Genomic DNA, 57,671 nt, shown 5'->3' on the forward strand with positions numbered 1-57,671 from the left:
ACCCGCGTTATCGTTGACGTCCTTCGCGAGCAAGCATCGCCCCTGCAGGTGCCCCGTTGGATGGCCCGTCCGCAACACATTCAGAGTCTTGTCATTACTGCGCCCCAAACAGCGCCGTCCAGTAAATCCCCGCATCGCTCTTCGGATCGGTCGCGTAAGCCGCGCCGAGTTCGCGGAACTGTGGGTTCATCAGGTTGGCGCAATGGCCGGGGCTGGCCAGCCAGCCTTCGACCACCTTGTGCGCGGTGTCTTGGCCGGCGGCGATGTTTTCGCCGATCTGCTGGAAGTCGTAGCCGGCCAGTTCCGCGCGGTCGCCCGGGGTGCGGCCATCGCGGTCCTTGTGATCGAAGTAGTTGTTGTTGGCCATGGAGCGGGCGTTGCCTTCGGCGGCGGTGGCCAGCGTGGCGTTCCAGGCCAGCGGTGGCGCGGCGGCGAAGGACTGCGCGCCGCATTGGCGTGGTCGGGTGCGTGCGGCGTTGAGTTCGGTGAGCAGCTTCTGGCCTTCGGCCTGCGCGTCGCCCAGGCGTGCGCTCAACAACGGCCGTGCGACCACGATGCGCCATTCACGGTCCTGGCGGCTGACGCCGACATCGACGAATTGCGGGTCGAGGACGATCTGGCAAAAGCTCTCCTGAATCGCCTTCATCGCCGAGGCGGCATCGCGAGGCCCGGACAGGCTGATGGCCTGCACATTCTTCATGGGATAACCGGCAGTGACCATGGCCTGCTGCAGATTACCGATGTTCGGGGCGGTCAGCACCAGGCGCGGGTCGGCCGACAGGGGTGGCAGTTCCGATGAAGCCTGGCCTGCGCAGCGCTGCGGTTGGCTACGGTAGACGTTGATCGATTCGATCAATTGCGCTTCGTCGGCCGCAACGGCGTTGGCGGCGAATACCAGGCCCAGTGATACACCGGCCAAACGCATTGCGGATGAAATGAAACCCATGAAAATCCCCCTTGAGCAGATTGCGCCCATGATGCGCGAAGTTGGCCCATCTAACACAACGGATTTATCCAGAGTGTAGTGGGGTGGGCGAAATCATTTCACTACTAGACTCAATTGAACCACTCACCATGTGACACCGACCATGCGCTTCGACTGGATCGCCACCTGCCTCGCCCTGACGTTGCTTGCCGGCCCGGTATCCGCTACGGATCAAGAACAAAAACAGGAATCGGCCGAGAACAAGGCCGAGGTGTTGGAACAGAAAGCCGCCGAGAGCAACAACCCGGCACCAGCGCCCAAGGCAGAAGCCATTACCCCTTCAGAAGTCCAGGCCGTTGACCCGGCCGGCGCCGCGCCGCTGGACGATGCGATCACCTGCCTGGCCCGGTCCATTTACTGGGAAGCCAAGGGCAAGGACGCCGCCGACATGGAGGCGGTGGCCAACGTGGTCATGAATCGCCTGGGCCACGAGGGCTTTCCGGACACGGTGTGCAAAGTGGTCAAGCAGGGTTCGGAAACCAAGAGTTGCCAGTTTTCCTGGTGGTGCGACGGTAAGTCCGATTCGGTCCAGGAAGAAGTGCCTTACGCGATGGCCAAGGAAATCGCGCGCAAGGCCCTGAACAAGGAGCTGCCGGATCGCACCCAGGGTGCCCTGTATTTCCATGATCGTACCGTCAAGCCGGATTGGGCCAGGCAATACATCAGGACCGTGGATATCGGTTTGTTCCGGTTTTACAAACCCCATGGCGGATCGGCCAGATAACCGCGGTGTTTTCGGCCGGATATTTTATTTTTTCGAGGTGGCGCGAGGCGTTATCCAAACTGAAATGTGTCTGTTTTATAAGCTTCATAACGCAACCGTGCGCGAATGAAGCCATAAGCAGGGACTACACATGAAGTTGACGAGGGTCCGGATCAGTCATCTCGCGTCGATCGCGGCGCAGTCGCCGGCGCGTTTCCCATGACCGTACTGGTCACCGGTGCGGCCGGTTTCATCGGCTTTCATACGGTCCAGCGCTTGTGCCGCGAGGGTCAGGAGGTCGTTGGTATCGATAACCTCAACGACTATTACGACGTGGAACTCAAGCACGCACGCCTCAAGGTGCTGGAGACTCTGCCGGGTTTTCGCTTCCGGAAAATGGACATCGTCGACAAACCTGCCCTGATGAGCCTGTTTCAACAACACGCTTTTACCGAGGTGGTGCACCTGGCGGCCCAGGCCGGGGTGCGCCACTCGCTGGACAACCCGGATGTCTACGGGCAATCGAACCTCGTGGGTTTCCTCAATGTGCTGGAAGCCTGTCGGCACCATCGCCCCGAGCACCTGATCTACGCCTCGAGCAGTTCGGTGTATGGCGCCAACAGCAAGATGCCATTCAGTGTCGAGGACCCTGTCGATCATCCCGTTTCGCTGTACGCCGCCAGCAAGCGCGCCAATGAACTGCTGGCTGAAAGTTACTGCCATTTGTATGGCCTGAAAGCCAGTGGCCTGCGCTTCTTTACCGTCTACGGCCCGTGGGGTCGTCCGGATATGGCGCTGTTCAAGTTTACCGACGCCATCCTCAAAGGCCTGCCCATCGACATCTACAACCAGGGGCAGATGTACCGCGACTTCACCTTTGTCGACGACATTGTCGAAGGGATCGCCCGACTGCGGCCAAGGCCTCCGGTGCCGGAAGGCTCTGTCGCCGGGGTCAACCGGCTCTTCAACATCGGTCGCGGCATGCCGGTGGCGTTGCTGGATTTTGTCGAGTGCCTGGAATCAGCGTTGGACCTGCAGGCCCGGCGCAACTACTTGCCAATGCAGGCCGGTGACGTGGTCAAGACCTGGGCCGATGTCTCGGCGCTGGCCGATTGGGTGGGCTTCAGCCCGCAGGTGACGCTGGAAACCGGCGTCGGTGAATTCGTGAAGTGGTATCGGCAGTTCTATCAGATTTGAAGCCTTCGCCTCTGATCTCGAACAATCAAAAAAGGCGAGAGAGACCCCATGAGCCAAGACATTTTTGTATCCGTAGTGATTCCCGCCAAGAACGAAGCGAACAACCTCAAGCCATTGCTTGAAGAAGTCCGCGTGGCGCTGGCCGATGAGGCTTACGAAATCATCGTGGTCGACGATGGCAGCACCGATTCGACCCTGCAGGAACTGCGGCAGATCCGCCAAAACGGCTTGAACACCTTGCGCATCCTGCATCACGAGCGGTCGCTGGGGCAGAGCACCTCGCTGTACCACGCGGCCCGTGAGGCACGCGGGCAGTGGCTAGCGACCCTCGATGGCGACGGCCAGAACGACCCGGCGGACATTCCCGGCATGCTGGCGCTGGTGCGCGGCGAACCGGGCAATGTCGATGTACAACTGGTGGCCGGGCACCGGGTCAATCGCCGTGACACCGCGAGCAAGCGCTACGCCTCGCGGTTCGCCAACAACCTGCGCCGGCGCCTGCTCAGGGACGCCACCCCGGACACCGGTTGTGGCCTGAAGCTGATCGAGCGCGCGGCGTTCTTGCGTCTGCCGTACTTCGACCACATGCATCGCTATATTCCGGCGCTGATCCAGCGTCATAACGGGCGCATGATCGTGCACCCGGTCAACCACCGTCCGCGCACGGCCGGGGTATCGAAATACGGCAACCTCGACCGCGCGCTGGTCGGCATTCTTGACCTGATCGGCGTCTGGTGGCTGATCAAACGCACGCGCCTGAACACCAAGGCCCAGGAGCTCGAAGGATGATTCTGACCCGTGAAACCCTGTGGCTGCTGGTCGGCTTTGCCGGTCAGGCTGCCTTTACCGGGCGGTTTGTTTTGCAGTGGTTGTACAGCGAGTACAAGAAACGCAGCGTGATCCCGACCAACTTCTGGTACCTGAGCATCGTCGGCAGCACCTTGTTGCTCGCCTATGCCATTTACCGCCAGGACCCGGTGTTCATCGTCGGGCAGGCGTTTGGCTCCCTGGTCTATTTTCGCAACCTGCAATTGATTGCCAAAAGCAGAAGCGCAAAGGAATAAGCAATGCGTAGATCGTTGTCGCCCAGGGTCGAGTGCCTGGGGCTGATGCTGCTTGCCCTGTTGCTGATCGGCGCGGGCATGGGGTTGCGTCAGGCTCAGAATGTGGACGAGGAGCGTTTCCTCGGTGTCGCGCTGGAGATGCTGCAGAACGGCTCGTGGCTGATCCCGCACCGGGCCGCCGAGATCTACGGTGACAAGCCACCGATTTTCATGTGGACGGTGGCGTTCTTCACCTGGCTGACCGGCAAACCCAACATCGCGCTTTATATCCCGGGACTGTTTTCGGCGGTGACGGTCACGGCGATGGTTTATGACCTGGGCCGTCGCCTGTGGACCCAGCGTACCGGGCGCAACGCCGCGCTGTTGTACCTGGCGACCTACCAGACCTACAGCATCCTGCGCACCGGTCAGATCGACAGCTTCTTGATTCTGTTCACCTCCCTGGGCCTGTACGGTCTGGCGCGGCACCTGCTGCTGGGACCTGCGTGGCGCTGGTTCTACGCGGGCTGCGCGGCCATGGGCATTGGCGTGATCACCAAAGGTGTGGGTTTCCTGCCGGCACTGTTGCTGATTCCCTACGCCTATGGGGTGCGCAAAGGCTGGCCCGGTGTGGTGGCGATGCCGGGCGAGGCGCGCAAGTGGTTGCTCGGGTTTGCGCTGATGCTTGGCGCCATCGCGATCTGGCTGTTGCCCCTGGCCTTGTCCATCCTCTTCAATGGCAGCGCGGACGAAGTTGCCTATGCACGGGAGATCCTCCTGCGCCAGACCGCGGGCCGCTATGCCGCCGCGTGGCATCACCGCGAACCGTTCTGGTATTTCTTCACCAACGTAATCCCGCAGTATTGGCTACCACTGGTGCTGGTGCTGCCATGGCTGGTGCCGGCCTGGCGCCGTCAGTTGCAAAAACGCGACGGCCGGGTCTTGGTGTTGCTCGGTTGGGTGGTGCTGGTGGTGCTGTTTTTCTGCATCAGCACAGGCAAGCGCAAGTTGTACATCTACCCGGCGCTGCCTGGGCTGGTGCTGGTCGCCGCGCCGTTGATCCCGTGGCTGCTCAGGCGCTGGTTCAAACGGAACCCGCGTATGCGTCGGGTGTTCCCGGCATTGGTGGCGACCTGGTTCGCGTTGTGGTTCGCCCGTGGCTTCATCGAACCGCTCAAGGACGGCACCAACGTCGATCAGGTGCTCATGACCCAAGCGGCGTCCATGACCCGGGGCGCCGATCTGGTGCTGGTCAACTGGGAGGAGGGGCACTGGTTGTTCGCCCGGCAACCGATCGTGCATTTCGGCATGGACAATTCGACCATCGAAAAGGCCGCGCTGTATCTGCGCGAACACCCCAAGGCCTACGCATTGGTGCCGGATGACGTACTGAACCAGTGCTTCAAACCAGAAGCGGCCCGTGAGCTGGGGGAAAACGCCCGGGCGAACTGGTCGATCGTGGGCTCGGATGCCGATAACGGCAAATGCCTGCCGCAAGAGGCCGGCAAAGCCTATCGGTTCACCTGGAATGACCCGCACATGCCATTGGCGCCTGCGCAGGTAGCCAATCCCTGAGGGGATTTGTAGGAGCCGGCTTGCCGGCGATGGACTCAAATGCGCCGCGTTTATCCAGCTCACGCGCGTTATCGTTAACGACCATCGCTGCGATGCGGCGACCCGACAAGCCAGCTCCTACAAGGTCACTGACTGGCGTCCAGCACCACGCGGTAGCGCGCCTTGCCACTGCGCAAGTGATCGATGGCCTCGTTGATGCGGCTCATGGGAAACATCTCGACCTGCGGCACAATCTGGTGGCGTGCGCAGAACTCCAGCATGGTCGCGGTGTTGGCGGGCGAGCCGACCGGTGAGGCGGACATGGTTTTTTGCTGGGGAATCAGCTCGAACACGTGCATCGGTATGGCATCGGGCACGACGCCGACAAAGTGCAGGCGACCCTTGCCGCGCAGGGTGGCGAGCATGGCGCTCCAGTCGAGGTTGGCGTTGGCGGTGACCAGCAGAAAATCCAGGGTGCCGGCAATGGCATTGAGCGCATTGGTATCGGTCGAGGCGACCACCTTGTGTGCGCCCAGGCGCCTGGCTTCGTCCTGCTTGCTCAGCGATGAGGTGAACGCCGTGACTTCGCAGCCCCAGGCGTTGAGAAAACGCAACGCCAGGTGACCGAGACCGCCAATACCCACCACGCCGACCCGGTCAGTGGGCTTGATACCGAATTCCAACAGCGGGTTGAACACGGTCGAACCGGCGCAGAACAGCGGCCCGGCCATTGCCGGATCGAGTCCGGCCGGGATCGGCAGGGCCCAGGCCCAGTGCGAACGAATGCGGTCGGCAAAGCCGCCGTTGCTGCCGATGATGGTCGGTTGCACGGTGCGACACAGGTTATGGGAACCTTCGATGCACGAGGTGCAATGCATGCAACTGCCCTTGTACCAACCGATGCCCACCCGTTGCCCCATTTCCAGACCGCGAACCTGGTCGCCCAGCCGCACGATACGGCCGACCACCTCATGGCCGGGGATAAACGGGTAGTGGCTGATACCCCAATCGTTGTCGATCAACGACTGGTCGGAGTGGCAGACGCCGCAATATTCCACGGCGACTTCCACCTCGTCGTTGCCCAACGGACCGGGATCGTAGCTGTAGCGTTCCAGTGGCGCGCCCGCTGCGGTGGCGGCCCAGCCGGTAAAGGTGGTGAGTTCGCTGCTGTCGCTCATGGGATACCTCCAGATCAGAAGTCAGGGGTCTTGACCGCTTTGGTGCCGCGGCGGAGCGAAGAAAGTGTAGCGGGTTGCCGGCGTTCCATCGGGTGCGAGCCTGGATACATGAAAATACAAAGGCGCCCGATGTGGACACAGTGCAGATACATGAACGCGGTTTCATGGGCCAGGTCCCACGCATACAGAGAGATCAGTCATGTTCAGCAAACTGCAGCAGATCGCCAGATTGTTCAGCCAGAGCGCCCGATTGATGGTGGGCGTTCCCGAGTACGACAACTACGTGGCACAAATGGCCCGCAACCGTCCGGGCGAGCCAGTCATGAGCTATGAGATGTTTTTCCGCGAACGCCAGGAAGCGCGTTTTGGCCGGGGCAAATGCAATACGCGGTGTTGTTGAAGGCGTTGGGCGTATACGCGGTTTGAAAGAATCCGACGCATACGCCCGTCATGGTCACAACGGCCTAATCGAGTGGCTTGCCGGCCGTTTCCTTGACCATCGCCAGCCCGATCAAGGTCAGGCACAGGCACGCCATGACATACAGCGCCGGGGCGTTGTTATTGCCGGTCAGGCCGATCAAACCGGTGGCGAAAAACTGCGCGAAGCCGCCGAACACCGAGACACCCAGGCAATAGATGATCGATAACCCGGTGGCGCGAATCGCCCTTGGGAACAGTTCAGTGACCAACACCAGGGTCGGCACGGTGATCAACACCAGCAACAGGGTGGTGACCAACGAGACGGCCAGCAGCATGCCGAGCGTCGGGAACTGGTTCATCAGCATGAACGCCGGATAGATCAGCAACAGCATCGGGATACTGCCCAGAGCGATGGTGCGGCGCCGGCCGATACGGTCGCTGAGCCGGCCGGCCCAGATCGACAGGCTGATCTGCACCAGCGCGCCGAGGCAGGCGGCGGTGGTGCCCATGGTCATCGGCAGGTGCAGCACCGTGACCGTGTAGTTGGTCATGTAATCGAGCACGATGTAGCTGGACGCGGTGCTACCGATCACCAACAGCACCCCGGTCACGATCAGGCGACGGTAGCCGGTGAAGATCACCCGCACGCTGGAGAACGCTTCATGACCTTGTTCGGCGGCGGTTTCCTTGAGGTGACGACGGATATAAATGCCGACCGGGATCACCAGCATCCCGAGGGCAAACGGCACCCGCCAACCCCAGCTCTCCAGCGCCTCGGGCGGCAGGGACGAGCTCAGTGCCAGGGCCACCAGTGCGCCGAGCAGAAAGCTCAAGCCCTGGCTGAACAGCTGCCAACTGCCGTAGAACCCGCGGCTTCTGTCATCGGCGTGTTCCATCAGCATTGCCGTAGAGGCACCGACCTCACCGCCGATGGCGAAGCCCTGGATCAGGCGTGCCAGCACAATGATCAACGGTGCGAAGACGCCGATCTGCGCATAGGTGGGGGCGATGGTGAACAACAGCGAACCCAGCGCCATCAGCCACAGGGTGAGCATCATCGCCGGTTTGCGCCCGACCCGGTCGGCATAGGCGCCGAGTACCAGGCCACCGATGGGGCGCATGCCGAAACCGACACCAAAGGTCGCCAGGGACAGCAGCAATTGCCCGAGCGTGCTCTCGACCGGGAAAAACTGGCGACCGATCAGTGTGGCGAAGAAGCTGTAGACGGAAAAATCGTAGAACTCGAGACCGGAGCCGATGGTGATGGCGGCGATGGCTTTCGCACCAATCGGCTGCCGGGTCGCAGCGGTATCAGGCATGGCGGTAGAGACGGGAGTGGACATTTGACGAACTCCAGAAGACGAGGGCGATAGGGATGAGGTCAGGCCAGGAAGGTCTCGACCAGCCGCACCCAGTAGCTCGCACCTGTCGGCAGGCAGTCATCGTTGAAGTCGTAGCCGGGGTTATGCACCATGCAGCCGCCTTCGCCATCACCGTTGCCGATCAGCAAATAACAACCGGGGCAACGCTCCAGCATCACGGCGAAATCCTCACTCCCGGTCAGCGGTTGCATGTTCGCGATCAAGCCGTCTTCGCCCACCCAATCAAGCGCTACTTGCCGGGCGAACTCGGTGCTTTCGGGATGATTCAACAGAGCCGGGAAGCGTTGCGCCTCGTCGACCGTCACCCTGGCGCGGGCGCCGAAACTCGTAGCCTGGGCCTCGGCCACGGCGGTGATCCGTACAATCAGCTCGTCACGCACCTGCGCCTTGAGCGCACGCACGCTCAACTGCAACTCGGCGTGATCGGGAATCACGTTGGCGGCAATCCCGGCGTGGAACGCGCCGACGGTCACAACCGCTGTGTCGAGCGGCGCGACATTGCGCGAGACAATGCTTTGTAATGCCATGACGATGGCCGAGCCGGCCAGTACCGGGTCAACGGCCTTGTGCGGCATGGCGCCGTGACCGCCAACGCCGTCGACCCGAATGGTCACGGTGTCGGTCGAGGCCATGAACGGACCAGCGAGGAAGCCCAGTTTGCCCACCGGCAGTCCTGGCATGTTGTGCATCGCGAACACCGCGTCGCAGGGGAACAGCTCGAACAGACCGTCATCGAGCATGCGCCGAGCGCCGCCGTCGCCTTCCTCGGCCGGCTGGAAAATCACCACCAGCGAGCCGTCGAACTCTCGGCTCTCGGCCAGGTAACGGGCGGCCGCCAGCAGCATCGCCGTGTGCCCGTCGTGACCGCAGGCGTGCATCACGCCTTCGTGGCGGCTGGAGTAGGGCAACCCGGTCTGCTCGATGATCGGCAGCGCATCCATGTCGGCGCGCAGGCCGATCGTTTTGCCGCTGGAGCCTTGGCGCAAAAGCCCGACCACACCGGTGCCGCCCAGGCCGCGATGTACCTGGTAACCCCAGGCCTGGAGCTTGCTCGCCACCAGGTCAGCGGTGGCGAACTCTTCAAAGCTCAATTCCGGATGGGCGTGGATGTGTCGGCGCAGGGCGATCATCTCTTCTTCGAGTGCACGAATGCCGGGCAGGGCGGGCAAATCGGTCATCAGATTCTCCTCGTTTTTATTGGTCGTTTTCGGCTGTTGGACTGATACCCTGTGATGCTAATGAGTTGGCGAATGTCGCGGCAGTCGCAAAAAAGGTGGGCTGAAAACCGCTGGTTTACACCCTGGTGCATCAGGAGGAAGGGATGAAGCTGCATCAATTGCGGGCGCTGGTGATGATTGCCGACTGCGGCAGCATTCGTGCGGCGGCGCGGCAACTGGGGGTGTCGCAGACGGCAGTGGCCAAGGCGTTGCGCGAGCTGGAGGAACACTTGAACCTGCCACTGCTGTTGCGCAATGCCAGCGGTGTGGTGCTGACCACCTACGGGCAGTCACTGTTGCAGCATGCGCGGCAGATGCTCAGCCAACTCGAACGCGCGCAACTGGAACTGGCACACCTGAGCGACCAGGCCGAAGGGCAGTTGCGCCTCGGCATTTCGCCGTGGATGGGCATGACCTTGTTACCCGAGGTCGTGACGCTATTCCGCCAGCGCATGCCACGGGTACGCCTGGAGATTTTCGAAGGCTTGATGGCGGTGACGTTGCCGCGATTGCGCGACGGCACCATGGAGTTTGCAGTGGGGTTGGTGTCATCACTGCTGCCGCGCCCGGAGTTCGTCAGCGAGCAGATTCTGTCTTACCGCATGGCCGTGGTGGCCCGCCATGAGCATCCACGGCGCGACAGCCGCTCGATCCACGATTTGCTGGATCAGGATTGGGTGGTCAACTACCCGGATGCCAGCCATGAAGGTTTGATGACCGAGTTGTTTTGGCAACACGGTGCGCAGATCGATATGCAACACATCCACCGCGCGCATTCACCGCAGTTGACGCTTTCATTGGTGGAGCAGACAGACATGCTCAGTTACTTCCCGGAGCCGATGCTCACCATCCCGGGCTACCGCGAACGGGTGGGGCGCCTGGCGCTGGCGGAAACCTTCGCCACCGACACCATCGGCATCGTCACCCCGCGCAATGCCCAGTTGGGGGTCGCCGGGCAATGCTTCGTCGACTGCCTGTTCCAGGTCATCCGCCGCCGCGCCCGGTCGACACGGCCGGAAGATGTCGAGCTGTTCGATACGCTGGAACTGTTGATTTGAGGGTCGCTTCACAGATCCAGATCGATCACGAAGGCATCATCGAAATCAGGATTTTCATTGATGCCATTCTTGGCATAGCCCCGGGGGTTGCAGATCACGCGGGTGTTACCCACTCGATAATCAAAGCTGCCATGGGTATGGCCATGCAGCCACAGTGCCGGCTGCCAGTCCTTGATCCGCGCTTCGAGGTCCGAGACAAAGCTTGAGTTGATCGGCGAAGCGGCAAAGGTCGGGCTGATGCTCGATTTTGTCGGGGCGAAATGAGAGACCACCACCGTGGGTGTGCTGCTGTCGCGCTTGAAGCAGTCTTCCAGCCAGGCGACCGTCTGCAGAAACACCAGCTGGGAAATGGCCGGCGTGAACAGGTCAGGGAAATCGGGGGCGATCTTGATGTGGCTGAAGTCACGAATCAGCCGGGTCGCCAGATCGATGCCCAGCGCCCGGTCCTCGGGGCCGTCGAGAAGGCGATAGTCAGACCACAAGGTGCAGCCGAGAAAACGCACGCCGTCGTGGACGTACTCCGAACGTTCCAGAACGTGGATCTGCGTACCTTGCGTCAGGCTGTTCAACTGTTCGTAGGTGGAGACCAGGTCACTGCCATAAAACTCGTGATTGCCTGCCACGTACAGCAGTGGAACCGGGCAGGCTCTGGCCCACTCGATAGCCTTGGCCGGCCGGGCGATGTCCCCGGCGAGCACGACAATATCGGCATCCACGACGGGAAACGGGATCGTATTGACGGACAGGTGCATGTCGGACAGCAAGGCGATGCGCATGGATCAACTCCGGCGTGTCGTTAAGGGCAGGTCATCAACTTACGCGTTGATAACCCGTTGCCACAAGTCTGCCGCCCACAGTTTTGATCTTCAGTGAACGCTAATCCAACGACCGGTCACCATCCCTCTGGAAGGCGTTCAAACACTTACCTGACTGGCATTGCTCTCCAGGGGCCACTTTTGTGAGCAAATGTCCTGATCAGAAATATTTGAGCCATCTGATATCGCGACGGCGTGCCTTCAATGCCGCGAACCAGCGCACGGGTAAATACAGGGATAAAGCCAGGAGCACCGCCGTCAGCCACACAGCCCAAACGCTGTCGAAACCGAAAAAATTCCCCTGGTTCAACCCGAACAACGCCACGCTGACCAGATACAGCGCCTTGAGTACGTAAAGGTGGAGCAAGTAGAAGAACATCGGCGCCGCGCCAAAGACTGCCAATGCAGTGACCCACTTGCGTTGTTGAGCCTGTTCCAAGGCACGAAGCAGTAACAGGCCAATGCCCGACGTCAGCAAAAGGAACAACAGGGAGGGCGGGTATTTTGTAATGTTGAAGAAGCTCATGAGGGTTTGCGTGATGCCTTCATGAGCGACCCAATGCACCTCGCCATAACCATTGACTGCTCGCAGTGCGACAAATCCGACCAATGTTCCGGCCCCGGCAAGCAGCAGAGTACGTTGACGCTCCGCGGCCAGAACCTGGCCAGAAAACCAGGGGCCGATACTGTATCCAAGGGCGATCACACCGATCCAGGGAAGCACAGGATAAGAGGTGCGCAGACGTAAGCTGTCGCAGACATCGATCCAGCCGCGATCATGCAAAATGGCCCAGGGTATATGCATGGGCGAGCCTGTCGCGAAGTGCACATTATCCAGCAGATTGTGCCCGGCCACGATCACCAGGCCCAGGCAGCACAGAATGGGCCTGGGTAACCAAACCAGTCCGACCAGGGCAATCATGCAGATGCCAATGGCCCAAATCACTTGCATGTAGATCGCCGTAGGTGGGAGCTGAAATGTCCAGGCGAAATTCACCAGGGTGAACTCCAGCAGTACCAGCAATAGACCGCGCTTGAACAAAAAGGCTGACACATCGCCCTTGCCCTGGTGCTTTTGGCCATACAGGTAAGCGGAAAGTCCAGTGAGCAGTATGAACACCGGCGCACACAAATGAGCAAGTGTGCGGCTGAAAAACAGCGCCGGCTCAGTGGATTCGATGTCCATGGGGTCTGTTACTTGACGGTGCAAAAAGAACGTTTCGCGCACGTGATCCAGCAGCATAAGGAGGATTACCAATCCCCTCAGGGCATCAATGGACAGCAGGCGTTGGTTCAAGCTTGTGATGGGGGGGATGTGAGTAGAAGTTGTCATCGAATGTCGCAAGCAGGGGGTGGACGGCTCTGCCAGTGGCGACTGACAGTTCATGGTTATATAAGATATAACATAACATGTATGTCTGCCGCGTGTGTATTCGCATGGGGTGGCTCGGCGTCATCGGAACTGGAGGAGGGCGGCAGCATAACCATGATCGTTTGCATATTGCCTTCAACGCCGGCGAGGAGGGCGATAGGGAGTCGCTCGTACCTCGTCGACGTTTCTAGCCAGCTTCTACAACCCGATGAGCGAGTACAGCTGTTTCGGGCCGGTTTCGCAGGTTGGCGGTGCATCGCCGGTGTTGCAGGCGAATTGCTCTTGGCGTCGCACTAGCGACGATAGTAGCGGCGATCGTCCTCATAGCGGTGCCGCATGGCCCGATCATGGTGGCGTTCCCAATAACGTTGGCGTTCTGCTTCGCGGCGGGCCTGCTCTCTGCGCCAGTTATCTCTACGCCAGTCGTCACGGCGCCAATCGTCTCTACGAGAGTGCCAGCGGCCGTCATGCCAGTATCGGTCGTCATGGGCAAGCAACGGCCCTGGTTGCTTGCCGGCCATGCTGGCCAAGGTCGGCCAAGGATTGCCGGCAGTCTGGGCCGGCACCTGAACGACTGCGACTTCAGGTGCGAAAACAGGGGTTGAGGTCTTCATCTGTGTTGCTGATGCCGAGCCCACTGCCGCGAACGCGAACAGGCCGAAGAGCACCATCCGTGGGTCATGGAATTTCATGAGCGAAGACAACCTCTGGTTGATTTGTGGGGGAGCCTGCGGGTTCGCGTTTACCGAACGGATGTGGCTATCCACATAGACCGATAAATAGAGAAAAGTTCTAGGGGCCGCTGCTTAAATAGCTAACGGCGCCAGTGTGCGACCCCTTTTAGGTTCGCTATCTCGATAACCGTTCCTGGCGGTTTACTGCCTTTAGTGAACGCCAGTAAACGACTGTGGATTCAACTGGTCATGCGTCCAGTAAATCGGGGCGACTCAAATACAACGCGCTGACAGTGGGCTTTCGGTCGAACATCGGCAACGGCGACCGGCAGCAGTCGGTCGATTCTGTTGAAAAAGTTGACTCGGCCAAGTAGGGGATAGATGGCATCCAGGCGTATATTGATAGTTCCAGATAGTTGAGGCGATAGTAAATCGTCGGTGGTGTGACAGGCGACAACGCTGGGGGGGCTAGATATCCCGAAGCATTTGGAGGTGTTACATGAGCCAGTATCAACGACTCTTTCTGATAGCCGGTCCAGTCATGCGTCACACCCCGGCGTTGGAGCGAGCTGTCGCCATTGCCGAAGCCACTGGCGCAGCGCTGCATATCACGGTGTTTATCGAAGACTCCAACCTCTTGGGTTTGATGAGCGCCGGTGCGCGTTTTCGTGAGGCCTGTCAGCAAGAAAACGAAAAGTGGCTGAAGGATGAGGCCGGTCTAATCCGCGGACGCGGAGTTGCAGTGAGCACCGAAGTGCTTGTTACGCGCACCGCGCTGCAAGAAATACTTCGACATGTGGCAGAAATGCAACCGGATCTGGTTATCAAGGACGTGCAACACGAGTCAGCGCTCAAACGCGTTTTCATTACGCCTCTGGATTGGCACTTGTTGCGCGAATGTCCGGTGGCTGTGCATCTGGTCAGCGAACTCAGGTGTCCACTTCCACGGGTGGTAGTGGCGGCAGTCGATCCGTCACAACCCGAGACTCAGATCACTGGCATCAACGACCGCATCATCCAGGCGGCGAACGGGTTGTCGATGCAATGCAATGCGGAGTTGCATCTGCTGTATGCCTACGATCTATCGCTGACACATATATCCGACGCAGGCGCTGGTGCAGTGACGATGCCAGGCTTCAGCAGCGATGTACGCAAGTCACTGCAAAAGACATTTATCGCATTGGCCGACCACTATGGCGTACCCACTGAGCGGCAACACTTCGTTGCAGGCCCCCCTGGCAAAGCGCTGGCCGACTTTGCAGCGCATCACCGGGCCGATGTGATCGTCATGGGAAATGCGCATCGCAAGGGACTGGGCAAATGGGTGGGCAGTACGACGGAGCATGTTCTGTATCAAGTGCCCTGCAACATTTTCGCCGTTACGGGTTCTGCGGATCAGTGATCGAGAAGACACCGCAAGGCGTAGGTGACTGGATTATTCCCACTGACGCATGGTTATGACGGAGCTTGGTTGATTGCAGCCAGTGACCATGGGAAAGGCTCGGGCAAAGCGCATGACAATGCCAAATGAGTCGCAAGCCCCGAAGCGGAGTGGGGCTTGCGACTTTTTTTCGAAATCTGTCGCACAGTCCGAAACACTGACACGGGGTATCGGTGCCGACGCTTTCAGCGACTTCGAGACGATGGTCAAGGCATAGGTTGGAGGCTGGTTTTGAAGGTAGTGACCACACGGTTACGGCCTTCGTGTTTAGCGTGATACAGGCGTTGATCGGCTGTACGCAGAATTGCCTCGATCGTGTCGCCATCGCGACCGGATTGCGATACGCCGATGCTCACTGTGACCACGGTTGACCGCTGCTGGCCATGAAAAGAACTATTTGCAACGGTGCTTCGCAGACGCTCAGCGATTTCGTGCGCGCCTTCAAGTGAAGTCTGAGGTAGCAGTATCATGAATTCCTCCCCGCCCACTCGGGCGACACCGTCATACGGGCGGATCGAATCGAGGCATTTCTCCACGAAACTCTTCAGGATGTCATCGCCAACCTGATGCCCGAAGCGATCGTTGATGGACTTGAAATTATCCAGATCGAGTGCCAACACGGAGAACGGCGCACCGCCGCGTTTGGTCCGGCCAATTTCGACTTCGACCCGCTCCATGAACCGACGACGATTATCAGCGCCGGTCAGTGGATCGGTCGCCGCAAGGTGCCCGAGTTCTTGATTGGTGCGCTGGAGTTCCTGCAGGGCGCTCTCGGCATACGCCATCGCTTCGGCAAGACGCACCATCAACTCCTCTTGGCTGTAAATCTTCGAAAACGACCGCGTGGTGAGGAACGCTTGCACTACCCCATAGCTCAACATGAAGAATCCGCCGGCGAAGATCGCGTGAGCGAGCCACCACATATGGTTCCACGGACGTGCAAGGATGAAGGCAAGAGAGGACAGCGCGAACGCGGTGACCGAGATGATAAAAATGGTCATCAGCGGCGAACGGATACGGCGCAGCAGGAGTATTGTCACGGTCAATGTGGAAAGAACGAGGGCACCACCTTCCATCGATAGGCGCACCGCGAGATTGCTGGCGATCGGCGAATTCGCGACGTACGCCACTGCCACGTCGACCAGCAGGAACAGTCCTATCCAGGTCAACCACGGGCGGGCCTTCATTCGTTGGTCCGCGGCAACAGGTGGGCGGTGGTACGACAGCAGTCCGACTAACAGCAGAATCGACATGACCAGGCGAGAGGCGGGTCCATAAAGCAGGAAGAGCCAGATATTGTGGTGTGCTTGCCCGGTGAACGCACCATGCAACGCATAGATCAGTACAAAGCCGAGAAAACCAAGCGTCATCCATCGCAGCAGCGGATCTCCCGATGACTGATAGCAGCGCCACGTTACGTACGTAACAAACGAGCCGGCCAGGGTGGCTGTCGTGATCGCAACTATATGGAACAGGTGATTCTCGAATATAAGCGTGGGGTCCTGAAAAAAGTACAAGTACCCAATCAGATAGGCCGGAACAAACGCAAATCCTGCGAGCAGCAAGTAGGCGTAAACCCTGACCATGAGGCGAACGGCTTCAGGTGACTCGTCGGTGGCGATGAGATTGTTCATGGTTCCCTCCAGTTTTAAATCAATTCAGAGTTCTTTCAGGAAGCCCAACAGCAGCTCATTGACCTCTGTCGCGCGCTCTTGCTGTATCCAGTGGCCGGCACCTTCGAGGATATGACACCCGCGCAGTCCCGGCAGTGTCTGCGCGAAGGCTTCGATCTGCCGCGGGGAACTCGGAAACTTCAGCACGCCGTCGCGGCTCCCGGCAATGAACATCGACGGCTGCCGGATAATGCAACCGCGCCAAGGTGCCAGAAGTGCCCATGAGCGCGTCATGTTGCGGTACCAGTTCAAGCCGCCGCGAAATCCGCTGCGGGTGAATTCGCGGGTGTAATAGGCAATGTCCTCAAGGCTTAGCCAGACTGGCAGGGTTTCGGGCTCGACCATCGCGCCGAGGAAGCCCTGGCCCGGCTGCAGCCGGCCGAACACCGGCCAATCGGGTCCGTCACCCGAGCCACTGAAGTAGATGCGCCGGATCGACGACTCGACGTCCCTTTCCAACTCGGCCTCGGCCACACCCGGCGTCTGGAAATACTGGATGTAGAAGTCGCTGATACCCCGCGAGGCAAGCGCGCTGAGGAGCTCCACGCGTGTCGGTGGCGAGAAGGGAACGCTCATGCCGACCACCGCGCGGAACAGATCGGGTCGCATCAATGCTGCGCCCCAGGCTACCTGCGCGCCCCAGTCATGGCCGACGATCACGGCTTGCTGTTCGCCGAGTGCGTTGACCAACTCGACCATGTCGCCTACCAGGTGGAGCGTGGTGTAGGCGTCGGGTTCGGCCGGCGCATCTGTGCCGCCATAGCCGCGCATGTCGGGCGCTACCGCTCTGTAGCCGGCGGCCGCCAGCGCAGCAAGCTGGTTGCGCCACGAGTACCCCAGCTCCGGGAATCCGTGGCATAGCAAGACCAAGGGACCGGAGCCCTGGATGGCGACCTGCATGCGAATGCCATTGATGTCGAGCAGTTCGAGGTGTGGCTCGTTCATGTGCGCTTCCTGCGATTCAAGCGATGACCTCCAGCAAACGCGGCAGATTCGTCAGAGCCTGTTGCCTGCTGACAGAGAGCCGACGCAGCTGTGCCAGTTTCTCGGTGTCGGTTTCTTGCAAGCCCCTGACCACCGCCGTCATGAAGTACAAACGCGACTGCCTGATCCAGCGGGACAGACCTTCATGTTCTCCCCAGCGTAGCTGGTTACCCAGGTAGACGGCCCAGATTCTGATCCAGTCCGTGGGGACGTGAGGCGGGGGGACCATTGTGCAACACGCGTTCATTTGCGCTTGATCGTCCAGGTGGCTTTCCACATAAGCGATCAAGGCCGCGCTGAACAAGGGTTGGCAGCTGCTTACCATCACCAGGTTGATCTTGCCGCCGTCGAACACCTGCATTTCAGGGAGTGTCGGGATGGCACTGGCGCTGCAATCAATGTGCAGAGCATTTGGGCTCGTGGCGATGCTGCCCTGCTCGAGCACGATGCGCGTTGGCTCGATAACGCTCACTCTCCCCAGGCGCACAATGTTGTCGATGCGTCGAAGCTCGCGTAATTCCGCTTGAGTGACGGTGGCGCAGCGGTAAGCAGTGGGTTCGACGGCCGTATCCAGGCGCAAGAGCTGGCCCGCCGCCTCAAGCCTGGAGAACAGGTCCGGGATCGAGTCCGCGGCTGCGATAGCCTCGAGCTGTGCCGTGAGGCCGCCGATTGTTCGTTCGAAGCTGTCGAGGCCGGGTTGCAAGTTGGCCCGGTCGATCAACCACGGATCGTTTGGCATGATCCAGCAGATTTTTTCGGGCGCAACACCGTTTTGCAGGCACCACAGGCAGGCGTCGATCCCGGTCTTGCCCGATCCCACCACTACGTAGCCAGTGTGTGGGTGCTGGATCTTCGGCAGGTCGTTCAGTGGCACGCATTGCACGCCGGGTTCCACCTTGTATCTGGGCGGGTGGGTCGAGGGCACCGCCGTCTGGGCATGGGTGGCGTCCACCACCTTTTTGTGCACTCGCACCTGATGGCTTACGCCGCTGATCAGCGAGGTAAACCGGTGGTCGTCAATGCGGTCGCCGGTGTAGTCGCACATGGGGAAGTAACGGACCCGACCTGACGGCAGAAACTGCTGATTCATCACCTGGTCGAAGTAGCTCATCACCTCGGCGCCGGAGGCCAGCTCATACAAGCCCTCGTTCAGTGCCGTCGTGTCTTTCGTTCCGCTGCCCAGTTCCCGTGAGTTGACGCCATAGAAGGCCGAGGGCTGGTGCAATCGGACAAAGGGGTAGGCATCATTCCAGTGCCCGCCAGGTCGACCGTGCCGATCCACCATCACGATACGTGCATTCGTTTCCTTGAGTAGCGTATCGACGAAGGCCATGGCGGTCGCGCCAGCCCCGATGATCAGATAGTCGGTTTCGATCGGATTTGCGTCCATATGGTTGCACCTTCCTGACGGTTGCCCCCCTCAACCTCCCTAGATTAGCCACCCATGCCGCGCGCAATAGAACGAATGCTCCTCACCCACATAACCAATGGAATTAATGGCTGCAGCCTGAATGTCCATACTCAAGCCGGCATGCGCGAAGAAAAACTACGCGGCCTGGATTTCAGTTAACCGGTGGTCATGACATTGCCGAACAGATGGCAACTGGCGTAATCAGGCAAGGTCGGATCGCCGCACGCTACCGTGCTGGCGCTATTCGTCCATGCTGACGCCCGATCCCCCTAATTCGCTGGGGACATCCTTCAGCTTGGGCAACCCGTCTTTGATGCGCAGCCTGGCCTCCTGATAGTGCACGTGAACTCCTGGCGAATACGCGAGATCCGGGATGACAGCGGCATACACGTCGATGAGCCCCATCCCTGGGTGTTCGGTGAAGAGGTGCCCGCCGCAACTCTTGCACCATTTGCGATAACTCTGCGGTGTCTTGTTGTAGGTGCCGATGTTGTCAGCCCCCCGAGTTACTTGCACCGCCTCGGGTTTCCACAGCGTGAAGGCATTGACCGGCGCTGCTGACCAATGTCGACACGACTCGCAATGGCAATAGCCCATTGCGGCCGGCTCTCCGCTGACGGTGAACTCGACTGCGCCGCAAAAACAACTGCCTTTGTAAGACCTTTGAATGCTCATGGAATGACTCCTTCATCAGTTATTACACATACCGTCGAAGTTGGGATGGATCGCCTGAGCGTTGGTTAGCTTCACTCGTCGATGAAGCGCACCGCTGTCGCCGGCGTGCGTCGCACCTGCAGTTCGAAAATGTCAGGGCGCGCATAGTGCCCGGTGACGTCGAGCGTCCGTCGCGCTGGCGCCACGAGTGAGGTGTCGATGTCCGCATACAGAATGCCTGCCTCACGGTGTAATGGACCGGCTGTGATCCGGCCTTGAGGGTTGACCACCACCGAGTCGCCATCGTTGATCCACTCTTGCGGATCGGGAAACAGTTGCATGCGAGCCGGAAAGTCATCGGGGATGTCGCTGCCGCGCAGCGAGGTGCCACTGCCGATCACCCAGCACCGACCTTCGAGTGCAATGTGACGCATCGTGCTGATCCAGCCTTCGCCGGTGTCGTACGTGGGGGCGACATAGATTTCCACTCCCTGGGCATACAATGAATAGCGCGCCAGGGGCATGTAGTTTTCCCAGCAGATGAGCGCACCAATGCGGCCGACGGGTGTATCGACCGTACGCAACCCTGACGCATCACCGAAACCGTGGACCATGCGCTCGGGGTTCGTTGGCATCAGCTTGCGATGCCGGTTGAGCACTTCGCCGTTCGTACCGATAACGACTACGCTGTTGTAGAGCGTGCCGCCTCCATTGCGCCGCTCGCATTCATTGATGCCGCATACGATTGTCACGGCATGAGTGCTGGCGGCCTCGCACAATTCGTTCAGGTCACCGTTCGCGATATCAACGGCGTTGGCCAGCAGACGCGTGTGTAACTGGCCCATTAAAGCCCCGTCTTTTCCCGCCGCCAGCCGCCAGATCCACGACGGGTAACCTGGAATGAACGATTCGGGTAAAACAACCAACGAGGCTCCAGCCGCCGCAGCCTCAGCAACCGATTGCACGGCTCGGGCGATCGTCGCGCTGCGATCGAGCAGCACTGGCGGCCGCTGAATGATGGCTATCTTGGTCATGGCGTTCTCCTGATACGGTGGCTTTGGCAGGTTTCAGCGTGCGCGTGGCGATACCGCGAGGCTAGTTCAGAATCTGAAGCGTTGTATTTGCGGAGTACGGGCGATGGATGAAAGCTACGGTCAGTTCTGTACGGTCGCGCGCGGTGCTGAAGCGCTGTGCGAGCGCTGGACGCCTTTGGTCGTGCGCGAGCTGCTGTGCGGCAGTAAACGCTTCAATGAACTGCACCGCGGCGTACCACGTATGTCCACCAGCTTGCTGGCACAGCGGCTGCGCCACCTGGAAGATATCGGTGTCGTACATCGCACGGCCACGGGCAAAGTCTGGGAGTACAGCCTGACCGAGGCAGGCGAGGAACTGCGCCCCATCATCATGGCTCTAGGGCATTGGGGCGCGCGTTGGATAGGTAGTCGCCTTCGCGATAACGAACTCGACGCGGGCCTGCTCATGTGGGACGTGCGCCGGTTCGCGCGCATCGAGATGTTCCCGTCCCGGGCGGTGGTCATTCACTTCAGGTTCCGCGACGCGCGGTCCGGCGAGCAAGAGTGGTGGCTCGTGGTCGAACATGGTGTGGCAGATCTGTGCCGCGACGACCCCGGACGCGAACTCACACTCGTCGTGGACTCCAGCGTGCGTGCGTTGACCGAGGTGTGGACTGGCGACCGCACACCAAGGGAGGTTCTTCAGTCGCGAGAGCTGCGTGTAGACGGCGCTGTGCAGGATGCGGAAAACCTGTGGCGCTGGCTTGGCACGAGTGCGTTCGCCGGTACCCGGAGCGCTGCAATCCAGCCTTTGCAATAGCCATCTCGAGATTGCGATACAGCATCAGCAGCTTGTCCGCCTCCGGATGGCTCGGCGCCAGGGGATGGGCTTCCACTTCGCCGAATGGCGCGGCGAAGTGCTGTTGCTGCAGGGGGCTCGCAGGCTGCAGTGCTCAGGCAGTCTGCATCAGGCTGCGCAATTGGAGAATCGCCTGCGCAATCGGGGAGGTTGGCAGGCAGGGCAATCGCTAGCTTAGGGCCCATCCAACAACAAGACCTCGCTTAAGGAAGGCTTATGCAATTCAGGCTTGCCATCTCCCACCGTGTGCCCTGCGCTTTTGAGTCGACTAAGGGAAACCTTTAGCCGGGTTGAAGTTTTCCCCTCAACGGATGCTGTTCATCTCGATATCGGCGCGGCGCCTACTCACTTACCTTGGGTAGACAAGAGGCGTGTCGTCTTGGCTGGCTGTTCCACTGAGCCCGCCTGGCGCTTTACCCCATAACAACAATAGGTCTGACAATGCTCGAACCCATCGTTCTTTATATCCCTGATGCAATCCGCCTTGCTGCTCAAGAGGGCTCGGTGTTCGGCTGCCGGCATTTTTAGTTTTAGTTCGAATCTGCTCCTATAAATACAGTGCCCAGCACATACAGATGTGGAGAAGTTAGATGTATCAGGTAAAGCAATGTTGCCGTGGGCTCGGTATTGCCGGCGTGTTGGGAATTATCTGTTCGCCATTGACAGCCTATGCCGATGTTGTTGATGACAGTCACTTGAAAGTGGATACGCGAAACTTCTACTTGCATCGTAACTACACCAATACCAATGCGCCGGTTTCTGAAGTGCATAGTTGGTCTCAGGGTTTCGATGCACAGTTTACCTCCGGTTACACCGACACGGCCCTGGCAATCGGCCTTGATGTGGATGCGCAGTACGCCGTGCGCCTGGATTCGTCGGGCAATGACGGTTCGCTGCCGTACAGCGTCCGCGACCAGCAGACGGCCGATGACTACAGTCGCGCCGGTGCAACCTTCAAGATGCGCTACAGCAAGACCGAGTTGAAGGTCGGTGACCTTCGTCCACAACTGCCGGTGGCGTCCGATGACCCCAGTCGGCAACTGGATACGATCTATCAAGGGGCCGTGGTCGAGTCCAGGGAAGTCGATGGGTTGACGATGACCGGTGGCCGGTTCTGGTCCGCCGTGACACGGGAATCTTCCAACCACGAGAAGCTATACAAGTTTGGTTCCACCGATAATCTCGACAGTGACGGCCTGGACTTCGGCGGCGCAACTTACGACATTGCCAAGAACTTGCAAGCCAGTTATTTCTACGGCGTGTTGCACGATATTTATCAGCAACACTATTTCGGCCTGATGCATATGGCTGACCTGGGCAGTGGCTACAAACTTAAAACCGACTTGCGCTACTTCAATAACAATGAAGATGGCAATGCGTTGAACGGTGAGATCGACAACCGTTCCTACGGTGCCTTGTTCACCTTGCTCAAAGGCGCCCACATGTTTGGCCTCAGTTACCAGCGCATGCTCGGTGACAGCGTGTTCCCAACGATGAACGGTTTTATCCCGCAACCTTACCTGGTGCACTGGTCGTCCCTGGGGTTTGTCCGCCCGGATGAAAAGTCCTGGGGGGCGCGCTACAGCTATGACTTTGCCGGGATGGGCGTGCCAGGGCTGAAGCTCTACACCCGCTACATCAAGGGTACTAACTGGGACCGTGGCAACAACCTGAGCGACAACCAGGAAAGCGAACGCTTTCTGGGGCTCAGCTACGTGGTCCAGAGCGGGGCGCTGCAAGGCCTGGGGCTGGACCTGCGCAACATCGACGTGAAACAGAAGTACGGCTACGACTACAACGAATTCCGTGTCGCCACGACCTACACCTGGAAGTTCTGGTAAGCCCGGTCCACCCGGGATTTGCCCCCATAACAATAAGAGGCCTGACCATGTTCGAACCCTTTGTCCTTTGCATCTGCCCCGCAACTTTCCAGTCGTTGTTCTGCGCACCGCTGCGCGCATGAGCGGATTCCAAGAGGAGCAAACACTAGTGAATATCCAGGTCGATAACGCGGTCCTGCAGAAGAAGAAAACCTACATTTACGAGTGGTATGTGGTCGGCCTGTGCATGATCGCCTACATCTTTTCATTTGTGGATCGACAGATCCTGGCGCTGATGATCGAGCCGATCAAAGCCGACCTGCAGATCAGCGACACCCAGTTCAGCTTGCTGCACGGGCTGGCCTTTTCGTTGTTCTACGCGTTCATGGGCATGCCCATCGCCTATCTGGCCGACCGCTTCTCGCGACCGAAGATCATCGCCGTCGGCGTGGTGTTCTGGAGCCTGGCGACTGCAGCCTGCGGCTTGAGCAAGAACTTCCTGCACATGTTCCTCGCCCGCATTGGTGTCGGTGTCGGCGAGGCAGCCCTGTCGCCCTCGGCCTACTCGATGTTCAGCGACATGTTCCCCAAGGAGAAACTCGGCCGCGCGGTGGGTATCTACTCGATCGGCTCGTTCGTCGGTGGTGGCCTGGCCTTCCTGGTGGGCGGCTATGTGATCGCGATGCTCAAGGACATGAACACCATCGAGGTCGCCTTTCTCGGCGCGATGAAGGCCTGGCAGTTGGCGTTCTTCATTGTCGGTCTGCCCGGCATCGTGGTCGGCCTGTTGATCTGGCTTACCGTGCGCGATCCGGCGCGCAAAGGCCTGCAGGTGGATGCGCAGGGTCGGGCCAGGAAGGTCGGGATGGGTGATGGCTTGCGCTTCCTCGGCCGCCACCGCGCCACCTTCACCTGTCATTACCTGGGCTTTTCATTTTACGCCATGGCCCTGTTCTGCTTGATGAGCTGGAGCCCGGCGCTGTACATCCGCAAGTTCGGCCTGTCGCCGATGGAGGCGGGCTACATGCTTGGCACCGTGCTGTTGGTGGCCAACACAGGCGGGGTGCTGTTCGGTGGATGGCTCACCGATTATCTGGCCAAGAAAGGTCATCAGGACGCTGCCATGCGCACTGGCGTCATCGGTGCCCTCGGTATGGCGGTGCCGGCCGTGCTGTTCTCTCAAGTCGATCAACTGTGGCTGTCGGTGACCCTGTTGGTGCCAGCGATGTTCTTCGCCTCGTTCCCGATGCCGGCGTCCACGGCGGCGATGCAGATCCTCGCACCGAACCAGGTGCGCGCACAGGTCTCGGCCGTGTTCCTGCTGATCAGCAATCTGCTGGGTTTGGGCCTGGGCACTACGCTGGTGGCGCTGTTGACCGACCGCTACTTCGGATCGCCCGCGGCGGTAGGGTCGTCGATGTCACTGGTGATCGCCGGTGCATCGGCGTTGACCGTGCTGCTGCTCTGGCGTGGTTGCCGTCGTTTTCGCGAAAGTTATGCCCGGGAGTATCCGACCCGGGCTTGATTGGTCATAGTCCACGATCGGCGCCCCGGCCTCGCTCCTGTCAAAGGGAGCGGGGCCGAGACGCTCCACGTCAGGAGAACCCTTGATGTTGAATGACGTACACCTGCTGGAACGGCACAGCCTGCTCAGTTCGGCCGATTACCGCGAGATCAAGGACAAGGTCAGCCAATACCTGTGCCCGCACAGCTTCAACGTGCTGCGTGACGAGCCGATCTACACCCGACTCAACGGCGTATTCTTCGGCGATTCGGCGCTGCTCGACCTGCGTTATGGCGCGCCGGTGGAGATCACCATCGGCGACATTGCCGATCAGTATCTGTTTCGCATCACCTTGCAGGGGCATTGCGAAGTGGCCCACGGGCGGCGCAGCGCGGCGATGCAGTCGGGCTACCTGAGCGTTTCCTCGCCGTTCGCGCAAAGCCGCATCGTCACCGATGGCGAGTGCCGCAACCTGATCCTGCGTGTCGACCGTGATGCCCTGGAGACGCAGCTGCAACGCCTGCTCGGCCGCAGCCTGCGCCAGTCGGTGATCTTTGATGTCAGCGTCGACCACCTGGGCGCCGGCGTCGTCAGCCTCTATCACACCCTGGACTACATCTGCCGGCTCTACGGCAGCGGCGTTGACGGTTCGCGCCTCGCCAGCGGCCTGTCCGAATACCTGATGCAGTTGCTGCTCACGCAGCTGCCGCATAACTACTCCGCGGATCTGTTGATCGATTCGCGCGTGCCGCTGCCGCACCACGTGAAAAAGGCCCGTGACTACATCGAGGAACACCTCGACGAACCGATCAGCCTGACGACCCTGAGCGAACTGTGTGGTGTTTCGGTGCGCACCTTGCAGAACGGCTTCAACCAGTTCCTCCGGCAGGCGCCGGTCGAGTACATCCGCGACCGTCGCCTGGCGGTCATCCACGAGTCGCTCAAGCAGGGCAGGGCCGGCGAAACCGTCACCGATATCCTGTTGCGTCATGGCATCAACAGCTTCGGGCATTTCTCCAGCGCTTATCGGCAACGCTATGGTTGCCTGCCGTCGGACACCCTGCGGCGGCGGAAGCATTGAGACACCTGCGCAATCGGTCATTCGGCTGCGCAATCGGAGGAGTCTGTGGCGGTGCGGCTCGATAGGATCGAGTCTCTGACAAAAAGGAGTATCTGCATGAATATTACCGTGCTGGGTGGTGGTCACGGCTGTTACGCCGCTGCTGTCGAAATGGCTGAAAAGGGGCACCAGACCCGCCTGTGGCGTCGAGATTCCACAGCGCTCAAAGAGCTGCTGGCCATCGGCAGCCTGACCATCAAGGACTACCGAGGCACTCGCCAGTTGTCAGTCGGCCAGAAGGGCGACAAGTTGTCGTTCACCGACGACCTGGCCGAAGCCCTGGGCGACGCGCAACTGGTGATCATCCCGCTGCCGTCGACCTCCCACGAAGACCTGGCCAGACATGTTGCGCCGCACCTGCACGACGGTCAGGTGGTGTTCCTGCCGCCGGGCACCTTTGGCAGTTTCGTGTTTGCCAAGGCCATGGCCGATGCGGGCAACCGGAGCAAGGTCGCTTTCGCTGAAACCGGTACGCTGCCGTACCTGGTACGCAAGCATGGCGCCAGCGACCTGGTGATCAGCGGCTACGCCACCCGCCTGCCGACCGGTGTATTCCCCAGCAACCTGTCCGAGCATGCTTTTGCGGTGCTGCGTGAAGCCTACCCGAGCGTCGAACCGATTGAAGACGCCCTGAGCGGTGCGTTGATGAACGCAGGCCCTATCATCCACCCGCCGCTGATCATGATGAACGCCGGGCCGCTGGAGCATTTCGAGGCCTGGGACATTCACAACGAAGGCACCCAACCGTCGATTCGTCGCGTGACCAACCAGCTTGATGCCGAGCGCATGGCCGTGCGTGAAGCACTGACCTACGGCGCGCCGCACTTTCCTCTCGCCGACCACTACAACACCACCGAAGGTGATGAGTGGATGTACGGTCGCGGTGCCCATGGCAAGTTGACCGACAGCGGTGACTGGCGCGAGGACATCGACTTGCAGAAGCATCGCTACATGCTCGAAGACACCCGCCTGGGCCTGTCCTTCCTGGTGTCCGTCGGCCGCTGGGCCGGTGTGCCGACTCCGGTTGCGCAGGGCCTGCTGAGCATTGCCTCGGTTGTCGCTGCACGGGATCTCTACGCCGAAGGCCGCACCCTGGAAAACCTCGGTCTGGCCACGCTGAGTCGGGCGCAGATGACCGAACTGCTGACCAGGGGCTACAACTGATGAACGCCGCGCTGCCCCAAGTCAGCGTGATCGGCGCCGGCCGGATGGGCGAGGGCATTGCCCTGGCGTTCATCCATGCGGGCCTGCCGGTCACCCTCATCGACATCAAGGATCGCGCCGAGGATGAGCGGCACGGCTACTTCGAACGTGTGCGCAACAACATCCGCAGCGAATTGCAGATGCTGGTACGCCTCGGCATGCTCCGGCTGGAACAGGCCGACATCGCGATAGCCCGGTTGACGCTGCAATCCAGATCCCAGGCCGCAGATGCATTGCGCAGGTGCGACCTGGTGTTCGAAGCGGTGCCGGAAGTCATCGCGGTCAAGCAGGAGACCTTCACCTGGGTCAGCGAGCATGTGCCGGCGTCGACCATCATCGCGTCGACCACCTCGACTTTCCTGGTCACGGAACTGAGCGAAATGGTCAGTACGCCTGCGCGCTTCGTGAACGCGCACTGGCTCAATCCCGCGTACCTGATGCCGCTGGTGGAAGTCAGCCGCAGCGAAGCGACCTGCCCGCAGGTGGTCGAACGGCTGCTGCAACTGCTCAAGCGCATCGGCAAGGTGCCCGTGGTGTGCAACCCGGTGGCTGGCTACATCGTGCCGCGCATTCAGGCATTGGTGATGAACGAAGCGGCACGGATGGTGGAAGAGGGCGTGGCCAGCGCAGAAGATATCGACACGGCGGTGCGCGTCGGCTTTGGTTTGCGCTTCTCGGTGCTGGGCCTGCTTGAGTTCATCGACTGGGGCGGCGGCGACATTTTGTACTACGCCTCGCGTTACCTGAGTGGAGCGCTATCACCGCGTTTCGAGTCACCACAAGTGATCGCCGACAACATGCAAAACGGCCGCAATGGCTTGCGCGATGGCCAGGGTTTCTACGACTACCGTGACATGGACGTGGACGCCTACAAGCAGCAGCGTCTGGGCGACTTTGTCCGCAAGCTGGAGTTGTCGGGGTTGACGCCCGCGTTCGATGGCGCCTTGAAGCAGGCCTGAGCATCAGGGCCCGGTTGCCGGGCCCTGACACGCTTGACGATTTTCCGGTCCTACAGGCAGTACTGGCTGGTGGGCAGCACGTCGATCTTGTCGAAATCGATGAAGCGGCTGCAACTGTCCATCATCGCCGCCAGGTTGCGCTGGAATTTCGCTTCGTCGCCCGCCGCATCGAAAAAGGCCATGGGATCGGTCATGGCCGCTGGCGGAAAACATTCTTCAACGATGGCATCGATCCGTGGCGCGCCGTGGGTCAGTGCCGACACCACCAGGTTTTGCACGTACTGGAAGTTGGCTTGGGTGTCCACGGCCACCGTCGTGTGATGGTTGCGCCAGATGTCCAGCCAGGCCTCGGGAGTCAGGCGTGGAGGGCGGGTCAGCAGGGCCAGTTGGGCAAACCCGTGGGTACGCTCACCGGGTGTTGCAGGGAAGCGGGTATTGGCGATGGCGACCGACTCGCAGACCAGGTAGGCAGCCATGCGCGCCGTTGCCGCGCTGATCAGGTTATCGAAAGGGCAGCGAGCCGGCCCGTTGGCACTGTCCAGCCACAGCGACAGGCTGCCATCGGGCAATGGTCGGTTGTTTTCCTGGCGCAGGCCGGCGGCTGGTTGCACATCGGCATCGACCAGGTTCAATTGCACACCACGGGCGCCGAGTGCCTGCAATTGCCCGGCGACCTCACTGCGCAGGCGATGGGCGAAGGTATCAGGACTGACTTGGGTATCACGCCACAGCAGATAGATGACTTTTTCCATAGCTATCAAGCTCCTCGTTGCGGTTGATGGATGGAGCGACGGTCGTGCTGCCTGGTCCATCCGGATGACCGAAAATCCCTAGCGTCATAGTCAATCAAGGTCAGCGTTGGGTAATACCTCAAACAGACTATTGACCCACACTATGAGGGCAACGGCTGACGCTTCTGGTTCGGGCTCGGCGCCGGGCAGCCCTGGAGAACAGCAGCTAAGCTTTCTTGCGTCGGGGCGGCAGTGGAAGTGTTGCCTCGGGATGTCAAAGTCTGGCATGGGAGCCACCCGCCATGAGTGCCGAACAGAGTCATTACAGTCCGCCGACCCTGCTGGTGGTCGATGACACGCCCGACAACCTGATGCTGATGACGGATCTGCTCAAGGATCGCTACCGGGTCAAGGCCGCCAATAGCGGTGAAAAGGCTTTGCGCGTACTACAGGGCGACGCACTCCCTGACCTGATCCTGCTGGACGTGATGATGCCCGGGCTGTCCGGCCATGAAGTGGCGCAGCAGCTCAAGCGCGACCCGCGTACCCGTGATATTCCGATCATCTTTCTGACGGCCATGGCCGACACCGAAGACGAGATCCATGGCCTGGAACTGGGGGCTGTCGACTACATCACCAAACCGATCAGGCCGGCGCTGGTCCTGGCGCGGGTGGATACCCAGCTCAAGCTCAAGGCGGCGGCAGACTTCCTGCGCGATCACAACGACTATCTGGAGAAGGAAGTGGCGCGCCGGACCCGCGAGGTGATTGCGATCCAGGATGTGGCCATCCAGGCCATGGCTTCACTGGCCGAGACTCGCGATAACGAAACGGGCAACCATATCCGGCGGACCCAGCATTACATCAAGGTGCTGGCCGAGCATCTGCGTGCTCATCCACGCTTCAGTCACTTTCTCACCGAGGACACCATCGAATTATTGTTCAAGTCGGCGCCGCTGCACGACATCGGCAAGATCGGCATCCCCGACCATATTCTCCTCAAGCCGGGACGCTATACCGAGGAAGAATTCGAGATCATGAAGACTCATACAACGCTGGGACGTGACGCCATCCAGCATGCCGAGGATCAGCTCGGCATTCGCGCCGAGTTCCTCAGCCTGGCCAAGGAGATTGCCTACAGTCACCAGGAAAAATGGGACGGAAGTGGGTATCCGCAAGGGCTGGCGGGTGACGACATCCCCGTCAGCGCCCGGTTGATGGCAGTGGCGGACGTCTATGACGCATTGATCAGCCGTCGGGTCTATAAAGCGGGGATGCCCCACGCGCAGGCCGTCGAGATTATTCGTCAGGGGCGAGGCACGCACTTCGACCCCGATATCTGCGATGCCTTCCTCGATTGCCTCGAACAGTTCCAGACCATTGCCGAGCGCTTCGCCGATTCCGACCAGGATATGGCCGGCAAGCGGGCTGCCCTGGAGCGTTTCGGCCAGGCTCCGTGAACCCGCGATTGTCTCTTCGTCAGTGTTTTCATCAGGTCCACGAGGATAGTCATGGCCGGATTGCGTACCCTGCTTGAGCGCCTCGCGCTGCTTCACAAACTGATCCTGGGTTTCTCGGCGCTGCTGCTGTTGGTGCTGGTGCTCGGCGTGCAAAGCCTGCGCACCCAGCAATCGCTGAAGCAGGACATGCAGAACCTCTATCTGCAGGAACTGGTCGGCATGGAGCACTTGCAGGAAGCCCGTGTGCAATTGCCCCATATGATGCAAGCACTGCAGCGTGCGGTGGGCACCGACAGCGCGCAGATTCGCGTCGAATCCCTGCAGCAACTGCATGATATCCGCGAAGGCCTGCAGCAGGCCGTGGCCCGCGCCAAAGTGACCTTAAGGCGCGCGGACAATCTGGCGCGCCTCGCCGAGCTCGACCTGCTGCTGCAACAGTTGCAGCGTCATAGCGACCAGGCCTTTCTATCGATCGACCAGGGCCAGCAGAACAAGGCGTTGGTACTGCTCAATAGCAGTGAATTCCAGCAACTTGCCCGGCAGGCCGACGGCCTTTTGTACGCGATCGTCCAGATCAAGGAAGCCTCGATTCGCGACACGGCCAAGGACATTGCCGAGTTTGCCGAACACAGCACCAGGTTGACCTACGTACTGTTGTTCGGTGGTTTGTCGCTGGCGTTGCTGTTGTCCTGGGTCGTCAGCCAGTCGATCCGCAATCCACTGAACCGGGTGCGGGTGGCGGTAGACCAATTGGCCGCGGGGCAGCTCGATCAACCGATTCCCCACACTGACCTTAACAACGAAACCGGCGATCTGGCGCGGGCCATCGCCAAACTGCAGACCGAATCCCAACAGCTTGAGCGCCAGCGCTGGATCAAGGCGCATACCGCCCAGTTGCAGGTCGATCTGCAGCAGGCAGAAACCCCGGCCGAACTGGCGCAGGTGTTCCTGCAATGCATGGCCAGCCTGCACGGAATCTGCCAGGGGGTGCTGTACAGCGCGCAGGAGGATTCCGGCACGCTGCTGTTGATGGGGCGTTATGCCACCGATTCCGAGCGGCCACCCGAGGCGCAAGTCATGTTCGGCGACGGCCTGTTGGGCCAGTGCGCGGTGGATCGCGTGCCGCGTCAGTTTCAGGCGATGCCGGATCAATACTGGCGTTTGCGCTCGCCCCTTGGCGAGGTCCCGGCCCGTTGCCTGCTGCTGCAACCCATTGTCCGTGGCGAGCGGCTGCTGGGGGTGCTCGAACTGGCCGGGCTGGAGCCCCTGGGCGAGCGTGAACTGCTGCTGTTGCAGGAAGCCACCCCACGTTTGGCCGCAGCCATGGCGATTTTGGAGCGCAATCAGGCGATCAAGACCCTGTTGGCGGAAACCCGTCGCCAGGCCAATGAAATGGCGGAACAGGCGCTGCAACTGGAGCAGCAGGCGCAGGCACTGGAAACCCAGCAATCGGCGTTGCGCGCCACCGAGGCCTGGTATCGCGGGATTATCGAAGCGGCGCCGGACGGCATGCTGGTGGTCGATGCCCAAGGACAGATCCTGCGCACCAATCGCCAACTGGATCAGCTGTTCGGCTATAGCGCCGGTGAGCTGCTCGGCGAGTCCATCGATCGTTTGGTGCCGTTGGCCAGCAGAGGGCGCCACGAGGCGCTGCGCAAGGGCTTCATGGCCCACGGCGCCACTCGCCAGATGGGGGCCAACCTGGACGACCTGCAAGGCGTGCGCAAAGACGGAAGTCTGTTCTCGGCAGAGATCAGCCTGTCGCATCTGCCGAGCCTGGAAGGAGACGGCGTATGCGTGTGCGCTTCGGTGCGCGACGTGAGTGAACGACGTCATTTGCAGGCGGCACTCAAGACCAGCGAGGCACAGTTGCGCGCAGTCCTCGACAGCAGCCCGGTGGCCATGGTGATCAGGGACGTCGATGGCCGTCCGACCTACTGCAATCCGCAGTTCGACAGTCTGTTCGGGACTCGTCTGGCTGAACTCGAAGGTGCGGATCCGGCGCAGTTCTGGGTCGACCCGCAGGCACACCAGCGCTTTCTCGAAGCGGCAGCGCAAGGTGCAGTGCTGAACTTCGAGACCACCCTGCAGCGCGCTGGAGGCGAGCGCTTCGACGTACTGGTTTCGGCCGTCACGATGACGCTGGGGGAGCGGGGCATGGGGGCCAACTGGTACTTTGACATCACCGACCGCAAGACCGCCGAGGCCGAGGTGCAGCGCGCGCGGGAGGCCGCAGAAGAGGCGACCCGGGCCAAGAGCAACTTCCTGGCCACCATGAGCCACGAGATCCGCACACCGATGAACGCCATCATCGGCATGAGCTACCTGGCATTGCGAACCGAGCTCGACCACCGCCAGCGCAACTACATCGAAAAGGTCCATCGCTCGGCGGAATACCTGTTGGTGATCATCAACGACATCCTCGACTTCTCCAGGATCGAGGCCGGGAAAATGCACCTGGAGCACATTCCCTTCCACCTCGAGGCCGTGCTCGACGGCTTTGCCAGCATGATCGGCCTCAAAGCCGAGGACAAAGGCCTGGAATTGCTGTTCAGCACCGATGCCGAACTGCCGACCGCCTTGATCGGCGACCCGTTGCGCCTTGGCCAGGTGCTGATCAACCTGGGCAACAATGCGACGAAGTTCACCGAGCAGGGCGAGATCGTACTCGGCGTAGAGCACCGGGGCGCGGCAGGAGAGCAGGCGCAGCTGCATTTCTGGGTACGCGACACCGGGATCGGCATGAACGCCGAGCAATGCTCGCGCCTGTTTCAACCCTTCAGCCAGGCCGATAGCACCATCACCCGCAAATACGGTGGCACCGGGTTGGGCCTGGCCATCTCTCGGCATCTGGTGGAATTGATGGGCGGGCGCATTTGGGTAGAGAGCGAGCCGGGCCTTGGTTCCACTTTCCATTTCGAGGTGAGCCTGGGGGTGCAGCGCGACAGCCATTTACGGCGCATGGTGACCGCCGACGAATTGCTGGGCAACCGTGTGTTGGTGGTCGATGACAACGCCAGCGCGCGGGAGATCCTGTCCAGCATGGCGCGCAGTTTTGGCGTGGAGGTGGACGTCGCGCAAAGCGGCCGGGCCGCACTGGCCATGCTGGTGGACGCCGAAGCGAAGGTGCTGCCCTATGATCTGGTGCTGATGGATTGGCGCATGCCTGGCATGGACGGTGTGGAAACGGTGCGGCAGATGCAGGCCGCCAAACTGGCGCAAACGCCGTCGGTGATCATGGTCACGGCGTTCGGTCGCGAGGAAGCCCGCGAAGAGGCCAGTCGGTACGGCATTCATTTGCCAGTGGTACTGACCAAACCGGTGACGCCGTCCACTTTGCTTGAGGCGCTGGGCACGGTGCTCGGCAAGATCCCCCAGGCCGATACCCGGGCCAGCTCGCGACTCGGCCAGAGTGCCAGCGCCATGGCCAGCCTGCGTGGCGCGCGACTGCTGTTGGTCGAAGACAATGAGCTGAACCGCGAGCTGGCCTGTGAACTGCTGGAGAGCGCCGGGATCGAGCTGTGCCTGGCCGTTCACGGCGCAGAAGCGCTTGACCAACTGGAGCGTGACGCAGACTTCGATGGTGTGTTGATGGACTGCCAGATGCCGGTGATGGACGGTTACACCGCGACCCGCAAGATACGTGAGCAGCCACGCTGGGCGGATCTGCCGGTGATCGCCATGACTGCCGACGCCATGGCGGGGGACCGCGAGCGGGCGCTGGCCTGCGGCATGAACGACCACATCTCCAAACCCTTGAACGTCGACGACATGTTCGCCACGTTGGCCAAGTGGATACATCCGCGAGCTGACCGTGGCGCGATGTCGGCCGACGTTTCGCCGGTCACCACGGAGTCAGCGGCGAGCCTGCCAGCCAGCCTTCCCGGCATTGATTTGAAAGCGGGCCTGGGCACCTGCATGGGCAAGGTCGAGCTCTATCTGCGACTGCTGCGCAAGTTTCGCTCCAGCCACCAGGTTTTTTGCGCCGAGTTCCTGGCTGCCCGAGGCCAGGGCGATCGTTCGACGACGGTCAGACTGGCCCATACCCTGCGCGGAACGGCGGGCAACATTGGTGCCGTTGAAGTGGCGAATGCAGCCGCCGCACTGGAACAGGCGTGTCTGAACGATGGGGCGGAGCAGGACCTGGCTGACCGGCTGGTGGAGGTCGAGCGTTGCCTGACAACGGTGCTGGAAGGCTTATCGGTGCTCGGCGAGCCGACATCGTGCGCAGACTCATCAAGCGTGCCACCGGGCAGCGAATGGCACGCGCAATTGGCCCACGTCCGGTCTCTGCTGGCCGAGAGCGACACCCAGGCGCTGACGGCCTTGCTCAAACTGCAGGGGCTGGCTTCAGACCCGCGGATGACCGAGCAATTGCTTCGGGTTGTGCGGCAAGCGGAGTGCTTCGATTTTGATCAGGCGCTGGAGCTGCTTGAAAACCTGTCCTGAGGAATCAACGCAACTTCAGCGGATCGACCATCTGCGCCGCGATGGCCATGCCCACCAGGTCCGGCAGCGTGTTGGCCTGCATGCGTTTCATGACGCGCGCGCGATACAGATCAACGGTTTTTGCACTTACGCCCAGTTGTTCCGCGATTTCGCGGGTGGTGTAACCCTGCACCAATGGCAACAGGATATCGCGCTCGCGCGGGGTCAAGGTCAACAAGCGCGCCTGCAAGGCTTCGTGGCCCTGGTTGCCCGAACGGTTGGCGGCACAGTTGCTGAGCGCCTGTTGCACGCTGTCCAGCAACAGCTGTTCGTTGTAGGGCTTCTCGATAAAGTCATGGGCACCGGCCTTGAACGCGCGCACCACGATCGGCACATCCGCATGCCCGCTGACGAAGATGATGGGCAGGTTCAGTTGGCGCACACGCATTTCTTCCTGCACGTTCAACCCGCCCATACCGGGCATGCGAACGTCCAGCAGCACACAAGCATCGAGGCTTGCATCGCAGGCATCGAGGAACGCGACGCCACTGGTAAACGGCAAGGCCTTGAGCCCGACCGACTCCAGTAACCAGACCGTCGATTCGAGCATGCCCTGGTCATCATCGACCACGTACACAACGTGCTCCGTTACACCTGCCATTACCTGATTCCTATTGTTGTTTTGTTGGGCCGGCAAGCGGCAAGCGGCAACACATCAGCAGCCCGACAGGCTGGCGCCGGGCATTCAATTCGCCACCGAAACCTTCGATGATGCTGCGGCTCATGGACAGACCGAGCCCCAGGCCATCGGCCTTGCTGGTGTAAAACGGGGTAAATATCTGTTCCAGTTCCGGCTCGCTGACGCCCGGCCCCTGGTCTCGCACACTGATTTCCGCGCAGGCGCCACTGCCATGCTCCACGGCCATCACGATCACAGAGGGTTGCCCGGGATGTTGCTCACGGTTGGCATCGATGGCATTGCGCAACAAATTGAGCAGCACCTGTTCCAGCAACACGCGGTCGGCATAAACGGGTGGCAGATTATCGGGCAGTCGGTCCTCGATTGTCACTTGGCAATTACTCGCCTCCCAGGCACACAAACGCACGGCTTCGCGGGCGACGTCGGTCAAGTTCAGCGCCTGCATGCGACGCTGTCCCTTGCGCAAAAAGGAGCGTAACCGTCGGATCACTTCGGAGGCGTGGGTGGCGTGATGGGTAATGCGTTCCAGACCCTGGGTCACTCTGGCTGCGGCCTGGGGATTGGAATCCAGCGTTTGTAGATAGCGCTGGCTTGCATTCGCATAGTTGACAACGGCAGCCAGCGGCTGGTTGATTTCGTGGGCGATCCCCGAGGCCAGTTCACCGAGAGTGACCAGCCGTGCGGTGTGTGCCAGTTCGTCCTGATGACGGCGCTGTTGCACTTCCCGCAGCTCGCGCTCGGTCATGTCGCGCGCGACCAATGAGTAATAACGCTCACCGCCGGCGGAACGGTGCGCCAGCAGTACCAGCGACACCGGCACCGATGTGCCCCCGCCCGGTGGTTGCAAACGCGCATCGGTGCTCCAGACACCGTCGCGCTCGGCGCGTCTCCAGCCATCGCGTTGCAGGCGCGCAAGGTCGCCGCTTGCAAACAACGCGGCCAGGGCCGGCATGGGTTGTTGCTCATCAATCCCGAGGATGCGTCGCGCGGCTGGATTGAGATAAGTGACCTGGCCCTCGGGAGCGATGAACAACACCGGGTCAATGTTGGCCTCGACCACTTCGGCCAGGCGTCGCTTGTTCTCCTCGGCCTGCACCCGGGCCGTGATGTCCCGGGATATGCTGACGATTTCGACCACCGCCCCGGTGTAGGTTTCGCGGATCGCCCGGCTGGCGGTTTCGAACCACAGATAATGGCCGTCGCGATGGCGAATGCGATAGGTCATGGTGTGATAGCCATCCTGCTCCAGCGCATCGCGCGCGCGCTGCACCAGAGCGGCCAGGTCCTGGCTATGAAACAGGCCCTGGGCCATTTGCCCGCGCAACTCTTCGGGCCAGTAACCGAGCAGGGTCCAGGACGCCGGTGATGCATCGATAACGCGACCTTCGGGGGTGTGACGGGATATCAGGTCAGTCGTGTTTTCGATGATCAGCCGGTACAGCCGTCGTGCGGTGGCCGCTTCACGCTCCGCCAGCACTTGCGCCGTGGCGTCGCGGCAACGGGCAAGCACTCGGTTGTCCTGGGGATCGGGAATGAACGTCCAGATCAGGATCTGCGTTTCAAACTGAGCCTCGACACCTTCGACGGCGCGTTGCTGGTCCAGGCAGGCACGCACCAGCACCCGATGATTGACCGGTAAAAAGCCCAACACATCGGTCAGTGACTTCTCGGCGAGCAGCGCCATCAGTGCCGCGTTGAACTCCAGCGGTCGACCTTGTGCATCGAGCAACAGGCTCGGTTGCGGATCGTGTCCCAACAGTGGCGAACCACGCAGCAGCCCGTTGACGCTGCTCAGCAGCGTCGTCAGCAAATCCTGCACCCAGCCCAGCCAATCGAGACTCACGCCCTCGCGCACTTCCACCAGCAACAAGCCCGGCTGCCCCGGCTGCAAGGCCAGATCAAATACCTGGCCATGGCTGATCGCGGCCCGGCGCAACCGGCCGGACAACCAGCAATCGAGTTGACGGACTTGAGCCAGGTCCAGGCGGCCTGCCTCGACCAGATGCTCGAAGAGCAACTGGTCGCTGGCCAGCGCCGGGTCGCCAAGTCCCGGCGGCAAATGCTGGGCGGCGCCCTCATGGCTGTAGATCCGCGCATTGGGCTGCCAGCTCAGGTAAACCGCCCGCTGCACCTCAGGGCAATCCTGCAGCGCCCGACACAACGCATCGGCCCGGGCGGCCAGAGACACACCCTCGCGCTGCAGGCGCAACCAACTGTGCAATCGAACGGGCGTCAGGGTCATTGCGGGTCCACTTTCTCAGGGAAACCAAGCATATACCAGCCTTGGAGCGTTGGCGGCATTGATTCGGACTTAATAGAAATAGATATAGTACAAATACTATACGACGTAGGTTCTACTTCCATATCAATGACGCAGTGTTATATAAAGTCATCCGGACTTTGAAGGTGACTGCGGCGACTACGCTGCAAGGTCAACCATAGAGCTAACAATCAGCCATCGAGTACCCGCACATGTCTATCTATGACCAAGGCCTAGGCCCTTCGGCTGTCAACCACATTGCCTTGTCTCCCCTGAGTTTCATCGAGCGCACCGCCAGCACTTATCCCGATCACCTCGCCGTAATCCACGGTTCGATTCGCCGCACCTGGGCGCAGACCTACACCCGTTGCCGACGCCTGGCCTCGGCGCTGGCCGGTCGCGGTATCGGCAAGGACGACACGGTGGCGGTGATGCTGCCCAACATTCCCGAGATGCTTGAAGTGCATTTCGGTGTGCCGATGATCGGCGCCGTGCTCAATCCGCTCAACGTGCGCCTCGATGCCGAGGCGATCGCATTCATGCTGCAGCATGGCGAAGCCAGGGTGTTGATTACCGACCGCGAGTTCCATGATGTGATCCAGGCGGCGCTTGGCATGCTGGATCACCCGCCTTTGGTGATCGACGTCAATGACCCGGAATACGGTGAAGGTCAGGCCGCGAGCGACCTTGACTACGAAGCGCTGTTGGCCGAAGGCGACCCGGCATTCGACTGGCAATGGCCGGGCGACGAGTGGCAGGCCATTTCGCTGAATTACACTTCAGGCACCACCGGCAACCCCAAGGGCGTGGTCTACCACCATCGCGGCGCTTACCTGAGCGCATTGGGCAACCAGATGACCTGGGCCATAGGCAACCATCCGGTGTACCTCTGGACCCTGCCGATGTTCCATTGCAATGGCTGGTGCTATCCATGGACCATCACCGCCCTGGCGGGTGTGCACGTTTTCCTGCGCCGGGTCGATCCACAGAAAATCCTCACGCTGATCCGCGAGCATCAGGTCACTCACCTGTGCGGTGCGCCGATCGTGCTCAATGCACTGGTGAACATGCCCGAATCAGCGAAAGCGGCCATCGATCACCCGGTCAATGCCTTGGTCGCGGGCGCTGCGCCACCGGCCAAAGTCATCGGTGCCGTCGAAGAGATGGGCATCAAGGTCACCCATGTGTTTGGCCTGACCGAAACCTATGGTCCAGTGACGGTCTGCGCCTGGCACGCCGAATGGGATGAGTTTTCCCTGGAGGAGAGGGCGCAGATCAAGTCGCGACAGGGCGTGCGCTACCCGACGCTGGAAGGCTTGATGGTCGGCGATAGCACAACGCTGGAGCCAACCCCGCGTGACGGCCAGACGATCGGTGAGATCTTCATTCGCGGTAACACCGTCATGAAGGGCTACCTGAAGAACCCGAGCGCCACTGCCGAAGCGTTCGAAGGCGGCTGGTTCCACACCGGTGACCTGGCCGTCTGGCATCCTGACGGTTACGTCGAAATCAAGGACCGGCTCAAAGACATCATCATCTCGGGCGGCGAGAACATTTCCACCATCGAGCTTGAAGGGGTGCTCTATCGCCACCCGGGTGTGATGGAAGCAGCCGTGGTCGCCCGTCCCGATGAGAAATGGGGCGAAACGCCCTGCGCCTTCGTCACCTTGAAGGCTGATCACCAGGACGTTCGCGAGGCTGACATCATCAGTTTCTGTCGTGAGCATCTGGCCGGATTCAAAGTACCGCGCACAGTGATCTTCACGCTCCTGCCAAAGACTTCCACAGGCAAGATCCAGAAGTATGTGTTGCGCGACCGGGCCAAGGCGCTCTGACCCGATCTGACATTGCATCCATCTGGCAGCAGGTGTTTGACCTGCTGCTGCGGGTTCGTGCAGGCCGAATTCGGCTGTGCCCTGCCCATGACACAACCGTGCCAACGAGGTTTACGTTATGCCCGAATTCAAAGTCCCGCTGCGCGACATGCGCTTTGTGCTGCACGAAGTGTTCGATGCTCCGGCCATGTGGGCGCGCCTGCCGGCCTTGACCGACAGCATCGACACCGATACGGCAGACGCCATTCTCGAGGAGGCGGCCAAAGTCACCTCACACCTGATTGCGCCCCTCAATCGCAGTGGCGACGAAGAAGGCGCGCAGTGGCATGAAGGCCGGGTCACCACCCCCATCGGTTTCAAACAGGCTTACGCAACCTACATCGAAGGCGGTTGGGTGGGACTGTCCGGCAACCCCGGGTTTGGTGGCATGGGCATGCCGAAAATGCTGGCCGTGCAGTTCGAAGAGATGCTCTACGGCGCCAACTCAAGTTTTGCGCTGTATTCCGCATTGAGTTCCGGTGCCTGCCTGGCGCTGGACGCCCATGCCAGCGACGCCCTGAAAAACCTCTATCTGCCGCCGATGTATGAAGGCCGCTGGGCCGGCTCCATGTGCCTCACCGAGGCCCATGCAGGTACCGACCTGGGGCTGATCCGCACCCGCGCCGAACCTGAGACTGACGGCAGCTACAGGATCACCGGCAGCAAGATTTTCATCACCGGGGGCGATCAGGACCTGACTGAAAACATCGTTCATCTGGTACTGGCCAAACTGCCGAACGCGCCTGCTGGCCCGAAAGGCATTTCACTGTTTGTCGTACCTAAAGTCCTGGTCCATGCCGACGGTTCCCTCGGCGCGGCCAACACCGTGAGTTGCGGTTCGATCGAACACAAGATGGGCATCAAGGCCTCGGCCACCTGCGTGATGAACTTCGACGGCGCCAGTGGCTGGCTGGTCGGTGAAGAGAACAAAGGCTTGGCGGCGATGTTCACCATGATGAATTACGAACGCCTGTCGATTGGCATTCAGGGCATCGGCTGCGCCGAGGCGTCCTACCAGAGCGCCGTCACCTATGCTCGCGAACGCGTTCAAGGTCGGGCGCCCACCGGTGTCTTGGCCCCGGACAAACCGGCCGACCCGATCATCGCTCACCCGGATGTGCGGCGTATGCTGCTGGGCATGAAAGCCATGACCGAAGGCGGTCGCGCATTCGCCTGCTATGTCGGGCAACAACTGGATCTGTCGAAGTTTTCCGACGATGCCAGCGAGCGCGATTGCGCGCAGATCCTGGTTGCGTTGCTGACGCCAGTGGCCAAGGCGTTTTTTACCGACACCGGCCTGGAAAGCTGCATCAACGGCCAGCAGGTTTTCGGCGGCCATGGCTACATCCGCGAATGGGGCCAGGAACAATTGGTCCGTGATGTGCGCATTGCACAGATCTACGAAGGCACCAATGGCATCCAGGCATTGGACCTGCTCGGACGCAAAGTGCTGGCCAACGATGGCGTCGCGCTACGCCTGTTCGCTCGGGAAGTCCGCCACTTCGCGCTGCACCACGAAAGCGCCTATGGCAGCGAACTGCTGAAGGCCCTGGAACGCCTGGAGGGCCTCAGCAACTGGCTGCTGGAGCGGGCCAAAGCCAACGCCAACGAAGTCGGCGCAGCCTCCGTGGAGTACCTGCACCTGTTCGGCTATGTCGCCTACGCCTACATGTGGTCGCGCATGGCCGCCGTGGCCCGGTCCAGACTTGACCGGGACCCGCCGTTCTACGCTGCCAAACTGGCCACCGCCGAGTTCTACTTCGCCCGCCTGCTGCCACGGACGCTGAGCCTGGAAGCCAGCATCCGCGCTGGCAGTGCGCCACTGTACGGCCTTGCTGACGAACAGTTCTGACGATTGAGCGTTGCGCGGCGCCTTGCCACTCCCCAGGCCCGCGCTTTTTATTCACTGGCCCTCTCAAAGTACGGCAGGAAAGCCTGATGAATATGCAAACAAGTACAACGCAAGGTCACTTGAACTGGGACGACATGCGCTTCTTTCTCGAGGTCGCTCGTGCCCGCACCGCCAGCGGTGCAGCCCGCCGCCTGGGGGTGGACTACACCACGGTAGCGCGACGCATCCGCGCCCTGGAGCAGAGCCTGGGCGCCATGTTGTTCGAGAAATCGCGAACCGCAGGCTTCGTGCTGACCGTGGAGGGGCAGCGCCTGGTCTGCCACGCCGAAACCCTGGAAAGTACACTGCTGGTAGCCTGCGAGCAGGTTTTCGGCACCACCGGAGGCCTTGCCGGGCACCTGCGCATCGGTTGTACCGAAGCCTTCGGGTCCTGTTTCATCGCAGCACAGATGAGCCACTTCCTCGAGCACTACCCGAATATATCGGCGGATATTTTGCCGGTCCCGCACTTCGTCAACCTGTCACGGCGCGAGGCGGACATCGCCATCACCCTGGAGCGGCCCGAGCGCGGTCCGTACGTGTGCTCGCGGCTGTGCGATTACCGCCTGCGTGTGTATGCGACGCCGGAGTACCTGGCCAGTCATCCGCCGATTGGCTGTCGCGAGGATCTGGCCGGTCACCCGTTCGTGACCTACGTCGATGATCTGGCCTTCAGCTTCAAGCTGCTCTACCTGAACGACCTGATGCTCGGCGCGCGCAGCCGCCTGCGCAGCACCAGCGTGGTCGCCCAGTACCATGCGGCTCTGGAAGGGCGCGCGCTGGCGATCCTGCCTTGCTTCCTCGCCGGTCCCGACCCGCGCCTGTGCGAGGTGCTGCCGGATCAGGTGGAGGTCACGCGACAGTTCTGGATGTACTACTGTGAGGACCTGCGCAACCTCAAGAGGATTACCCTGGTGGCCGACTACCTGCGCACTTGCGCGAAGCTCAATCGTCCGCTGCTGATGGGCGAGTCACACCAGATGGTCTACCCGCCGTTGCTCTGAGTTGCAGGTCTGGGCATCGATTGGACCCTAAAAAAATAAAAATCAGGTGTCTCTATGCTTCTTGAACATGCGTTGTTAACCGATGCCAGCGGCAAGCCGATTCACCAGCAGCACAAAAGTTTTTCAACCGAGTGGGATGAAATCAGCGACTGGTCGGATCGCATGTATATGCCCTACCGTGTGGCACCCAAAGGGCAGGCCATCAAGCCGCACGCCACCATGCATTCGTCCAGGATTGGCGAGTTGACGCTGACTCGTTTTGCCTATGGCGTGCCGGTGAGCGTCGATGAATTTTCGCCCGAAGCGGGGAATGCGCTACTGCTCACCACTATTCGCGGCAATGCCCGGCACTGGACCCGGCGTTCCGTCACTGAGGATACGGCAATGGGTGAATCATTCGTTGCCGATTGCAGTCGTGTCGATTACCGGATCGACCTCGACCCTGATCACCTGCAACTGAATCTGACCATTCCTCATGCCGTATTGGAGCGGATGGCGCTGCAGTGGTTTGGGTTCGTGCCCGATGATCAGTTCTGGAGACACAAGTGCGTCATCGGCGGAGTCGGGTCGAGCTGGCTGAGTTTGCTGGAGTACACGGTTCGTTGTATTGCCGAAGCTCCCGCACACATGGCTGAAGGGCGTATGGGTACTCACCTGGAGCAAAGTCTTTGCGTTCATATGCTGCAAGAATGGGCTGGCCGCGCCGGGCGGGCAGGGCTTGATTTGAATAGTCCACTGAACCGGATTGCACCCCGTTATGTCAGGGCTGCCGAAGAGTTCATGAGTGCCAATGCTGCGAACCTGCCGACGATGGGTGAGGTTGCCAGTGCGGTAGGGACCAGTGTGCGGACATTGAGTGGTGCCTTCGCGCGTTTTCGCGGCATGACGCCCGGTGCGTTCCTGCGTGAGCAGCGATTGCAGGGGGCGCACCGCGATTTGCTGGCGGCGGACCCGCAATCGGGAACCACCGTTTCGGCCATCGCCTTTCGCTGGGGTTATCTGAACCTGGGTGAATTTGCGGGGATCTATCGCAAGCGTTTCAGTGAATTACCCTCCCAGACCTTGCAGCGCCAGCTGCGCTAGCGATTCGAGGCGCTACGAGGGCATCGAGAGCGGTGTCCATCCCGCTCTCGGTGCCATTCACTGTGGGTCAGAACACCCACAACAGCCTTAGGTTAACCCGCTGGTTTTCCTTGAAACCGTTGTCGACCGAGACGTCCTGGCCGTAGTTGAGCAGGGCCTGGAAGGAGGGGGTTATCCAGTATGACGAGCCGACACGGTATTTACTGGTGTCGGGTTCATCGTTCTGATCCTGACCGTCAATGCGCGTCTCACCACCCCAGAGTCGAGACGCACCGACATGCACCGAAAGCTTTGGTGTCACGGCGTACCTCAGGTAGGTCTGGGCTTGCCACTGCGGCTTCTGGCGCAACGTCAGGTCTTGACTCGTGAGGTCGTCATTTTTGCCAAAGAAGGTCACATCCGCGGTGAGGTCCAGGGAAAGTTTTTCAGTGAGACCGGTCACATAGCCTGTCTGCAATGTCATCTTCCAACGGTTTTCGCCAAGGTTGAGTGCATCGTTGCGGTCATAGTTACCGGTCGGCACGTACAGGTAGGGTGCAATACCCCAGTAACGATTTTTCGCCGGGTCATTCACGAGCCATAGAGTGGACGCCAGAATCAGATCGCCCACGCCACTGGTTTGTCCCAGCGAGTCGTTATCGCGTGTTCCTTCCAGGCGACCGAAGGGCAACAGGAACTGTGTATTGAGCGTGTAGTCGCCCAGCTGGTGGTAATGCGCGGCGCGCAGTATGCCGATATCCGAGTCGAGCCCCGCTTTGATCGCAACCTTGTGACCATCACTGTAAAGCGACCGCCGCTGCGCATGCTGCAGGTAAAGCAAACCGATATTGCTGCCGGCTGGAAGCGCAGCGGTGTATTCGCCGGCGTCCACATCGATGGCCTGGGCGTTGCCCGCCAGAATCGCCAGCACGAGGCCGGCACCGATCGTTGAAGTGTCAAGTGCGCGCACCAGGGGCCGAACGCGCGCAGGGGTACGTGTGGAGATCTCCATGAATCACCTGTTTTGTTTTTGTTGGTTTTTGGAGAGGAATTTTTTTCGTGCAGCATCGCCTGGAGCCCCGGGGGGCTCTCATGCGATCTGCATCGAATCAGTGCCGGGTCAGCGGGTCAGATAGCGGTAGGCCGCCGTTTCGAAATCCAGATAGGCATTGACCGAAACGGAATCGGCGAACGGCAATATCTGGGTGGCCCAAAAACCGCCGATGCCGTTCTTGCGGTCGATCCAATAGAAAAGATTGGCCAATCCGGCCCACGCCAAAGAACCCGCAGGGCGACCGGTGGGGGCGTCTTGATCGTTGATCATGAAACTCATCGCCCACGACTTGGGCATGCCCGGAAAGAACTCTGCGGTATTGGTGAGACTGGGGATAACGCCGGGGAGGGCTTTTACTTTCAGGTTTTCGAGACCATTTTTTTCAGCGAAACGAATCGTTTCCGGTTTGAGAATCCGTCCGTGATCCCCCTGTCCATCGTTAAGCCAGGCACGGATAAACTGACAGTAATCCTTCACGGTCGAATACAGACCATGGCCTCCCATGTGCACTTCGGGAGCCTGTGGCAGGATGAAATCCTCGAGTGCGCTCAGCGATCCATCCTCTGCGCGTTGGTGCATGCTGGCTCGCCGCTGGAGCATCGACGGGGTCATGGTAAAGGCGGTATCGGTCATGCCCAGCGGCTCGAAAATACGCTGCTGCATGACTTCACCCAGACGCTTGCCGGTAATGGCCTCGACCACCAGGCCGGCCCAATCCATGTTGGAGCCGTATTCCCACTGTTCACCCGGCTCAAACAGCAAGGGTGTTTGAAGCGCCGCCAACGACCCGCTGATGATGCTGGGTTGTCCTTGTGCCTGGGCTAGTCGGTTGTAGTTTTCGTTGAAGAACTCGTAACCCAGACCTGCCGTATGAAGCAGAAGCATTCGAGTGGTGATGTGTTTTCTGGGGGCGCGAAGGCGAGGCGTTCCGTCGCTATCAAACCCCTCGAGCACCTTCAGTTCGCCGATCATCGGCACATAGTTCCTGGCAGGCGCATCGAGATCCAGTCGGCCCTCTTCGAACAACTGCAGCACCGCCGTGGCAGTTATCGCTTTGGTCGTGGAAAACATGGCGAAAACGCTGTCGGTCGTCATGGCAGGGGCTTGACCGAGCGTCCGTTGACCTGACGCGCCCTCATAGACCAGACCGTCACGCCCGACTATTGCCGCGACTACGCCTGGGACGCGCTGCGATCCAGCCGTGGCAGCATCGAGCAAGTGGTTGAGTGATGATGTAAAACCTGGATTCATTATTTTTATTCTCCTTACACCCGACCCATGGCCCGCTGGGCTGGAGCTTATGGTGGGGTGTGCAGTGGCAGGACTGATTGGCCCGACGTGATGCGATGAACATCGGGGCCAGTGGAGAGTAAGAAAATAAAATCCGAGGGTTTGTCGGTTGCCGGCAGAGGGTGTCGGAATCAGGTACTTATTTAAGTGCTTGGGAGGAGGGCGATGCGTGAACGACGGCCGCCTCAGTTGCCCGCAATGCACCCTGCAGGGTACTCATCACCATCTCATGCAGCAGCTTGCGGCGTGCTCCAATGCCGGCCTTGGGCTGTCCAACCCAGGCCGGTAGTTGATTGAGCAAGGACACGATGCCGCTTACGGTCGCGCGTCGGGTGACGCTAGCCGGTTTACCGGTGAGTTGGTCTATGGTCTCCACCAGATGCTGCTCGTAGCGTCGACGCAGGGTCAGAATCGAGGCTTGCTGTTCGCAGCTCAAACAATGGAGGTCGTACTCAGCCAGGCGGAAATGCGCGGCCATGCGCTCGTGGAGCCGCAGGTGCGCCTCAAGCAGGCCGTGCAGTCGTACAGTGGGGGCGGATTTGCGACGGGTCACCAGGCTGGCGCCGTCAAGCAACGCTTCGTAGAGCTCCTCGATCAATTCAAACAGCAGTTCCTCTTTGCTATCGATGTGGTTGTAGAGGGAGCCGGCGGTGATCCCCAGGCAAGTGGCCAGGTCGCGCATGCTGACTCGGCTGAAACCATGCCTGGCGAACAGCTCGACAGCCTTGTGCCGGGTTTCCAGGTAACGCGTGTTGCGTTCTTCGTCGACAGGCACGGCAAAAAGGGTTTTGGAGGGCTGCATGTGACTCATCGACCTCATACGCGAAACTGTCCCAATAGCCGATTGAGCTGACCCGCAAGTTGGCCCAGTTCCTGGCTCGCCTCGTTGGACCGGTCTGCTGCCTGGGCACTTTCGTGGGCCAGGGAGGCTGCGCGGGTCACGTTCTGATTGATGTCTTCGACCACGTGTGACTGCTCCAGGGTGGCGCTGGCGATCGAGGCGTTCAGTTCAGTGACATTGCGCAGTGCGCCGAGTACCTGGTGCAGGCTTTCAGCCGTTTGGTGGGCCTGTTCCACGGTTTGTCGAGCGGCTTGGCTGCTGGCATTGATGACATCTACTGCAGCTTCCGAGTTGCCGTGCAGGCGCTCGATCATGTCCTGGATTTGCGCGGTGGACTGCTGGGTGCGCTGGGCCAGCAGGCGCACTTCGTCTGCTACCACCGCGAAGCCGCGACCCTGTTCGCCAGCGCGCGCCGCCTCGATGGCGGCGTTCAGCGCGAGCAGATTGGTCTGCTCGGCGATGGCGCGGATCACTTCCAGCACGCTGCCGATCTGGGTGCTTTCCCGGGCCAGGCTCTGGATCACCTCGACGGCCTGGCCGATGGTATCGGACAACTGGTCGATCTGGAGCAGGCTGATGTCGATGTTGTGCTGGCCCCGACGCGCCTGTTCTTCGGCCTGGCGAACTTCATTGGCAGCGTGCTCGGCGTTCTTCGCCACTTCCTGCACGGCGTAGGAGACCTCGTGGATGGCGGCGGCCACCAGTTCCATCTGCTGCGATTGCTGCTGGCTGTGGTTCTGGCTATCGGCGGCGATTTCGCCGAGCGACTTCGAAGCCTGGTCCAGGCTGTCAGCGGACTGTATGGACTGACCGATCACGCCACGCAGCTTGTTGGTGAACACGTTGAAATGGCCGCTCAAGTCTGTCAGTTCATCGCGCCAGCGGTTATCCAGATTGCGGGTCAGGTCGGCTTCGCCGCTGGCGATGTTCTCCATCGCATCGACCACCCGCGCCAGTGGCGAGGCGATACTGCGGGCAATCAGCAGGATCAGCGCACTGAGCAGCAGGGTGATCGTCAGCAATATGACGCAGGCCTGAATCAGCTGGCGGCGGAACTCGACTTGCACGTCGTCTATGTAGATCCCCGAGCCGACAATCCAGCCCCAGGGCTTGAACAATTCGACGTAGGAAACCTTTTCCACCGGCGCGTCGGAACCCGGTTTGGGCCAGCGGTAGTGCACCAGGCCGGCGCCATCGCGTTTGGCCGTGGCGACCATTTCGTCGAACAGCGCCTTGCCGTCCGGATCGAGTGTACCGGCCATGCGCTTGCCCTCGAGCCCGGCGTTGGGGTGCATGACCATTCGCGTGTCGAGGTCTTCGAGCCAGAAGTAATCCTCGCGGTCGTAGCGCAAGTCGCGCATGATCGCGATGGCCTGCTGCTGCGCCTGCTCACGACTGAGACCCTGGCCTTCCAGGTTTTGGAAGTGGCGCAGGATGCCGCTGGCGGTCTCGACCACGTGACGGGTTTTCAGCGCCTTGGCGGTATAAAGGTCGTTATAGCTCTGCTTGAGCATCAGGCCGGCGAGTATCAGCAGCATCAGGATGGATGTCAGCAAAATCAGCCACAGACGGCGGCTAATGGAAATATTGCGCAAGCCGGGCATGGGCAGCTCCACAAGGGGCAAGACAGGGAAAAGCCGGACGCGGCAGTCGCGTCCGGCTGGAGGAGGTCAGAGCGCGTAGTGGCTCAGTTCGCGGGCGATCAGCAGGCGCTGGACTTCGCTGGTGCCTTCGTAGATCTGGGTGATGCGCGCGTCGCGGTAGTAGCGCTCTACCGGGTAGTCTTCCAGGTAACCGTAGCCGCCATGGATCTGCATGGCGCTGGAGCACACGCGCTCGGCCATTTCCGAGGCGAACAGCTTGGCCTGGGAGGCTTCGGACAGGCACGGTTGCCCGGCGCTTTTCAGGCGCGCCGCATGCAGGATCAGCAGGCGGGTGGCGTTGAGTCGGGTGTGCATGTCGGCGAGCAGGTTGGACACGCTCTGGTGCTCGATGATCGGCTTGCCGAACTGGATGCGTTCGCGGGCATAGCCCAGGGCAGCCTCGAAGGCGGCGCGGGCGATACCCAAAGCCTGGGCGGCGATGCCGATGCGGCCGCCTTCCAGGTTGGACAGGGCAATGGCCAGCCCCTTGCCGCGTTCACCCAGCAGGTTGGCCTCGGGGATTGTGCAGTTGTTCAGAGTCACCGCGCAGGTATCGGAGGCCTTGATGCCCATCTTGTGTTCGCTGCGGTCGACCACGAAGCCGGGGTTGTCGGTCGGTACCAGGAAGGCCGACAGCCCCTTCTTGCCCAGTTGCGCATCGGTCACGGCGAAGACGATGGCCAGCCTGGCGCGCTTGCCGTTGCTGACGAACTGCTTGGCGCCATTGAGTACCCATTGACCGTCGCGCAGTTCGGCACGAGTGCGCAGGTTGTGCGCCTCGGAGCCAGCCTGTGGCTCGGTCAGGCAGAAGCAGCCGATCGCTTGACCACTGACCAGCAGCGGCAGCCAACTGTCCTGCTGCGCGGGGGTGCCGTATTTCAGCAGGGGGCCGCAGCCTACCGAGTTGTGGATGCTCATCAGCGCGCCGAGGGCACCGTCGCCGGCCGAGATTTCTTCCACGGCCAGGGCGTAGGCCACATAGTCGGTGTAGCTGCCGCCCCAGGTGTCCGGCACGACCATGCCCAGCAGGCCCAACTCGCCCATCTGCGCCACCACGGCGTCATCGATCCAGCCGGCCTTCTCCCAGGCCTGGGCATGCGGTGCGACTTCGCTGCGGGCGAAGTCACGCGCCATGTCGCGGATCATGCGTTGTTCTTCGGTCAATTCGATATCGTGCATTGCAAAGTCTCCTGCCGATCAGGCGGTGCGTACGGGCTTGCCGCAGGCGCGTTGAAACTCGTTGAAGAAGGCCTGCACCCGGGCAGGTTCCAGCTCTGCCAGGGTTGGCGGGTTCCAGCGTGGGCGCTTGTCCTTGTCGATGATCAGGGCGCGCACACCCTCCATCAGGTCGCCCTTGTCGAACCACTGGTAGTCCAGGTGCAACTCCAGAGCGAAGCACTCGGCCAGGCTCAGGTAACGACCACGGCGCAACAACTCAAGCGTCGTGGCCATCGCCAGTGGCGAGCGGCTGTCGAGCAGTTTCACCGTCTGCTCGGCCCAGTCTTGCAGTTCGGGGCGTTGTTCACGCTGCAGCGCGGTACGAATGGCCGGGACATCGGGCAAGGCGAAATACTCGTCGATCGCCTGGCGACAGGCCTTGAGCTCGGACCCGGCAAGACGCTCTGTGGCCATGTCGGCAAGCAAGTCCTGCAAGTCTTCGTCGGGCGCAGCGGTCCAGTTCAGGTGGTCGAGACAGGCATCCAGCTCGGCCAGCCGTTCGCTGGGCAGGTAGTAGTCGGCAAGGTTCGCATAGAGGGCATCGGCGGCACGCACCTGGCAGCCGGTGATGCCCAGATAGGTTCCCAGTTCCCCCGGCAGGCGTGGCAGGAAATAGCTGCCACCGACATCGGGGAAAAAGCCGATGCCGACTTCCGGCATGCCCATCCGCGTGCGCTCGGTGATCACCCGCAGCGAGGCGGCTTGGGCCAGGCCCATGCCGCCGCCGAGGACGAAACCATCGAGCAGCGCCAGCACAGGCTTGGTGTAACCATGCAGGTATTCGTCGAGGGCATACTCTTCCTCGAGGAACAGCTCGTGCAGGTTGTCGCCGGCCTTGTAGCTGTCGTACAGCATGCGAATGTCGCCGCCGGCGCAGAAGGCCTTTTCACCGGCGCCACGAATGGTCACGGCGACGATCTGCGGGTCCTGTTCCCAAGCCCACAGGTGCCGGCATAGCAGGCGCACCATGGGCAGGTCCAGGGTGTTCAACGCGCTTGGCCGATTCAGTGTCAGGTGGCCGACGCGGTTGCGTACGCTGGCCAGCACCGGGGCTTGCTGCTCGCTCATGCTCAGGCTTCTCCGCGGAACAGTTGGATGATGGCGGAGAAGTCCAGGCCGCCATTACCTTGCAGGCTGAAGGTCTGGTACAGCTGTTGGGCTACAGCACCGAGCGCGACCGGTTGACGCGCGTGCCTGGCCGCTTCGGTGGCCAGGCCCAGATCCTTGAGCATCAGGTCGCTGCCAAAGCCGCCGCTGTAGCCGCGTGAGGCCGGCGCGTTTTCCAGTACACCCGGGAACGGATTGTTGACCTCCGAGCTCCAGCAGCGACCGCTGGAGGTATTGATGATCCCGGCCAGCACCTTGGCTTCCATGCCCAGGGCCACACCCAGGGCCATGGCTTCGGCGACGCCGACCATGGAGATGCCAAGCAGCATGTTGTTGGCGATCTTGGCCACTTGGCCGTTGCCGGCTGCGCCGCAGTGCACGATGTTCTTGCCCATGGCCGAGAGGATCGGCAGGGCCTGGTCGAACACACTGTCCGGGCCACCGACCATAAAGGTCAGGGTGCCTGCCGCCGCGCCGCCGGTGCCGCCGGATACCGGCGCGTCGAGCATCGGGTTGCCTTGGGCAAGGGCATATTTGGCCACTTCGCGGGTGCTCAGCGGGTCGATGGTCGAACTGTCGATAAGCAACACGCCTGGGCCGATATTGGCCAGCAGGCCGTCCTTGCCGCGATAGACCTGCTTCACGTGTTCGGCGGTCGGCAGCATGGTGATGATCACCTCGACCCTGGCCTTGGCCACGGCGGCGGGCGAGTCGGCGGCGCTGGCGCCGGCCTCCACCAGGGCGGCGACCGCCTGGGGGAAGGGATCAAAGACGGTCAGGCTGTGGCCAGCCTTGAGCAGGTTACGGGCCATTGGGCCGCCCATGTTGCCGAGGCCGAGAAATCCGATATGCATGTTGGCTACCTTTTACGATAGGGGGCAGTGGCGCAGGAAATCCTGCGCGCGCTTGTCGTCGGCCGACGCAAGGCGCCGGCCGGCAAAGGTCATTTCAGGGTGATGGTGGTGTTCACCGCGCCGCTGGTGTCGTCCTCGTCGAACCAGCGCTGGGTGATCGTCTTGGTCTGGGTGTAGAAGGTCACCACTTGCTTGCCGTAGGGGCCCAGGTCGCCCAGCTTGGAGGCGCGCGAACCGGAGAAGGAGAACAGCGGGACCGGTACCGGGATCGGCACGTTGATGCCGACCTGGCCGACGTCGATCTCTTCCTGGAAGTGACGCGCGGCAGCGCCGGAACGGGTGAACAGGGCAGTGCCGTTGCCGTTCGGGTTGGCGTTGATGATCTCGATTGCCTCATCCAGGTTGGCGGCGTGCATCACGCACAGCACCGGGCCGAAGATCTCTTCGCGGTACACGGACATTTGCGCCGTGACGCCGGAGAAAATGGTCGGGCCGACGAAGTTGCCGTCCTGGTAGCCCGGCACGCTCGGGTTGCGCCCATCCAGTTCAAGCTTTGCACCTTCTTCGATGCCGCTGGCGATCAGGCCGTTGACGCGGTCCAGGGCGGCGCAGGAAATCACCGGGCCGATGTCGGTGCCTGGCTCGGTGCCGCCATTGATCTTGAGGGTCTTGGTTCGCTCGATCAGGTCCGGTAGCCAAGCCTGCGCTTCACCGACCAGGATCACCACGGGCAGAGCCATGCAGCGCTGGCCGGCGGCGCCGAAGGAGGCGCCCAGCAGGTTGTTCAGGGTCTGCTGCCGGTTGGCATCGGGCAGGACGATGGCATGGTTTTTCGCGCCCATCATGCATTGCGCGCGCTTGCCGTTCTGGGTGGCGCGGTTGTAGACATGGGTGCCGACCTTGGTCGAACCGACGAAGGACACGGCCTTGATATCCGGGTGGTCGCAGATCAGGTTCACCGCGTCGACGCCGCCGTGGATGACGTTGAGTACACCCTTGGGTACACCGGCCTCCAGCGCCAGTTCCACCAGGCGCATGGTCACCAGCGGGTCCTGCTCGGACGGCTTGAGGACGAAGGTGTTGCCGGTGGCAATGGCCATCGGGAACATCCAAAGCGGGATCATCGCCGGGAAGTTGAACGGGGTGATGCCGGCGCAAACGCCCAGCGGTTGCAGCAGGGTGTAGGTGTCGACGCCGTTGGCCACGTTGTTGGCCAACTCGCCCATCTGCAGGTTGCCGATGCTGGCGGCGTGCTCGACCACTTCCAGGCCGCGGAACACGTCACCTTCGGCATCCGGCAGGGTCTTGCCTTGCTCGGCGGTCAGCAGGGCGGCCAGTTCCTTGATGTTCTCGCGGATCAGTTGCTGGTACTTGAGGAAGACACGGGAACGGGTACCGATCGGGGTCTTGCGCCAGGTCTTGAAGGCTTGCTTGGCGCTGGCGACGGCGGCGTTCATTTCCTCGGCGGTGGCGAAGGGGACGCGGGCCAGGACTTCCTGGGTGGCCGGGTTGACTACGTCGCGCCACTGAGTGCTGCGCGATTCGACGAATTCGCCGTTGATGAGAAGCTTGACGCTTGGAATGCTGGAAGAGGTCATTTTCAGTTCTGCCTACTTTCTTTGGGTCGAGTTAAGCCACTCGGCCTGGATGGCCGAGCGGTCGGATTTGGATTCAGAAGGGCCGGCGTACCGGCCTGGGTTCAGCCCTTGAGTTGCGGGAAGTCTTCTTCGAAGTATTCCTGCGGGCCACGTGCGTCGCCCTGACGGCGCTGCGTTTCCATTTGCCGCAGTTCCACCCGGCGGATCTTCCCGGAGATGGTCTTGGGCAGCTCGCTGACAAATTCGATGCGCCGTACCCGCTTGTAGGGCGCCAGGTGCTCACGGGCGAACGCGAAGATGCTGCCGGCCAGTTCGTGGCTGCCCTGGGCTTCATGGGCCAGGATCAGATAGGCCTTGGGCACTGCCAGGCGCACCGGGTCGGGGCTTGGCACCACGGCCACTTCCATCACCGCCGGGTGCTCGATCAGCGCGCTTTCCAGCTCGAAGGGGCTGATGCGGTAGTCGGAAGCCTTGAACACGTCGTCGGCGCGGCCGACGAAGGTGATGTAGCCCTCTTCGTCGATCTGCGCGGTGTCGCCGGTGCGGTAGTAGCCGTCGCGCATCACTTCGGCGGTCTTTTCCGGGCTGTCCTCGTAGCACAGCATCAGGCCGAGCGGGCGCACATCCAGCGGCAGGGCCACTTCGCCTTCGTTACCCGGCACACCATCAGGGTCGAGCATGGTCACCCGGTAGCCCGGCAGCGGACGGCCCATGGACCCCGGCTTGAGCCGCTGGCCAGGCGTGTTGCCGACCAGGGCGGTGGTTTCCGACTGGCCGAAACCGTCGCGCAGCAACAGGCCCCAGGCGTGCTGGATCTGCTCGATGATCTCCGGGTTGAGCGGCTCACCGGCGCCCACCAGTTCGCGCAGGCGCAGGCGTGTCTTGTAGCTGGGCAGGTCTTCCTGGATCAGCATGCGCCACACGGTAGGCGGCGCGCACAGGCTGGTGACGCCGTAGCGTTCCAGCACGCCGAGCAGGGCTTGCGCGCTGAAGCGTGCGGTGTTGTGGATAAAGATGCAGGCACCGGCATTCCATGGTGCGAAGAGGCAACTCCAGGCGTGCTTGGCCCAGCCCGGGGACGAAATGTTCAGGTGCAGGTCGCCCGGCTGCAGACCGATCCAGTACATGGTCGATAGGTGGCCGACCGGGTAACTCTGGTGACTGTGCAGCACCATCTTCGGCTTGGAGGTGGTGCCGGAGGTGAAGTACAGCAGCATCGGGTCGGTGGCGAGCGTTTGGCCCTCGACTTCGAACTGTTCGGAATATTCGCTGGCAGCGCTGTGCGGGGTCCAGCCTGCGGGGGCCGGGCCAACACAGATGCGGCTGCAGCCTTCACCCAGGCCGTCGAACTTGTCGACATGAGCGGCGCCGACCACCAGATGACGCACATGACCACGCTCGATGCGATCACGCAAGTCTTCAGGGGTCAGCAGGGCGGTGGCGGGGATGACCACGGCGCCGAGCTTGAAGGCAGCCAGCATGGTTTCCCACAGGGCGATGTCGTTACCGAGCATCAGCAGGATGCGCTCTCCGCGGCGCACGCCCAGGGCACGCAGGTGATTGGCCACCTGGTTGGAGCGCGCGGCCAGTTGCTGGAAGCTGTAGCGTTGTCCGCTGCCGTCCTCTTCGACGATCCACAGGGCATTGGCCTGGTTGCCCTCGGCCATGGCGTCAAAGTAATCCAGCGCCCAGTTGAATTCGCTCAGCTGCGGCCAGCGGAAGTCACGCACGGCGGTGGCGTAGTCGGTACGGTGGGCCAGCAGGAAGTCACGAGCGGCCAGGAAGGGTTGGCAGTTGTTGTTCATTGGAGTCTCCCGAGACGCGCGCGGGTACCTGAACGTGGGGAGACGACGGCAAGCAAGAATGGCTTCACGGTGGGTGCCCTGTTTATTTTTATTGGGACTGACCTGGTTCATGACCAAGCGGTTGAATCGAGTATAGGCAGGCATAAATCAAATAAGAATGCTCAAAAAGTCCCGTGCGTTGTGCAAAAAAACACAGGTTGGCGGCATCCCCGATGCGCCAGAAATGCACAAGGCGGGTGCTGCCCGCACCGTCAAGCGATGTGAGCGGCACCCGCCTTGTGCGAGGGATTACCAGAGCGCCAGGGTATAGCTGAGGATCAGGCGGTTCTCGTCGAGATCGTTACCGAAGTGGGCGGTGCGCACCGTAGCGTTGCGCCACTTCAGACCGAGGTTTTTCAGCGGGCCGCTCTGCACCACGTAGCCGATGTCGGTGTCGCGCTCCCATTCGCGACCCTCAGGCCTGCGGGCGCCCAGATCGATGCTGTCGCCGGCCAGGTAGCGGGTCATGAAGGTCAGGCCGGGAATGCCGAGCGCCGCGAAGTTGTAGTCGTAGCGCGCCTGCCAGGAACGCTCGTCCTTGTTGGCGAAGTCGTTGATCTGCACGAAGTTGACCAGGTAGGCGTCGCTGCCATTGACGTAGGCAAAGCCGGTGTCGCCACTCATGCGTTGGTAGCCCAGACCGAAGGCATGGCCGCCGAGGGCATAGGTGAACATGGCGCCGAAGGCGTTGTTGTCGATGTTGCTGTTACCGTCGTCGGTGGAGCGGGCGTAGCGCAGGTCGCTCTTGAGCGTCTGGCCTGCGCCCAGCGGCAGCACGTGGACCAGACTGAACTGGTGTTGGTGGTAGAAGTCTTCCAGGCCGCCGTAGTTGTAGCCCGTGTTCAGCCGGTCGTTCCACTGGTAGGCAAGGCCGGCGAAATTGAAGGCGTCACTGCGGGCCTGGCCACTGACAATGCCCTTGGCGCCGGTGGTGGTGATCGCCATTTTCTCGTAGTCCGAGGAGTCGCGCTGGTTGACCCGATCCACGCGCCCGGCATCGACGCTCAGGCCTTTGATCTCCTGGACGTTCAACTGCCCACCGCGGAAAGTTTGCGGCAACAGGCGCGAGTCATTGGCCAACAGCACCGGCAACTTCGGGGTCAGGGTGCCGAGCTTGAGCACGCTGTTGGACGCTTTGAACTTGGCCGTCAGGCCCAGTTCGCCATACTCGTCCTTGGCGCGTTTGGGCGGCTCGTTATCGCGCTTGAGCAGGCCGGAGCCGGAGCGATCGGGACTGGAATCGAGCTTGACGCCGAGCTGGCCAAGAGCGTCGATACCGACGCCGATCATGCCGTCGGTATAGCCCGATTCGTAGCGCAGCAGGAAACCCTGGGCCCATTCTTCTTGCTTGGACTGGGCGGCATTGGCCTGGCGGAAGTCGCGGTTGAAGTAGAAGTTGCGCGTTTCCAGCCTGGCCGTGCTGTCTGCGAAGAAGTCGGCGTGAGCCTGTGCGGCGAGGCCGGTGCCGGCCAGGAACAGGGTGAGGGTGGTGGGTTTCATTGGTTGCCTTTTGTTGTTTTTGTTGTCGACGAGCCGCTCCCGCGCCGCTTGGCGTTGGCGAGGGAGGGGCGCTTCTGGGGTGTCCTGCGCCGAGCGGCGCAGGTCGGGCGTAAAAAAGCGCGAAGCAAAGGAGCGGACTCGCGCTCGGGGCGTCAGCCCCGGAAAAAGCAGCGTCAGTGACTGCTGGCCATGGCAGCTCCAAGGCCGGTCTGGGCACGGACGAACTGGTCGGCATAGGCGGCGCGTTCGCGGTCGGCGCGTTCGCTGCGGTCAAGCCTGGAAGCGACCACTATGACCAGGAAGGCCAGTGGCATGGAGAACAGCGCCGGCTGGTCGTAAGGGAAGAGCGCCTGGGCATGCCCCAGTACGCCGACCCACACCGACGGCGAGCCGATCACCAGGGCCAGTGCGCTGACCAGCCCGGTCAGGCCGCCATAGAGGGCGCCGCGGGTGGTCAGGCCGCCCCAGTACATGGCCATGATCAGTACCGGGAAGTTCGCCGAGGCGGCGATGCCGAACGTCAGGCCGACCAGGAAGGCGATGTTCTGCCCCTCGAACAGAATGCCGAGGGCGATCGCAACGATGCCCAGGCAGATGGTGGCGATGCGCGACACACGCATTTCCTGTTTCTCGTCGGCGCAGCCCTTCTTCAATACCGAAGCGTAAAGGTCATGGGAGATGGCCGAGGCACCGGCCAGGGCCAGGCCAGCCACCACTGCGAGAATGGTGGCGAAAGCCACGGCAGAGAGGAAACCGAGAAACAGGTTGCCACCCACCGCCTTCGCCAGGTGCATGGCTACCATATTGCTGCCGCCAATCATGGCCCCGCCGAGCTTGCCATCGACGTAGTACTGAGGATCGGTGCCGACGATGACGATGGCGGTATAGCCCAGGACGCAGACCACCAGGAAGAAGAAGCCGATGAACACCGTGGCGAACAGTACGGATTTACGCGCTTCCTTGGCATTGGGCACCGTGAAGAAGCGCATCAGGATGTGCGGCAGGCCGGCAATGCCGAAGACCAGTCCAAGGGATAGGGACACCGCGTTGATCGGGTCGGCCAGCAAGGTGCC

The 57,671-nt window shown here is 61.1% G+C and carries 46 protein-coding genes (1 of these 46 running past the window's edge); 20 read left to right on the forward strand and 26 right to left on the reverse strand.

What is annotated here, in order from left to right:
- Positions 1–94: 94 nt before the first annotated feature.
- Positions 95–946 (reverse strand): CAP domain-containing protein, encoded by an 852-nt coding sequence (locus tag AC1RS8_RS10620; RefSeq protein ID WP_489338679.1) that lies wholly within the window; start codon positions 944–946, stop codon positions 95–97.
- A gap of 142 nt (positions 947–1,088) precedes the next feature.
- On the opposite strand from AC1RS8_RS10620, the gene AC1RS8_RS10625 reads away from it, so the two are divergent.
- The 5 genes from AC1RS8_RS10625 (at position 1,089) to AC1RS8_RS10645 (ending at position 5,503) form a co-directional block, all read left to right on the forward strand.
- Positions 1,089–1,709 (forward strand): cell wall hydrolase, encoded by a 621-nt coding sequence (locus AC1RS8_RS10625; RefSeq protein ID WP_154947611.1) that lies wholly within the window; start codon positions 1,089–1,091, stop codon positions 1,707–1,709.
- Positions 1,710–1,907: 198 nt separating this feature from the next.
- A complete protein-coding gene (locus AC1RS8_RS10630; protein WP_489338678.1) occupies positions 1,908–2,885 on the forward strand; it encodes an NAD-dependent epimerase in 978 nt (325 codons plus the stop codon).
- Between the two features lie 48 nt (positions 2,886–2,933).
- Complete coding sequence (locus AC1RS8_RS10635) at positions 2,934–3,674, forward strand: glycosyltransferase family 2 protein (protein WP_493162575.1); 741 nt, start codon at positions 2,934–2,936, stop codon at positions 3,672–3,674.
- Positions 3,671–3,949 carry a lipid-A-disaccharide synthase N-terminal domain-containing protein gene (locus AC1RS8_RS10640; protein ID WP_095945709.1) on the forward strand — a complete coding sequence of 93 codons (279 nt, stop codon included), beginning with the start codon at positions 3,671–3,673 and terminating at the stop codon, positions 3,947–3,949. Before AC1RS8_RS10635 ends, AC1RS8_RS10640 begins: the two co-directional genes overlap by 4 nt.
- 3 nt (positions 3,950–3,952) lie before the next feature.
- Complete coding sequence (locus AC1RS8_RS10645; protein ID WP_489338676.1) at positions 3,953–5,503, forward strand: ArnT family glycosyltransferase; 1,551 nt, start codon at positions 3,953–3,955, stop codon at positions 5,501–5,503.
- 125 nt (positions 5,504–5,628) lie between these two features.
- On the opposite strand, the gene ahr is transcribed toward AC1RS8_RS10645, so the two are convergent.
- Complete coding sequence (gene ahr, locus AC1RS8_RS10650) at positions 5,629–6,660, reverse strand: NADPH-dependent aldehyde reductase Ahr (RefSeq protein WP_349736891.1); 1,032 nt, start codon at positions 6,658–6,660, stop codon at positions 5,629–5,631.
- 199 nt (positions 6,661–6,859) lie between these two features.
- Here ahr and AC1RS8_RS10655 point away from each other — a divergent pair, with 199 nt between their 5' ends.
- Positions 6,860–7,060 carry a YbdD/YjiX family protein gene (locus tag AC1RS8_RS10655; RefSeq protein WP_090456099.1) on the forward strand — a complete coding sequence of 67 codons (201 nt, stop codon included), beginning with the start codon at positions 6,860–6,862 and terminating at the stop codon, positions 7,058–7,060.
- 64 nt (positions 7,061–7,124) lie between these two features.
- Here the strand turns inward: AC1RS8_RS10655 and AC1RS8_RS10660 are convergent, their stop codons facing one another.
- Both AC1RS8_RS10660 and AC1RS8_RS10665 read right to left on the reverse strand, forming a co-directional pair.
- Positions 7,125–8,423: an MFS transporter gene (locus AC1RS8_RS10660; RefSeq protein ID WP_090456097.1), complete on the reverse strand. Its 1,299-nt coding sequence runs from the start codon at positions 8,421–8,423 to the stop codon at positions 7,125–7,127.
- Between the two features lie 38 nt (positions 8,424–8,461).
- Complete coding sequence (locus AC1RS8_RS10665) at positions 8,462–9,640, reverse strand: M20 aminoacylase family protein (RefSeq protein WP_489338675.1); 1,179 nt, start codon at positions 9,638–9,640, stop codon at positions 8,462–8,464.
- A gap of 143 nt (positions 9,641–9,783) precedes the next feature.
- Here AC1RS8_RS10665 and AC1RS8_RS10670 point away from each other — a divergent pair, with 143 nt between their 5' ends.
- Positions 9,784–10,737, forward strand: coding sequence for a LysR family transcriptional regulator (locus AC1RS8_RS10670; RefSeq protein WP_090456093.1), 954 nt, complete (start codon positions 9,784–9,786; stop codon positions 10,735–10,737).
- An 8-nt stretch (positions 10,738–10,745) separates the two neighbouring features.
- Here AC1RS8_RS10670 and AC1RS8_RS10675 read toward each other — a convergent pair whose 3' ends face one another.
- The 3 genes from AC1RS8_RS10675 to AC1RS8_RS10685 form a co-directional block, all read right to left on the reverse strand.
- Entirely contained in the window at positions 10,746–11,513 is a 768-nt protein-coding gene (locus tag AC1RS8_RS10675; RefSeq protein WP_429521457.1) for a metallophosphoesterase, read from the reverse strand.
- Between the two features lie 199 nt (positions 11,514–11,712).
- A complete protein-coding gene (locus tag AC1RS8_RS10680) occupies positions 11,713–12,885 on the reverse strand; it encodes an acetyltransferase domain-containing protein (protein ID WP_489338674.1) in 1,173 nt (390 codons plus the stop codon).
- 332 nt (positions 12,886–13,217) lie between these two features.
- Entirely contained in the window at positions 13,218–13,616 is a 399-nt protein-coding gene (locus tag AC1RS8_RS10685; protein WP_218497584.1) for a hypothetical protein, read from the reverse strand.
- A 481-nt stretch (positions 13,617–14,097) separates the two neighbouring features.
- On the opposite strand from AC1RS8_RS10685, the gene AC1RS8_RS10690 reads away from it, so the two are divergent.
- The gene (locus tag AC1RS8_RS10690; RefSeq protein ID WP_090456087.1) at positions 14,098–15,000 is read left to right on the forward strand and encodes a universal stress protein; all 903 of its coding nucleotides are present in this window, start codon (positions 14,098–14,100) and stop codon (positions 14,998–15,000) included.
- Positions 15,001–15,245: 245 nt separating this feature from the next.
- Here AC1RS8_RS10690 and AC1RS8_RS10695 read toward each other — a convergent pair whose 3' ends face one another.
- From AC1RS8_RS10695 to AC1RS8_RS10715, 5 genes are all read right to left on the reverse strand, one after another.
- Complete coding sequence (locus tag AC1RS8_RS10695) at positions 15,246–16,673, reverse strand: GGDEF domain-containing protein (protein WP_090456086.1); 1,428 nt, start codon at positions 16,671–16,673, stop codon at positions 15,246–15,248.
- A gap of 24 nt (positions 16,674–16,697) precedes the next feature.
- Positions 16,698–17,657, reverse strand: coding sequence for an alpha/beta fold hydrolase (locus tag AC1RS8_RS10700; RefSeq protein WP_218497583.1), 960 nt, complete (start codon positions 17,655–17,657; stop codon positions 16,698–16,700).
- 16 nt (positions 17,658–17,673) lie between these two features.
- A complete protein-coding gene (locus AC1RS8_RS10705) occupies positions 17,674–19,086 on the reverse strand; it encodes an NAD(P)/FAD-dependent oxidoreductase (protein WP_489338673.1) in 1,413 nt (470 codons plus the stop codon).
- Between the two features lie 261 nt (positions 19,087–19,347).
- The gene (locus AC1RS8_RS10710) at positions 19,348–19,782 is read right to left on the reverse strand and encodes a GFA family protein (RefSeq protein ID WP_154861938.1); all 435 of its coding nucleotides are present in this window, start codon (positions 19,780–19,782) and stop codon (positions 19,348–19,350) included.
- Positions 19,783–19,853: 71 nt separating this feature from the next.
- Positions 19,854–20,795: a carbon-nitrogen hydrolase family protein gene (locus AC1RS8_RS10715; RefSeq protein WP_489338672.1), complete on the reverse strand. Its 942-nt coding sequence runs from the start codon at positions 20,793–20,795 to the stop codon at positions 19,854–19,856.
- Positions 20,796–20,898: 103 nt separating this feature from the next.
- Between AC1RS8_RS10715 and AC1RS8_RS10720 the strand changes: the two genes are divergently transcribed.
- The 6 genes from AC1RS8_RS10720 to AC1RS8_RS10745 all read left to right on the forward strand — a co-directional run bounded on the left by AC1RS8_RS10720 (position 20,899) and on the right by AC1RS8_RS10745 (position 28,239).
- Positions 20,899–21,594: a winged helix-turn-helix transcriptional regulator gene (locus AC1RS8_RS10720; protein ID WP_090456076.1), complete on the forward strand. Its 696-nt coding sequence runs from the start codon at positions 20,899–20,901 to the stop codon at positions 21,592–21,594.
- Between the two features lie 629 nt (positions 21,595–22,223).
- Positions 22,224–23,474, forward strand: coding sequence for an OprD family outer membrane porin (locus AC1RS8_RS10725; RefSeq protein WP_090456072.1), 1,251 nt, complete (start codon positions 22,224–22,226; stop codon positions 23,472–23,474).
- A 148-nt stretch (positions 23,475–23,622) separates the two neighbouring features.
- Positions 23,623–24,978 carry a spinster family MFS transporter gene (locus AC1RS8_RS10730; RefSeq protein ID WP_218497573.1) on the forward strand — a complete coding sequence of 452 codons (1,356 nt, stop codon included), beginning with the start codon at positions 23,623–23,625 and terminating at the stop codon, positions 24,976–24,978.
- A gap of 85 nt (positions 24,979–25,063) precedes the next feature.
- Positions 25,064–26,038 carry a cupin domain-containing protein gene (locus AC1RS8_RS10735; RefSeq protein ID WP_489338671.1) on the forward strand — a complete coding sequence of 325 codons (975 nt, stop codon included), beginning with the start codon at positions 25,064–25,066 and terminating at the stop codon, positions 26,036–26,038.
- A 96-nt stretch (positions 26,039–26,134) separates the two neighbouring features.
- Positions 26,135–27,241 carry an NAD/NADP-dependent octopine/nopaline dehydrogenase family protein gene (locus AC1RS8_RS10740; protein ID WP_150813934.1) on the forward strand — a complete coding sequence of 369 codons (1,107 nt, stop codon included), beginning with the start codon at positions 26,135–26,137 and terminating at the stop codon, positions 27,239–27,241.
- Positions 27,241–28,239 (forward strand): 3-hydroxybutyryl-CoA dehydrogenase, encoded by a 999-nt coding sequence (locus tag AC1RS8_RS10745; protein WP_489338670.1) that lies wholly within the window; start codon positions 27,241–27,243, stop codon positions 28,237–28,239. The genes AC1RS8_RS10740 and AC1RS8_RS10745 overlap by 1 nt, the downstream gene beginning before the upstream one ends.
- Before the next feature lie 50 nt (positions 28,240–28,289).
- Here the strand turns inward: AC1RS8_RS10745 and AC1RS8_RS10750 are convergent, their stop codons facing one another.
- Complete coding sequence (locus AC1RS8_RS10750; protein WP_489338669.1) at positions 28,290–28,991, reverse strand: EthD domain-containing protein; 702 nt, start codon at positions 28,989–28,991, stop codon at positions 28,290–28,292.
- A 281-nt stretch (positions 28,992–29,272) separates the two neighbouring features.
- On the opposite strand from AC1RS8_RS10750, the gene AC1RS8_RS10755 reads away from it, so the two are divergent.
- On the forward strand, positions 29,273–30,430 hold the full coding sequence (locus AC1RS8_RS10755) for an HD-GYP domain-containing protein (RefSeq protein WP_489338668.1): 1,158 nt from the start codon (positions 29,273–29,275) through the stop codon (positions 30,428–30,430).
- A gap of 51 nt (positions 30,431–30,481) precedes the next feature.
- Positions 30,482–34,879, forward strand: coding sequence for a response regulator (locus AC1RS8_RS10760; protein WP_489338667.1), 4,398 nt, complete (start codon positions 30,482–30,484; stop codon positions 34,877–34,879).
- 4 nt (positions 34,880–34,883) lie between these two features.
- Here the strand turns inward: AC1RS8_RS10760 and AC1RS8_RS10765 are convergent, their stop codons facing one another.
- Positions 34,884–35,519, reverse strand: a complete 636-nt coding sequence (locus AC1RS8_RS10765; RefSeq protein WP_102672425.1) for a response regulator transcription factor — start codon at positions 35,517–35,519, stop codon at positions 34,884–34,886.
- A gap of 10 nt (positions 35,520–35,529) precedes the next feature.
- On the reverse strand, positions 35,530–37,800 hold the full coding sequence (locus AC1RS8_RS10770) for a PAS domain-containing sensor histidine kinase (RefSeq protein WP_489338666.1): 2,271 nt from the start codon (positions 37,798–37,800) through the stop codon (positions 35,530–35,532).
- A 230-nt stretch (positions 37,801–38,030) separates the two neighbouring features.
- On the opposite strand from AC1RS8_RS10770, the gene AC1RS8_RS10775 reads away from it, so the two are divergent.
- The 4 genes from AC1RS8_RS10775 to AC1RS8_RS10790 all read left to right on the forward strand — a co-directional run bounded on the left by AC1RS8_RS10775 (position 38,031) and on the right by AC1RS8_RS10790 (position 43,670).
- Complete coding sequence (locus AC1RS8_RS10775) at positions 38,031–39,653, forward strand: acyl-CoA synthetase (RefSeq protein ID WP_090456052.1); 1,623 nt, start codon at positions 38,031–38,033, stop codon at positions 39,651–39,653.
- 118 nt (positions 39,654–39,771) lie between these two features.
- A complete protein-coding gene (locus tag AC1RS8_RS10780) occupies positions 39,772–41,544 on the forward strand; it encodes an acyl-CoA dehydrogenase C-terminal domain-containing protein (RefSeq protein ID WP_489338665.1) in 1,773 nt (590 codons plus the stop codon).
- A gap of 86 nt (positions 41,545–41,630) precedes the next feature.
- Positions 41,631–42,587: a LysR family transcriptional regulator gene (locus AC1RS8_RS10785; protein WP_090456048.1), complete on the forward strand. Its 957-nt coding sequence runs from the start codon at positions 41,631–41,633 to the stop codon at positions 42,585–42,587.
- Positions 42,588–42,641: 54 nt separating this feature from the next.
- On the forward strand, positions 42,642–43,670 hold the full coding sequence (locus AC1RS8_RS10790; protein ID WP_489338664.1) for an AraC family transcriptional regulator: 1,029 nt from the start codon (positions 42,642–42,644) through the stop codon (positions 43,668–43,670).
- Between the two features lie 67 nt (positions 43,671–43,737).
- On the opposite strand, the gene AC1RS8_RS10795 is transcribed toward AC1RS8_RS10790, so the two are convergent.
- The 11 genes from AC1RS8_RS10795 to AC1RS8_RS10845 form a co-directional block, all read right to left on the reverse strand.
- Positions 43,738–44,661, reverse strand: coding sequence for a transporter (locus tag AC1RS8_RS10795; RefSeq protein ID WP_489338663.1), 924 nt, complete (start codon positions 44,659–44,661; stop codon positions 43,738–43,740).
- Positions 44,662–44,769: 108 nt separating this feature from the next.
- Positions 44,770–45,954 (reverse strand): methyl acetate hydrolase AcmB, encoded by a 1,185-nt coding sequence (gene acmB / locus AC1RS8_RS10800; protein WP_489338662.1) that lies wholly within the window; start codon positions 45,952–45,954, stop codon positions 44,770–44,772.
- A gap of 178 nt (positions 45,955–46,132) precedes the next feature.
- Positions 46,133–46,813, reverse strand: a complete 681-nt coding sequence (locus AC1RS8_RS10805; protein ID WP_090456041.1) for a TetR/AcrR family transcriptional regulator — start codon at positions 46,811–46,813, stop codon at positions 46,133–46,135.
- Entirely contained in the window at positions 46,810–48,438 is a 1,629-nt protein-coding gene (locus AC1RS8_RS10810) for a methyl-accepting chemotaxis protein (RefSeq protein WP_489338661.1), read from the reverse strand. The genes AC1RS8_RS10805 and AC1RS8_RS10810 overlap by 4 nt, the downstream gene beginning before the upstream one ends.
- Before the next feature lie 66 nt (positions 48,439–48,504).
- On the reverse strand, positions 48,505–49,656 hold the full coding sequence (locus AC1RS8_RS10815) for an acyl-CoA dehydrogenase family protein (RefSeq protein WP_489338660.1): 1,152 nt from the start codon (positions 49,654–49,656) through the stop codon (positions 48,505–48,507).
- Positions 49,657–49,674: 18 nt separating this feature from the next.
- On the reverse strand, positions 49,675–50,763 hold the full coding sequence (locus AC1RS8_RS10820; protein ID WP_489338659.1) for an enoyl-CoA hydratase/isomerase family protein: 1,089 nt from the start codon (positions 50,761–50,763) through the stop codon (positions 49,675–49,677).
- 2 nt (positions 50,764–50,765) lie between these two features.
- Complete coding sequence (gene mmsB, locus AC1RS8_RS10825) at positions 50,766–51,656, reverse strand: 3-hydroxyisobutyrate dehydrogenase (RefSeq protein ID WP_090456035.1); 891 nt, start codon at positions 51,654–51,656, stop codon at positions 50,766–50,768.
- Between the two features lie 89 nt (positions 51,657–51,745).
- Positions 51,746–53,254, reverse strand: coding sequence for a CoA-acylating methylmalonate-semialdehyde dehydrogenase (locus tag AC1RS8_RS10830; RefSeq protein WP_150813951.1), 1,509 nt, complete (start codon positions 53,252–53,254; stop codon positions 51,746–51,748).
- A gap of 101 nt (positions 53,255–53,355) precedes the next feature.
- On the reverse strand, positions 53,356–55,059 hold the full coding sequence (locus AC1RS8_RS10835; RefSeq protein WP_489338658.1) for an AMP-binding protein: 1,704 nt from the start codon (positions 55,057–55,059) through the stop codon (positions 53,356–53,358).
- A gap of 288 nt (positions 55,060–55,347) precedes the next feature.
- The gene (locus tag AC1RS8_RS10840; RefSeq protein WP_429521444.1) at positions 55,348–56,598 is read right to left on the reverse strand and encodes an OprD family porin; all 1,251 of its coding nucleotides are present in this window, start codon (positions 56,596–56,598) and stop codon (positions 55,348–55,350) included.
- A gap of 173 nt (positions 56,599–56,771) precedes the next feature.
- A protein-coding gene (locus tag AC1RS8_RS10845; protein ID WP_090456028.1) for a cation acetate symporter crosses the window boundary here: on the reverse strand, positions 56,772–57,671 show its 3' portion. It continues 750 nt past the right edge of the window; the window shows 900 of its 1,650 coding nt (coding positions 751–1,650); its start codon lies beyond the right edge, outside the window; it ends in the stop codon at positions 56,772–56,774.

Source organism: Pseudomonas sp. GW821-FHT12A04 (assembly GCF_058807755.1).

Coding starts and splice junctions, on each gene's coding strand:
- AC1RS8_RS10620 (WP_489338679.1), bottom strand. CDS start 946: ATGGGTTTCATTTCATCCGCAATGCGTTTGGCCGGTGTATCACTGGGC.
- AC1RS8_RS10625 (WP_154947611.1), top strand. CDS start 1,089: ATGCGCTTCGACTGGATCGCCACCTGCCTCGCCCTGACGTTGCTTGCC.
- AC1RS8_RS10630 (WP_489338678.1), top strand. CDS start 1,908: ATGACCGTACTGGTCACCGGTGCGGCCGGTTTCATCGGCTTTCATACG.
- AC1RS8_RS10635 (WP_493162575.1), top strand. CDS start 2,934: ATGAGCCAAGACATTTTTGTATCCGTAGTGATTCCCGCCAAGAACGAA.
- AC1RS8_RS10640 (WP_095945709.1), top strand. CDS start 3,671: ATGATTCTGACCCGTGAAACCCTGTGGCTGCTGGTCGGCTTTGCCGGT.
- AC1RS8_RS10645 (WP_489338676.1), top strand. CDS start 3,953: ATGCGTAGATCGTTGTCGCCCAGGGTCGAGTGCCTGGGGCTGATGCTG.
- ahr (WP_349736891.1), bottom strand. CDS start 6,660: ATGAGCGACAGCAGCGAACTCACCACCTTTACCGGCTGGGCCGCCACC.
- AC1RS8_RS10655 (WP_090456099.1), top strand. CDS start 6,860: ATGTTCAGCAAACTGCAGCAGATCGCCAGATTGTTCAGCCAGAGCGCC.
- AC1RS8_RS10660 (WP_090456097.1), bottom strand. CDS start 8,423: ATGTCCACTCCCGTCTCTACCGCCATGCCTGATACCGCTGCGACCCGG.
- AC1RS8_RS10665 (WP_489338675.1), bottom strand. CDS start 9,640: ATGACCGATTTGCCCGCCCTGCCCGGCATTCGTGCACTCGAAGAAGAG.
- AC1RS8_RS10670 (WP_090456093.1), top strand. CDS start 9,784: ATGAAGCTGCATCAATTGCGGGCGCTGGTGATGATTGCCGACTGCGGC.
- AC1RS8_RS10675 (WP_429521457.1), bottom strand. CDS start 11,513: ATGCGCATCGCCTTGCTGTCCGACATGCACCTGTCCGTCAATACGATC.
- AC1RS8_RS10680 (WP_489338674.1), bottom strand. CDS start 12,885: ATGACAACTTCTACTCACATCCCCCCCATCACAAGCTTGAACCAACGC.
- AC1RS8_RS10685 (WP_218497584.1), bottom strand. CDS start 13,616: ATGAAATTCCATGACCCACGGATGGTGCTCTTCGGCCTGTTCGCGTTC.
- AC1RS8_RS10690 (WP_090456087.1), top strand. CDS start 14,098: ATGAGCCAGTATCAACGACTCTTTCTGATAGCCGGTCCAGTCATGCGT.
- AC1RS8_RS10695 (WP_090456086.1), bottom strand. CDS start 16,673: ATGAACAATCTCATCGCCACCGACGAGTCACCTGAAGCCGTTCGCCTC.
- AC1RS8_RS10700 (WP_218497583.1), bottom strand. CDS start 17,657: ATGAACGAGCCACACCTCGAACTGCTCGACATCAATGGCATTCGCATG.
- AC1RS8_RS10705 (WP_489338673.1), bottom strand. CDS start 19,086: ATGGACGCAAATCCGATCGAAACCGACTATCTGATCATCGGGGCTGGC.
- AC1RS8_RS10710 (WP_154861938.1), bottom strand. CDS start 19,782: ATGAGCATTCAAAGGTCTTACAAAGGCAGTTGTTTTTGCGGCGCAGTC.
- AC1RS8_RS10715 (WP_489338672.1), bottom strand. CDS start 20,795: ATGACCAAGATAGCCATCATTCAGCGGCCGCCAGTGCTGCTCGATCGC.
- AC1RS8_RS10720 (WP_090456076.1), top strand. CDS start 20,899: ATGGATGAAAGCTACGGTCAGTTCTGTACGGTCGCGCGCGGTGCTGAA.
- AC1RS8_RS10725 (WP_090456072.1), top strand. CDS start 22,224: ATGTATCAGGTAAAGCAATGTTGCCGTGGGCTCGGTATTGCCGGCGTG.
- AC1RS8_RS10735 (WP_489338671.1), top strand. CDS start 25,064: ATGTTGAATGACGTACACCTGCTGGAACGGCACAGCCTGCTCAGTTCG.
- AC1RS8_RS10740 (WP_150813934.1), top strand. CDS start 26,135: ATGAATATTACCGTGCTGGGTGGTGGTCACGGCTGTTACGCCGCTGCT.
- AC1RS8_RS10745 (WP_489338670.1), top strand. CDS start 27,241: ATGAACGCCGCGCTGCCCCAAGTCAGCGTGATCGGCGCCGGCCGGATG.
- AC1RS8_RS10750 (WP_489338669.1), bottom strand. CDS start 28,991: ATGGAAAAAGTCATCTATCTGCTGTGGCGTGATACCCAAGTCAGTCCT.
- AC1RS8_RS10755 (WP_489338668.1), top strand. CDS start 29,273: ATGAGTGCCGAACAGAGTCATTACAGTCCGCCGACCCTGCTGGTGGTC.
- AC1RS8_RS10760 (WP_489338667.1), top strand. CDS start 30,482: ATGGCCGGATTGCGTACCCTGCTTGAGCGCCTCGCGCTGCTTCACAAA.
- AC1RS8_RS10765 (WP_102672425.1), bottom strand. CDS start 35,519: ATGGCAGGTGTAACGGAGCACGTTGTGTACGTGGTCGATGATGACCAG.
- AC1RS8_RS10770 (WP_489338666.1), bottom strand. CDS start 37,800: ATGACCCTGACGCCCGTTCGATTGCACAGTTGGTTGCGCCTGCAGCGC.
- AC1RS8_RS10775 (WP_090456052.1), top strand. CDS start 38,031: ATGTCTATCTATGACCAAGGCCTAGGCCCTTCGGCTGTCAACCACATT.
- AC1RS8_RS10780 (WP_489338665.1), top strand. CDS start 39,772: ATGCCCGAATTCAAAGTCCCGCTGCGCGACATGCGCTTTGTGCTGCAC.
- AC1RS8_RS10785 (WP_090456048.1), top strand. CDS start 41,631: ATGAATATGCAAACAAGTACAACGCAAGGTCACTTGAACTGGGACGAC.
- AC1RS8_RS10790 (WP_489338664.1), top strand. CDS start 42,642: ATGCTTCTTGAACATGCGTTGTTAACCGATGCCAGCGGCAAGCCGATT.
- AC1RS8_RS10795 (WP_489338663.1), bottom strand. CDS start 44,661: ATGGAGATCTCCACACGTACCCCTGCGCGCGTTCGGCCCCTGGTGCGC.
- acmB (WP_489338662.1), bottom strand. CDS start 45,954: ATGAATCCAGGTTTTACATCATCACTCAACCACTTGCTCGATGCTGCC.
- AC1RS8_RS10805 (WP_090456041.1), bottom strand. CDS start 46,813: ATGAGGTCGATGAGTCACATGCAGCCCTCCAAAACCCTTTTTGCCGTG.
- AC1RS8_RS10810 (WP_489338661.1), bottom strand. CDS start 48,438: ATGCCCGGCTTGCGCAATATTTCCATTAGCCGCCGTCTGTGGCTGATT.
- AC1RS8_RS10815 (WP_489338660.1), bottom strand. CDS start 49,656: ATGCACGATATCGAATTGACCGAAGAACAACGCATGATCCGCGACATG.
- AC1RS8_RS10820 (WP_489338659.1), bottom strand. CDS start 50,763: ATGAGCGAGCAGCAAGCCCCGGTGCTGGCCAGCGTACGCAACCGCGTC.
- mmsB (WP_090456035.1), bottom strand. CDS start 51,656: ATGCATATCGGATTTCTCGGCCTCGGCAACATGGGCGGCCCAATGGCC.
- AC1RS8_RS10830 (WP_150813951.1), bottom strand. CDS start 53,254: ATGACCTCTTCCAGCATTCCAAGCGTCAAGCTTCTCATCAACGGCGAA.
- AC1RS8_RS10835 (WP_489338658.1), bottom strand. CDS start 55,059: ATGAACAACAACTGCCAACCCTTCCTGGCCGCTCGTGACTTCCTGCTG.
- AC1RS8_RS10840 (WP_429521444.1), bottom strand. CDS start 56,598: ATGAAACCCACCACCCTCACCCTGTTCCTGGCCGGCACCGGCCTCGCC.